At 61.3% G+C, this 57,180-nt stretch carries 50 protein-coding genes and 1 pseudogene (2 of these 51 cut by a window edge); 30 read left to right on the plus strand and 21 right to left on the minus strand.

Features of this window, described 5'->3' with window-relative positions; genetic code table 11:
- From ACMGGK_RS11070 to ACMGGK_RS11080, 3 genes are all read left to right on the plus strand, one after another.
- On the plus strand, positions 1-2,376 hold the 3' portion of the coding sequence (locus tag ACMGGK_RS11070; RefSeq protein WP_420276888.1) for an efflux RND transporter permease subunit. The gene continues 762 nt to the left of window position 1, outside the view; 2,376 of the gene's 3,138 nt are visible here — the last part of the coding sequence; the start codon falls outside the window, past its left edge; its stop codon occupies positions 2,374-2,376.
- A 1-nt stretch (position 2,377) separates the two neighbouring features.
- Entirely contained in the window at positions 2,378-3,820 is a 1,443-nt protein-coding gene (locus tag ACMGGK_RS11075) for an efflux transporter outer membrane subunit (protein ID WP_033645806.1), read from the plus strand.
- 155 nt (positions 3,821-3,975) lie between these two features.
- Entirely contained in the window at positions 3,976-4,329 is a 354-nt protein-coding gene (locus tag ACMGGK_RS11080; protein WP_004937980.1) for a DUF1493 family protein, read from the plus strand.
- A 7-nt stretch (positions 4,330-4,336) separates the two neighbouring features.
- Here the strand turns inward: ACMGGK_RS11080 and ACMGGK_RS11085 are convergent, their stop codons facing one another.
- Positions 4,337-4,906 (minus strand): DJ-1/PfpI family protein, encoded by a 570-nt coding sequence (locus ACMGGK_RS11085; RefSeq protein ID WP_004937978.1) that lies wholly within the window; start codon positions 4,904-4,906, stop codon positions 4,337-4,339.
- A 135-nt stretch (positions 4,907-5,041) separates the two neighbouring features.
- On the opposite strand from ACMGGK_RS11085, the gene ACMGGK_RS11090 reads away from it, so the two are divergent.
- The gene (locus ACMGGK_RS11090) at positions 5,042-6,580 is read left to right on the plus strand and encodes a long-chain-fatty-acid--CoA ligase (RefSeq protein WP_004937975.1); all 1,539 of its coding nucleotides are present in this window, start codon (positions 5,042-5,044) and stop codon (positions 6,578-6,580) included.
- A 39-nt stretch (positions 6,581-6,619) separates the two neighbouring features.
- Here ACMGGK_RS11090 and ACMGGK_RS11095 read toward each other — a convergent pair whose 3' ends face one another.
- A complete protein-coding gene (locus tag ACMGGK_RS11095; protein ID WP_025302877.1) occupies positions 6,620-7,894 on the minus strand; it encodes a Glu/Leu/Phe/Val family dehydrogenase in 1,275 nt (424 codons plus the stop codon).
- A gap of 618 nt (positions 7,895-8,512) precedes the next feature.
- Here ACMGGK_RS11095 and ACMGGK_RS11100 point away from each other — a divergent pair.
- Both ACMGGK_RS11100 and ACMGGK_RS11105 read left to right on the plus strand, forming a co-directional pair.
- A complete protein-coding gene (locus tag ACMGGK_RS11100; protein WP_033640271.1) occupies positions 8,513-9,970 on the plus strand; it encodes an amino acid permease in 1,458 nt (485 codons plus the stop codon).
- Between the two features lie 111 nt (positions 9,971-10,081).
- Positions 10,082-10,702: a helix-turn-helix transcriptional regulator gene (locus ACMGGK_RS11105; protein WP_049299274.1), complete on the plus strand. Its 621-nt coding sequence runs from the start codon at positions 10,082-10,084 to the stop codon at positions 10,700-10,702.
- 50 nt (positions 10,703-10,752) lie between these two features.
- Here ACMGGK_RS11105 and ACMGGK_RS11110 read toward each other — a convergent pair whose 3' ends face one another.
- The gene (locus tag ACMGGK_RS11110) at positions 10,753-12,942 is read right to left on the minus strand and encodes a TonB-dependent siderophore receptor (RefSeq protein ID WP_049299273.1); all 2,190 of its coding nucleotides are present in this window, start codon (positions 12,940-12,942) and stop codon (positions 10,753-10,755) included.
- 200 nt (positions 12,943-13,142) lie between these two features.
- Between ACMGGK_RS11110 and fes the strand changes: the two are divergent.
- The 4 genes and pseudogenes from fes (at position 13,143) to entS (ending at position 24,450) form a co-directional block, all read left to right on the plus strand.
- A pseudogene (gene fes, locus ACMGGK_RS11115) lies at positions 13,143-14,449 on the plus strand (enterochelin esterase).
- 29 nt (positions 14,450-14,478) lie between these two features.
- Positions 14,479-14,703, plus strand: a complete 225-nt coding sequence (locus ACMGGK_RS11120; RefSeq protein WP_033633649.1) for an MbtH family protein — start codon at positions 14,479-14,481, stop codon at positions 14,701-14,703.
- Positions 14,704-14,753: 50 nt separating this feature from the next.
- Positions 14,754-23,108, plus strand: a complete 8,355-nt coding sequence (locus ACMGGK_RS11125; RefSeq protein ID WP_420276889.1) for an amino acid adenylation domain-containing protein — start codon at positions 14,754-14,756, stop codon at positions 23,106-23,108.
- 58 nt (positions 23,109-23,166) lie between these two features.
- Entirely contained in the window at positions 23,167-24,450 is a 1,284-nt protein-coding gene (gene entS / locus ACMGGK_RS11130) for an enterobactin transporter EntS (RefSeq protein WP_049299268.1), read from the plus strand.
- A 4-nt stretch (positions 24,451-24,454) separates the two neighbouring features.
- Here entS and ACMGGK_RS11135 read toward each other — a convergent pair whose 3' ends face one another.
- A complete protein-coding gene (locus ACMGGK_RS11135; RefSeq protein ID WP_049299265.1) occupies positions 24,455-24,814 on the minus strand; it encodes a winged helix-turn-helix transcriptional regulator in 360 nt (119 codons plus the stop codon).
- A gap of 102 nt (positions 24,815-24,916) precedes the next feature.
- On the opposite strand from ACMGGK_RS11135, the gene ACMGGK_RS11140 reads away from it, so the two are divergent.
- Together ACMGGK_RS11140 and ACMGGK_RS11145 are read left to right on the plus strand one after the other, a co-directional pair.
- Complete coding sequence (locus ACMGGK_RS11140) at positions 24,917-25,528, plus strand: NAD(P)H-dependent oxidoreductase (protein ID WP_164052400.1); 612 nt, start codon at positions 24,917-24,919, stop codon at positions 25,526-25,528.
- A gap of 34 nt (positions 25,529-25,562) precedes the next feature.
- Complete coding sequence (locus ACMGGK_RS11145) at positions 25,563-26,213, plus strand: LysE family translocator (protein WP_420276891.1); 651 nt, start codon at positions 25,563-25,565, stop codon at positions 26,211-26,213.
- Positions 26,214-26,228: 15 nt separating this feature from the next.
- Here ACMGGK_RS11145 and ACMGGK_RS11150 read toward each other — a convergent pair whose 3' ends face one another.
- Positions 26,229-27,005 (minus strand): NAD(P)H-dependent oxidoreductase, encoded by a 777-nt coding sequence (locus ACMGGK_RS11150; protein WP_164052403.1) that lies wholly within the window; start codon positions 27,003-27,005, stop codon positions 26,229-26,231.
- Between the two features lie 84 nt (positions 27,006-27,089).
- Between ACMGGK_RS11150 and ACMGGK_RS11155 the strand changes: the two genes are divergently transcribed.
- A complete protein-coding gene (locus ACMGGK_RS11155; protein WP_420276892.1) occupies positions 27,090-27,992 on the plus strand; it encodes a LysR family transcriptional regulator in 903 nt (300 codons plus the stop codon).
- An 18-nt stretch (positions 27,993-28,010) separates the two neighbouring features.
- Here ACMGGK_RS11155 and ACMGGK_RS11160 read toward each other — a convergent pair whose 3' ends face one another.
- From ACMGGK_RS11160 to ACMGGK_RS11170, 3 genes are all read right to left on the minus strand, one after another.
- Positions 28,011-28,172, minus strand: coding sequence for a hypothetical protein (locus ACMGGK_RS11160; protein ID WP_016927696.1), 162 nt, complete (start codon positions 28,170-28,172; stop codon positions 28,011-28,013).
- A gap of 141 nt (positions 28,173-28,313) precedes the next feature.
- Positions 28,314-30,380, minus strand: coding sequence for a TonB-dependent copper receptor (locus ACMGGK_RS11165; protein WP_420276893.1), 2,067 nt, complete (start codon positions 30,378-30,380; stop codon positions 28,314-28,316).
- A 225-nt stretch (positions 30,381-30,605) separates the two neighbouring features.
- The gene (locus ACMGGK_RS11170) at positions 30,606-30,992 is read right to left on the minus strand and encodes a DUF2946 domain-containing protein (RefSeq protein ID WP_239044579.1); all 387 of its coding nucleotides are present in this window, start codon (positions 30,990-30,992) and stop codon (positions 30,606-30,608) included.
- A gap of 244 nt (positions 30,993-31,236) precedes the next feature.
- Here ACMGGK_RS11170 and ACMGGK_RS11175 point away from each other — a divergent pair, with 244 nt between their 5' ends.
- Complete coding sequence (locus ACMGGK_RS11175) at positions 31,237-31,845, plus strand: class I SAM-dependent DNA methyltransferase (RefSeq protein ID WP_049299256.1); 609 nt, start codon at positions 31,237-31,239, stop codon at positions 31,843-31,845.
- Between the two features lie 40 nt (positions 31,846-31,885).
- Here ACMGGK_RS11175 and ACMGGK_RS11180 read toward each other — a convergent pair whose 3' ends face one another.
- Both ACMGGK_RS11180 and ACMGGK_RS11185 read right to left on the minus strand, forming a co-directional pair.
- Positions 31,886-33,187, minus strand: a complete 1,302-nt coding sequence (locus tag ACMGGK_RS11180) for a PQQ-dependent sugar dehydrogenase (RefSeq protein WP_143779001.1) — start codon at positions 33,185-33,187, stop codon at positions 31,886-31,888.
- Between the two features lie 10 nt (positions 33,188-33,197).
- Entirely contained in the window at positions 33,198-33,623 is a 426-nt protein-coding gene (locus ACMGGK_RS11185) for a DUF2231 domain-containing protein (protein ID WP_028127428.1), read from the minus strand.
- Positions 33,624-33,790: 167 nt separating this feature from the next.
- On the opposite strand from ACMGGK_RS11185, the gene ACMGGK_RS11190 reads away from it, so the two are divergent.
- A complete protein-coding gene (locus ACMGGK_RS11190) occupies positions 33,791-34,249 on the plus strand; it encodes a YbaK/EbsC family protein (RefSeq protein ID WP_016927702.1) in 459 nt (152 codons plus the stop codon).
- Between the two features lie 93 nt (positions 34,250-34,342).
- On the opposite strand, the gene ACMGGK_RS11195 is transcribed toward ACMGGK_RS11190, so the two are convergent.
- A complete protein-coding gene (locus tag ACMGGK_RS11195) occupies positions 34,343-34,633 on the minus strand; it encodes a hypothetical protein (RefSeq protein ID WP_420276894.1) in 291 nt (96 codons plus the stop codon).
- A gap of 7 nt (positions 34,634-34,640) precedes the next feature.
- Between ACMGGK_RS11195 and ACMGGK_RS11200 the strand changes: the two genes are divergently transcribed.
- Entirely contained in the window at positions 34,641-35,324 is a 684-nt protein-coding gene (locus ACMGGK_RS11200) for a GlxA family transcriptional regulator (RefSeq protein WP_420276895.1), read from the plus strand.
- Here ACMGGK_RS11200 and ACMGGK_RS11205 read toward each other — a convergent pair.
- Positions 35,300-35,674 (minus strand): VOC family protein, encoded by a 375-nt coding sequence (locus tag ACMGGK_RS11205; protein ID WP_420276896.1) that lies wholly within the window; start codon positions 35,672-35,674, stop codon positions 35,300-35,302. The genes ACMGGK_RS11200 and ACMGGK_RS11205 overlap by 25 nt on opposite strands.
- A 265-nt stretch (positions 35,675-35,939) precedes the next feature.
- On the opposite strand from ACMGGK_RS11205, the gene ACMGGK_RS11210 reads away from it, so the two are divergent.
- Positions 35,940-36,317: a GrpB family protein gene (locus ACMGGK_RS11210; RefSeq protein ID WP_228009702.1), complete on the plus strand. Its 378-nt coding sequence runs from the start codon at positions 35,940-35,942 to the stop codon at positions 36,315-36,317.
- A complete protein-coding gene (locus ACMGGK_RS11215) occupies positions 36,203-36,454 on the plus strand; it encodes a GrpB family protein (protein ID WP_228009701.1) in 252 nt (83 codons plus the stop codon). The genes ACMGGK_RS11210 and ACMGGK_RS11215 overlap by 115 nt, the downstream gene beginning before the upstream one ends.
- A gap of 120 nt (positions 36,455-36,574) precedes the next feature.
- Here ACMGGK_RS11215 and ACMGGK_RS11220 read toward each other — a convergent pair whose 3' ends face one another.
- On the minus strand, positions 36,575-36,955 hold the full coding sequence (locus ACMGGK_RS11220) for a DUF4440 domain-containing protein (RefSeq protein WP_420277446.1): 381 nt from the start codon (positions 36,953-36,955) through the stop codon (positions 36,575-36,577).
- 176 nt (positions 36,956-37,131) lie between these two features.
- Between ACMGGK_RS11220 and ACMGGK_RS11225 the strand changes: the two genes are divergently transcribed.
- Positions 37,132-37,794 carry a hypothetical protein gene (locus ACMGGK_RS11225; protein ID WP_049299242.1) on the plus strand — a complete coding sequence of 221 codons (663 nt, stop codon included), beginning with the start codon at positions 37,132-37,134 and terminating at the stop codon, positions 37,792-37,794.
- A gap of 34 nt (positions 37,795-37,828) precedes the next feature.
- Here ACMGGK_RS11225 and ACMGGK_RS11230 read toward each other — a convergent pair whose 3' ends face one another.
- Positions 37,829-38,851, minus strand: a complete 1,023-nt coding sequence (locus tag ACMGGK_RS11230) for a LacI family DNA-binding transcriptional regulator (RefSeq protein WP_420276897.1) — start codon at positions 38,849-38,851, stop codon at positions 37,829-37,831.
- Positions 38,852-39,168: 317 nt separating this feature from the next.
- Here ACMGGK_RS11230 and ACMGGK_RS11235 point away from each other — a divergent pair, with 317 nt between their 5' ends.
- From ACMGGK_RS11235 to ACMGGK_RS11245, 3 genes are all read left to right on the plus strand, one after another.
- The gene (locus tag ACMGGK_RS11235) at positions 39,169-40,092 is read left to right on the plus strand and encodes a substrate-binding domain-containing protein (RefSeq protein ID WP_420276898.1); all 924 of its coding nucleotides are present in this window, start codon (positions 39,169-39,171) and stop codon (positions 40,090-40,092) included.
- 67 nt (positions 40,093-40,159) lie between these two features.
- A complete protein-coding gene (locus tag ACMGGK_RS11240) occupies positions 40,160-41,335 on the plus strand; it encodes a Gfo/Idh/MocA family protein (RefSeq protein ID WP_420276899.1) in 1,176 nt (391 codons plus the stop codon).
- A gap of 10 nt (positions 41,336-41,345) precedes the next feature.
- Positions 41,346-42,287, plus strand: a complete 942-nt coding sequence (locus ACMGGK_RS11245) for a sugar phosphate isomerase/epimerase family protein (protein ID WP_420276900.1) — start codon at positions 41,346-41,348, stop codon at positions 42,285-42,287.
- Between the two features lie 35 nt (positions 42,288-42,322).
- Here ACMGGK_RS11245 and ACMGGK_RS11250 read toward each other — a convergent pair whose 3' ends face one another.
- The gene (locus ACMGGK_RS11250) at positions 42,323-43,255 is read right to left on the minus strand and encodes an AraC family transcriptional regulator (RefSeq protein WP_049299233.1); all 933 of its coding nucleotides are present in this window, start codon (positions 43,253-43,255) and stop codon (positions 42,323-42,325) included.
- Positions 43,256-43,421: 166 nt separating this feature from the next.
- On the opposite strand from ACMGGK_RS11250, the gene ACMGGK_RS11255 reads away from it, so the two are divergent.
- The 7 genes from ACMGGK_RS11255 (at position 43,422) to ACMGGK_RS11285 (ending at position 49,883) form a co-directional block, all read left to right on the plus strand.
- Positions 43,422-44,444 carry an MBL fold metallo-hydrolase gene (locus ACMGGK_RS11255; RefSeq protein WP_049299232.1) on the plus strand — a complete coding sequence of 341 codons (1,023 nt, stop codon included), beginning with the start codon at positions 43,422-43,424 and terminating at the stop codon, positions 44,442-44,444.
- 32 nt (positions 44,445-44,476) lie between these two features.
- On the plus strand, positions 44,477-45,343 hold the full coding sequence (locus ACMGGK_RS11260; protein ID WP_038871624.1) for an oxidoreductase: 867 nt from the start codon (positions 44,477-44,479) through the stop codon (positions 45,341-45,343).
- Between the two features lie 27 nt (positions 45,344-45,370).
- Positions 45,371-46,231 carry an oxidoreductase gene (locus ACMGGK_RS11265; RefSeq protein WP_043147473.1) on the plus strand — a complete coding sequence of 287 codons (861 nt, stop codon included), beginning with the start codon at positions 45,371-45,373 and terminating at the stop codon, positions 46,229-46,231.
- A 156-nt stretch (positions 46,232-46,387) separates the two neighbouring features.
- Positions 46,388-46,852 carry a MarR family winged helix-turn-helix transcriptional regulator gene (locus ACMGGK_RS11270; RefSeq protein ID WP_049299229.1) on the plus strand — a complete coding sequence of 155 codons (465 nt, stop codon included), beginning with the start codon at positions 46,388-46,390 and terminating at the stop codon, positions 46,850-46,852.
- On the plus strand, positions 46,849-48,786 hold the full coding sequence (locus tag ACMGGK_RS11275) for an FUSC family protein (protein ID WP_049299227.1): 1,938 nt from the start codon (positions 46,849-46,851) through the stop codon (positions 48,784-48,786). The genes ACMGGK_RS11270 and ACMGGK_RS11275 overlap by 4 nt, the downstream gene beginning before the upstream one ends.
- A gap of 1 nt (position 48,787) precedes the next feature.
- Positions 48,788-49,000 carry a DUF1656 domain-containing protein gene (locus ACMGGK_RS11280; protein ID WP_033648323.1) on the plus strand — a complete coding sequence of 71 codons (213 nt, stop codon included), beginning with the start codon at positions 48,788-48,790 and terminating at the stop codon, positions 48,998-49,000.
- Positions 49,001-49,007: 7 nt separating this feature from the next.
- The gene (locus ACMGGK_RS11285; RefSeq protein WP_033648322.1) at positions 49,008-49,883 is read left to right on the plus strand and encodes an HlyD family secretion protein; all 876 of its coding nucleotides are present in this window, start codon (positions 49,008-49,010) and stop codon (positions 49,881-49,883) included.
- Here the strand turns inward: ACMGGK_RS11285 and ACMGGK_RS11290 are convergent.
- Positions 49,880-50,800, minus strand: a complete 921-nt coding sequence (locus tag ACMGGK_RS11290) for a LysR family transcriptional regulator (protein WP_420276901.1) — start codon at positions 50,798-50,800, stop codon at positions 49,880-49,882. The genes ACMGGK_RS11285 and ACMGGK_RS11290 overlap by 4 nt on opposite strands.
- A gap of 115 nt (positions 50,801-50,915) precedes the next feature.
- Between ACMGGK_RS11290 and ACMGGK_RS11295 the strand changes: the two genes are divergently transcribed.
- Positions 50,916-51,803, plus strand: a complete 888-nt coding sequence (locus tag ACMGGK_RS11295) for an SDR family oxidoreductase (RefSeq protein WP_420276902.1) — start codon at positions 50,916-50,918, stop codon at positions 51,801-51,803.
- Between the two features lie 59 nt (positions 51,804-51,862).
- On the opposite strand, the gene ACMGGK_RS11300 is transcribed toward ACMGGK_RS11295, so the two are convergent.
- The 5 genes from ACMGGK_RS11300 to ACMGGK_RS11320 all read right to left on the minus strand — a co-directional run.
- Entirely contained in the window at positions 51,863-53,326 is a 1,464-nt protein-coding gene (locus ACMGGK_RS11300) for a phospholipase D family protein (protein ID WP_420278074.1), read from the minus strand.
- A gap of 158 nt (positions 53,327-53,484) precedes the next feature.
- On the minus strand, positions 53,485-54,276 hold the full coding sequence (locus tag ACMGGK_RS11305) for an AraC family transcriptional regulator (RefSeq protein WP_110146997.1): 792 nt from the start codon (positions 54,274-54,276) through the stop codon (positions 53,485-53,487).
- Positions 54,277-54,633: 357 nt separating this feature from the next.
- Positions 54,634-54,951 (minus strand): cupin domain-containing protein, encoded by a 318-nt coding sequence (locus ACMGGK_RS11310; protein ID WP_420276903.1) that lies wholly within the window; start codon positions 54,949-54,951, stop codon positions 54,634-54,636.
- A 315-nt stretch (positions 54,952-55,266) separates the two neighbouring features.
- On the minus strand, positions 55,267-56,313 hold the full coding sequence (locus ACMGGK_RS11315; RefSeq protein WP_049299221.1) for an NAD(P)/FAD-dependent oxidoreductase: 1,047 nt from the start codon (positions 56,311-56,313) through the stop codon (positions 55,267-55,269).
- Positions 56,314-56,330: 17 nt separating this feature from the next.
- A protein-coding gene (locus ACMGGK_RS11320; protein WP_260966782.1) for an MFS transporter crosses the window boundary here: on the minus strand, positions 56,331-57,180 show its 3' portion. Its footprint extends 323 nt past the window's final position; only the last 850 of its 1,173 coding nucleotides appear in the window; its start codon lies off the right edge, out of view; its stop codon occupies positions 56,331-56,333.

The following is a 57,180-nucleotide window of genomic DNA, read 5'->3' on the forward strand; positions in this document are numbered from 1 at the left end:
AGCAGCGGCGCGCTGGTGCGGCTGGGCGACGTGGCGCGGGTTGAGCTGGGCAACGAAGATTACTCCGCCAGCGCGCACCTCAACGGCCACCCGGCGGCGGGGATCGCGGTCAAGCTGGCGGCGGGGGCCAACGCCCTCAACACCGCCAAGCTGGTGAAGGCCAAGGTGGCGGAATACCAAAGCGCGATGCCGCAGGGTTATAAGGTGGCCTACCCGAAAGACAGCACCGACTTCATCAACATCTCGATCGAGGAGGTGGTGAAAACGCTGTTCGAAGCGGTGGTCCTGGTGGTGGTGGTGATGTTCGTGTTCTTGCAAAACCTGCGCACCACGCTGATCCCGACCATCACCGTGCCGGTGGTGTTGCTGGGCACCTTCGGCGTGCTGGCGGCGTTCGGCTACTCGATCAATACCCTGACGCTGTTCGGCATGGTGTTGGCGATCGGGCTGTTGGTGGACGACGCCATCGTGGTGGTGGAAAACGTCGAACGCGTGATGCGCGAAGATAAACTGCCGCCGCGCGAGGCGACGGAGAAATCGATGCGCGAGATCACCGGCGCGCTGGTCGGCATCGCGCTGGTGCTGTCGGCGGTGTTTCTGCCGATGGCGTTCTTCGGCGGTTCCACCGGGGTGATCTACCGTCAGTTTTCGATCACCGTCGTCTCCTCGATGGTGCTGTCGGTCGTGCTGGCGTTGACGCTGGCGCCGGCGCTGTGCGCCACATTGCTGAAATCGACGCATGAAGAACAGACCGACAAAGGGCTGCTGGGTAAATTCAACCGCGGTTATAACCGGCTGCAGGAGAAGTACGCCGACAAGGTCGGCGGGGTGATCCACCGGCCGACGCGTTATCTGCTGCTGTACGGCCTGCTGCTGATCGCCACCGCCGTGATGTATCTGCGTTTGCCGACCGGTTTCCTGCCCAATGAGGATCAGGGTTCGGTGATGGTGCAGTACACCTTGCCGGCCGGTGCCACCAACGCCCGCACCTCGGCGGTGAGCGAGGCGGTCACCGCCTATTTCCTTGAGCAGGAAAAGGCCAACGTCAGCACCATTTTCACCATCAACGGCTTCGGTTTCAGCGGCAGCGGGCAAAACGCCGGCATGGCGTTCGTCAGCCTCAAAGACTGGAGCCAACGTGGCGGCAGCGAAAACACCGCCGACGCCATCGCCAAACGCGCCATGGCGCACTTCGCCTCGCTGCGCGACGCCCAGGTGTTCTCCATGAGCCCACCGGCGATCGACGGCTTCGGCCAGTCCGACGGCTTCACCTTCGAACTGCAGGCCAAAGGGGCGACCACCCGCGCCGAGCTGCAGGCGATGCGCGATCAGATCGTCGCCGCCGCCGCCGGCAATCCATCGCTGTTGGCGGTACGCGCCAACACCTTGCCGGACACGCCGCAGCTGCAGGTGGAGATCGACAGCGGCAAACTGCAGGCGCTCGGCCTGAGCGCCGGCGACGTCAACAGCACGCTCAGCAGCGCGTTCGGCAGCACCTACGTCAACGACTTTATCGATCGCAACCGGGTGAAAAAAGTCTATATGCAGGGCGACGTAGCGTATCGCGCCAAGCCGGAAGATCTCGACAAATGGTTTGTGCGCGGCACCAACGCGGCGGGAGACAGCAGCATGACGCCGTTCTCCGCTTTTGCTTCCTCACACTGGATCTACGGCCCGGAAAACCTGTCGCGCTATAACGGGCTGTCGTCGTTCGAGATCACCGGGCAGGGCGCCGCCGGCGTCAGTTCCGGCACGGCGATGAGCGAGATGGAGAAACTGGCGGCGAAATTCTCCGCCGGCAGCAGCTATTCCTGGAGCGGGCTCTCCTATCAGGAGCGGCTGACCAGCGGCCAGGCGTCGTCGCTGTACGCCATTTCGCTCATCGTGGTGTTCCTGTGCCTGGCGGCGCTGTATGAGAGCTGGTCGATTCCGTTTGCGGTGATGTTGGTGGTGCCGATGGGCATCGTCGGTTCGCTGCTTGCGATCACGCTGCGCGGGCTGGAGAACGATATCTACTTCCAGGTGGCGCTGCTCACCATCGTCGGTTTGTCGGCGAAAAACGCCATTCTGATCGTCGAGTTCGCCGAGGAAATGCACCAGCGCGGTGAAACGCTGATTGGCGCGGCGGTTCACGCGGCGCGCATGCGCCTGCGGCCGATCCTGATGACCTCGCTGGCGTTTACCGCCGGGGTGCTGCCGCTGGCGGTATCCAGCGGCGCCGGCGCCAACAGCCGCATCGCCATCGGTACCGGCATTATCGGCGGCACCCTTACCGCCACCGCATTGGCGATCTTTTTCGTCCCGCTGTTTTATGTGCTGGTGCGACGCATGTTTACCCGTCGGCCCGCCAACTCGCCGTCGCAGGCAGGAGAATAACGTGTTGCAACGAGTCATGATGTTAACTTTACCGCTGCTGCTGAGCGGGTGTCTGTCGCTGGATCCGCACTACCAGCGCCCGGCGGCGCCGGTGCCCGCCAACCTGCCGCAGGGCGAGGCCGCCGGCAAGCAGGCGTTGAGCTACCCGGACGTCGCCTGGCGCGACTATGTGCAGGACGCCAGGCTGCGCCAGGTGGTGGCGATGGGGCTGAGCAGCAGCCGCGATCTGCGCGAGGCGATCGCCAATATCGCCTCGGCGCGCGCGCTGTACGGTGAGCAGCGCGCGGCGCTGTTGCCGACGATCAACGCCACCGCCGACGGCAGCCGCGGGCGTTCGCTGACCGGCAACGGCAATGCCACCGCCATCAGCCAGAGTTACGAAGCGCAGGCCGGCGTCAGCGCCTTTGAGCTGGATCTGTTCGGCAAAAACGCCAGCTTGTCGCGGGCGGCGTTCGAAACCTATCTGGCGAACTCGGAGGCGGCGAAAAGTACCCGCCTGACGTTGATCGCCGACATCGTCACCGACTGGGTGGCGGTGGCGGCCGAGCGCAGCAATCTGGCGGTGGCGCAGCAGACGATGGAAAGCGCCAAACGGTCGCTGGAGGTGACACGCAAGAACCAGCAGCACGGCATCTCGTCGCTGGTCGACGTGGCGTCGGCGGAGACCGTTTATCAACAGGCGCGATCGGACGCCGCCAGCTATGCGACCAGCGCCGCGCAGGCGAAAAACGCGCTGGATTTAGCGGTGGGACAAAGCGTGCCGGAAAACCTGCTGCCCGGCGGCATCGACGCGCTGGGCGGGATCATGCGCGACCTGCCGGCCGGGGTTTCTTCGCAGGTTCTGCTGACGCGGCCGGACGTGCTGCAGGCGGAGCATAACCTGAAATCCGCCAACGCCAATATCGGCTCGGCGCGGGCGGCGTTCTTCCCGTCGATCAGCCTGACCGCCAGCGGCGGGGTGGGCAGCGGTGAACTCTCGTCGCTGTTCAGCCACGGCGCGGGCGTTTGGTCATTCGCCCCGAGCATCAGCCTGCCGATTTTCAGCGGCGGCTATAACACGTCGCAACTGAACTACAGCAAAGCGCAGAGAGATCTGTATGTCGCCACCTATGAGAAAGCGGTGCAGACGGCATTTCAGGAAACCGCCGACGCGCTGGCGCGCAAAGCCACGCTGCGGGAACAGCTGGCGGCGCAAACCGGCTATGTGGCGGCGGCGCAGCAATATTATCGTCTGGCCGAACTGCGCTACCGCCAGGGCGTGGACAGCTATCTGACCGTGCTGGACGCGCAGCGCACGCTGTATACGGCGCAGCAGTCGCTGATCGCCGCGCAGCAGACGGCGTACGATAATCAGGCGACCCTGTATAAAGTGTTGGGCGGCGGGGTTGCCGCCGAGCGGCAGGGGGATGGCGTCATCGCCGACAAGACGACGCTCAGCCGCTAACCTTCGACCGCGCGCGCCGGGCGTTTGGCTGCGCGCGCTTTTTATGGAAAGTGTAAAGAAACGGAAAACCCGCGCGGCGGCCCGAACTCGCCGCGGCGGGCAGAGTCAGACAGGTAATTGCACTCACTTTTTCTTCATATCGGCTCGAGGTCGTCATGGCAGAAGACATTCAGCAACAGGTCATCGCGCTTATCGCCGCCTTCAACGCATCAGGGCGGCTGCAGAAGGGCGTGGCCATCACCCCGGAAACCGAGATTAACACCGTGCTCAATCTGTCGTTCAGCGACTCCAACACGCTGATGCGCCGCTACTTCGACACCTTCGGCGTCGACAGCGGCAACTATAACCACGAGCTGTATTTCCAGCCGCCGAGCAATACCGGGCGCTGGTTTTCCCCCTCCGCCTGTAAAGAACACACCCGGCCGCTGTGCGTGTCTATGCTGGTGCGCTCCGCGCGCGCCAAACGCTGGCTGTACGACATCCATTTTCTGATCGAGCAGCTCCGTTAGCGCCGCATTACTGCTCCAATACCTCAGCGAACTTCGCCAGCCACTGCGGATGCGCCGGCCAGGCCGGGGCGGTGACCAGATTGCCGTCGACGTGCGCCTGATCGATGCCGATCTCCGCATAATGACCGCCGCCGAGCCGCACCTCCGGTGCGCAGGCCGGGTAGGCGCTGCAGGTGCGGCCTTTCAACACTCCGGCCGCCGCCAGCAGCTGCGGACCGTGGCAAACGGCGGCGATCGGTTTTTTCGCGGCGTCAAACGCCTGTACCAGCGCGATCACGTCGGGATTCAGGCGCAGGTATTCCGGCGCCCGACCGCCGGGGATCAAGAGCGCATCGTAGTGCTCTTCTTTGGCGGCGGCGAAGTCGGCGTTCAGGGTGAAACGGTGGCCGGGTTTCTCGCTGTAGGTCTGCGCGCCGTCAAAATCGTGGATCGCGGTCTGGATATAGTCGCCGACGGCTTTGCCGGGGCACACGGCGTCCACCCAATGGCCGATCATCTGCAATGCCTGAAACGGCACCATGGTTTCGTAATCTTCGGCGTAGTCGCCGACCAGCATCAGGATCTTTTTCTTGCTCATGATCACAACTCCTGCAGGAGGGGGAATGCCTAAGGTATAGCCCAGCCCCCCTTGGAATGCGAACCGCAAAGCGCCTATCTATACTCGTGATACTGCGGCGCTTTTCTCGTCGCTCAACCCCAGGGAGAATCCCCGATGCTGAATCTGGCAACCTTGCTTGAAGAGAGTGCGCGTACCTGGCCGGAGCGGCCGGCGGTGATACAGGACGATATCCCGCTCAGCTATCGGGCGCTGAATGAAATGGCCAACCGGGTGGCGAATTTGCTGGTCGCGCGCGGCGTGCAGCCCGGTGAACGGGTGGCGCTGGCCTGCACAAACCGGCCGGAGTTTCCGGCTATCTACTACGGCATCCTCAAAAGCGGCGCCGTGGTGGTGCCGCTGAATATTTTGCTTAAAAGCGCCGAATTCGACTATTACCTGGCGGATTCGGCGGCGGTGGCGCTGTTCTGTTTCGAAGGCAGCAGCACTCTGCCGTTGGGGGAAGAGGCGCTGCGGGCGGCGGCGAAGGCGGAACAATGCCGCGAGGTGTTTATTATCGGCGATCGGCTGCCGCTCGAGGGGGAGCGTTTCAGCCAGGCGATAGCCGCACAGTCCACTGAGTTCGCGTCTGCCGCGACGCTCGAAAGCGACACGGCGGTGGTGCTCTATACCAGCGGCACCACCGGCCGGGCCAAGGGTGCGGAGTTGACCCACGCCAATCTGGTGCTCAACGCATTGGGATCGGTGCGGCTGTTCGACGGCTCAGAGGCGAATCCCGATCGTCACCTGGTAACCTTGCCGCTGTTCCACACGTTTGGTTCGACGGTGCAGATGAACGCCGGATTTGCCGCCGCCGCCACCCTGGTGCTGGTCGAGCGCTTCGACGCCGCACAGGCCATCGCGCTGATGCAACGGCACGGCATCACCTTTTTCGCTGGGGTGCCGACCATGTATTGGGCGCTGTTGAATGCGCTGGATGAGCACACGGATATCGAACGCTTGCGCAGCACGCTGCGTATGGCGGTGTCCGGCGGCGCCAGCCTGCCGGTGCAGATCCTGGAGGATTTCTCGCGCCGCTTCGGCGTCAACATTCTCGAAGGGTATGGGCTGTCGGAAACCAGTCCGGTCGCCACCTTTAACCATCCGCACCGCGTGACCAAACCCGGCTCCATCGGCCAACCGATCTGGGGCGTGGAGGTTCGCTTGCTCGACGTCACCGGGCAGCCGATCGACGGTGTCGATCAGGTGGGAGAGATCGCGGTGCGCGGTTACAACATCATGAAAGGCTATCTGAATCGCCCCGAAGCGACGGCGGAAGTGCTGGAAAACGGCTGGTTCCGCACCGGCGATCTGGCGCGCCGCGACGCCGACGGCTTCTATTTCATCGTCGATCGGGCCAAGGACATGATCATTCGCGGCGGGTTCAACGTCTATCCGCGCGAGATTGAAGAGGCGTTGATTCGCCATCCGGCGGTGTCGTTGGTGGCGGTGATCGGCGTTGAACATCCTTCGCTGGGCGAAGAGATCAAAGCGGTGGTGGTATTGAAGGAAACGGAAGAACCGATCGAGGAAGAAGCGCTGATCGCCTGGAGCCGGGAGCGGCTGGCGGCGTTCAAGTATCCGCGCATCGTCGAGTTTGTCGAACGCTTGCCGATGACCAGTACCGGTAAGGTGTTGAAACGCTGTTTGCGCTGAGGAAAATCCGGCCTGCCGGGGCAGGCCGGGATACGGGCATCAACCTGGGTAGATGCCGCGCTCTTTACGTGCGGTCAGGATGCGCTCACAGGCCACGATGTAAGCGGCGGTGCGCAGGCTGCACTCTTTCTCGGCCGCCTTGTTCCAGACGTGGACCATCGCGTCGGTCATGATCTTGTCCATACGCTCGTTGATCTCGGACTCGCTCCAGAAGTAGCTCGCCATGTCCTGCACCCACTCGAAGTAACTGACCGTTACGCCGCCGGCGTTACAGATAACGTCCGGAACCACGGTGATGTTACGGGAACGCAGAATGTCGTCCGCTTCCGGGAAGGTTGGGCCGTTAGCCCCTTCCAGCACCAGTTTGGCGCTGAGGATTTCAGCGCGCTGACGGGTGATCTGGCCTTCCAGCGCCGCAGGGATCAGGATGTCCATGTCGACCGACCAGAACGCTTCGCTCTCGATCTCGCTGGCGCCAGGGAAGCCGGCGATCTGCTTGTGCTTGGCCTGGTATTCGGTCAGCGCCACCAGGTCAATGCCGTCGGCGTTGAACAGGGTAGCGGAGTGGTCCTGGATGGTGACGACGCGCGCGCCGACGCCGACGAACAGACGGGCCGCTTCGCTGCCCACGTTACCGAAGCCTTGTACCGCCACTTTGGCGCCTTCGATCTGCACGCCCAGACGCTTGGCCACTTCGCTGCCGGTGACGAACACGCCGCGGCCGGTCGCTTTCTCACGGCCCAGGGAGCCGCCGAGGTGGATGGGTTTGCCGGTGACCACGCCGGTGATGGTGGTGCCGTGGTTCATGGAGTAGGTGTCCATCATCCAGGCCATCACTTTGGCGTTGGTGCCGACGTCCGGCGCAGGAATGTCTTTCTGTGGCCCGATGATGAAGCCGATTTCACTGGTGTAGCGGCGGGTCAGTCGCTCCAGTTCACCTTCAGACAGTTTGAACGGGTCGACGCGGATGCCGCCCTTGGCGCCGCCGTACGGCAGGTTGACCGCGGCACACTTGATGGTCATCCAGGCGGACAGGGCCATCACTTCGTTCAGATCGACGTCAGGGTGGAAGCGGATGCCGCCTTTGCCCGGCCCACGCGACAGGTTGTGTTGTACGCGGAAACCTTCGAAGTGACGGATGGTGCCATCGTCCATCTGCAGCGGGATATCGACAATCAAAGCGCGCTTAGGGTGACGCAGCGTATCAACCCAGCGTGACAGGTCGCCGAGGTAAGGGGCGACGCGATCGATTTGTTGCAGATATGTAGCCCAAGCGGTGGTGCTGCTGTCTGAAGCGTAGGATAGCTTTTCCATAACCAACCTTTATATATTAGAGGTATTTATTTCGTTTAACCGTGGATTAGCAAGCGCATAACACTTTGCGACGCTAAATTTACCACTAATTATGCCGGTTGTTAGCCCCCCTCTCATCGGGCCAGCGGACGGTTTTTCGCCGCCTGCAGAGCGGTAAATGAATAGTTAATTACTTTTTGTCGGCGGTGAGCGATCACATGCATAATTTATGCATATAAAGCGCATAAAAACCCTTTTTATCTATTTTTCAGAAGCTTGAATGTGATCAAAAAGTTTCATTTTATTTAACTGCCATGTTGACAATGGCATTTCCCCTCGCCAGAGTTAAATTAATGTTAAAACGGCTCCGGCGTCGTTTTTTTGTTGCACAAGGGAAAGTATAACCATTTGATATTGTAGTGTTTACCCACCACGCTCAGGCTTTGTACGCCAAACGTGGGCGATACGACGGCTCACGAGAGCATTTTCTTGGTACCCATTATTATTACCTCCCTGTCACAACGGGGCGGGCAGCGTTTGGTCTCAATTTTTTGCCGGTTAGAGCGCCCGCGGGCGTTTCATTCCTGCTGCAACCGCGCATCGGTTGCTTAATCGCCTTAACGACGGACAGGTAACACCATGACAAAAAACCACTGCGATCGGCTGAGCCCAGGTTCAGCCGAGGGGCCTCACTGTGCCCAAACTTTGCAGCGCGGGCTGAGCGCGCGCCACATTCAACTGATTTCGATCGGCGGCGCCATCGGCACCGGGCTGTTTATGGGCGCCGGGAAAACCCTCGCGCTATCGGGCACCTCCATCGTACTGACTTACGCCATCGTCGGCTTTTTCATGTTCATGGTCATGAGGGCGATGGGGGAACTGCTGCTCACGCGGCTCGATTACCGCTCATTCGCCGATTTTGTCTCCGAATATCTGGGGCCGCGCGCCAGCTTTTTTCTCGGCTGGTCCTACTGGCTGAGCTGGGTCGTGACCTGCATTGCCGACGTGGTGGTGTGCGGCGGCTACGTGCAATATTGGCTGCCAGACGTCTCGCCCTGGTTGCCGGCGCTGCTGACGCTGGGGTTTCTGTGTCTGTTCAACATGCTGTCGGTCAAGATGTTCGGCGAGGCCGAATTCTGGTTCGCGATGATCAAGGTGGTGGCGATCGTCGCGTTGATCGCCACCGGCGCCTGGATGGTGTTCAGCGGCTGGACTTCGCCGGACGGCGTGACCGCTTCGCTGCATAACGTCACCGATCCCGCCATTTTCATGCCGCACGGCATCTTCGGCTTTTTCGCCGGTTTCCAGATCGCCATTTTCTCCTGCACCGGCATCGAGCTGCTGGGCACGATGTCGGCGGAGACCAAAAACCCCGAGAAGGTGCTGCCGAAGGCGATCAACGCGATCCCGGCCCGCATCATCGTCTTCTACGTGTGCTCGATGCTGACCATTATCGCCGTCACCTCATGGAGCCACATTTCGCCGGACAGCAGCCCGTTCGTGATGCTGTTCGATCGGGCGGGGCTGCCGGCCGCCGCCGCGGTGATCAACTTCGTGGTGCTGACTTCGGCGATGTCCTCGGCCAACAGCGGGGTGTATTCCAGCACCCGCATGCTGTACAGCCTGTCGATGGAAAAGCACGCCCACGGTCAGTTCCGCATTCTGTCGCGCACCACGGCCATTCCGATCCGCAGCCTGCTGTTTTCCTGCTTCTGCATGGTGGCCGGCACCTTGCTGCTGGTACTGGTGCCGAACGTCATGACGCTGTTCACCATCGTCTCTACCGTGGCGGCGATCCTGGTGGTTTACAGCTGGGGCATGATTTTGGTCGCCTACCTGGTGTATCGCCAGAAGCGGCCGGATCTGCACGCCGCTTCGCACTTCAAAATGCCGGGCGGGGTAGCGATGGCCTGGCTGACGCTGGCATTCTTCGCCTTTACGCTGGTGCTGATGGTGTTCGATAGCGATACGCTGATCGCGCTGTGCAGCATGCCGCTGTGGTTTACCACGCTCGGCCTGATCTGGCGTTATCGGGTCCGCGACAGCGTGGCGCGCGAGAGCTACGTGTTTTATCGGCGTGGCGCCGAGGCGGAATAACCGGCGAAGGATGCGCCGCTTGCCGCCGCTCCACTCGGCAAGCGGCGGCAACTGCGGTATGCTAAGCAGCTGAACAGCCAACCAAACCGGGCCATACGGAGATACCCCAGCGTGCCGAACTCTTCTTCTCAACTCGAACTTTTGCGCTCGGTCGCTGACGGCATCGCGGCGCTGTTTTTCCCGAATGCGGAAGTGGTGATCCACGATCTGGCCACCAACAAGATTGCCTATCTGGCGAACAACCTGTCAAAGCGTAAACCGGGCGACGACGCCGGGCTGGAAGACTTCGAGCTCGATGGCGGCGCCGGCGTGAGCGGCCCCTATGAGAAGCTGAACTGGGACGGCAAAAAGATGCGTTCGGTGAGCATTGCCGCACGCGACGAGCAGGGCAAGCCCAGCTATCTGCTGTGCATCAACCTGAGCACCGCGATGTTCGAGGACGCCCGCAACGCGCTGGACATGTTCCTGTCGGTCACGCGGCTGCAACCACAGCCACAAGAGCTGTTCAAAGACGACTGGCAAGAGAAGATCAATACCTTTCTGCATGACTGGCTGCGCCGCGAAAACGCCGCGCTCGGCGCGCTGAGCCGCGAACAGAAACGGCGGCTGGTCAGCGATCTTTATCATCAGGGCGCGTTCAAGGCCAAAAGCGCCGCGGACTACATCGCCAACGTGCTGTCGATGGGGCGCGCCACGGTGTACAAGCACTTGCGGGAATTGAAACAGGAGTAAAGGCGGCGGGAAAGGCGGAAGAAAGGGGCGGCGATGGCCGCCCCTTGTCGTTACCAGCGGTAGTTGACCGAAGCGATAATGCTGCGGCCGCTGCCGTAGAAGCAGGCGTACTCGCCGCTGCAGGATGAAACGTATTTCTTGTCCGTCAGATTCTGCACGTTGAGCTGGAGCGCCGCGCCGCGCAGCGCCGACGAAGCCTGGCCGAGGTCATATTTCACCATGGCGTCGTACAGCGTGTAGTGCGGCACGTCGTACTGGCCGGTGGCGTCGGCCGGCGCATCGCCGATGTAACGCACGCCGCTGCCGACGGTCAGGCCGTTCAGCGCGCCGCTCAGGAAGCTGTAGCTGCCCCAGGCGGATGCCGCGTGGCGCGGGATGCCCGCCGGGCTGTGGCCGATTTCGTCCGCCGAGTTGGAGTCTTTGGTCACGACGTCGGTGTAGGTATAGGCGGCGGTCAGCTTGATCTCCGGCGTTGGTTGGGCGTGCACTTCCGCCTCAATCCCTTTGGATTTCACCTCCCCGATCTGCTCATAGGCGGAGGTGAGACGGTTGTAAGACGCCACATTGCGCTGGGTAATGTCGAACCAGGAGAGGGTCAGCAGGGTATTGCCGCCCGGGATCTGGTACTTCACGCCCACCTCGGTTTGTTTGCCGGTGGTCGGCTTGAGCGGATCGGCGCCCGGCGCGCTTGGGTACAGGTTAGGATCGAACGAGGTGCTGTAGCTGACATACGGCGAAATGCCGTTGTCGAAAGCGTAGAGCAGGCCCGCGCGGCCGGTGAACTGGGCATCGTTGTAGGTCTGTTCCTTTCCGCCGCTGGTGCGATCGCGGGTGTTGACCTGTGACCAGTCCTGACGGCCGGACAGCAGCAGGTTCCAGTTATTCCACTCCAGTTGGTCCTGCAGATACACCCCGATCTGATTCAGCGTCTTCAAGTCGCTGGAAGCCAGCGCCAGCGTGCTGCCATCGATGCTGGGGCGAACCGGGTTGGCCCAGTCGATCGGGTAATCGTTGCCGCGATCGCGATACATTTTATAATCGCTATGGCTGTAGCGGTAATCCAGCCCGCCCAGCACGGTGTGTTTCACTTCGCCGGTATCGAACAGGCCCTTCAGCTGGTTATCCACGCCAAACTCGTTGGTCATCTGCGTTTCATGCTGCGCCATGCGGGTGACGGTGTGGTCGTTGATCTTCGAGTTTACGTTATAAACCAGATACTTATAGTCCTCATCGCGGTGGGTGAAGCGCAGGTTCTGGGTAAACGACAGCGCATCGCTGAAGTTGTGCTCGAGGCTGTAGCCGATCGACGCCTGCTCGCGCCGCGACTTGTTGAAGCTGGGTTCGCTGACGTTGAAGTCATAGGGCACGTAGCCCGCGCTGGTCGGGAACAGCGTGCCGGCGCGCGGCAGGAAGTTGCGCGACCCGGCTTTCGGATCGTTCTGGTAGCTGGTCAGCAGCGTAAAGCTGGTGTCTTCGTTCGGCAGCCAGGTGAAGGCCGGCGCGATGGCCACCCGTTGCTGCTTGCTGTCTTTGACGAACTCGTGCTCGGTTCTGGCGATACCGTTCAGGCGATAGAACAGGGTGTTGTCGTCGTTGAGTTTGCCGCCGAAATCGAACGCCGTTTCCGCCAGATGGCGGTTGCCGGTGCTGAATTTGACTTCGTGAATGCTCTGGGCGGTAGGGCGTTTACTGGTCATCACCACCACGCCGCCGGGGCTGACCTGGCCGTACAGCACCCCGGCCGGGCCGTGCACCATCTCCACGCGCTCCAGCAGCCAGGGGTCGATCTGCCCGGCACCGCCATTTTGGCTCGAGAGGCCAAAGTGCAGACCGTCGAGCAGTTTGGGCGCATAGCGGAAGCCGCGGCTGATCACTTCGTCATTGCGGTTGGAGTTGCCGCGGTAGGTGGTGATCACCCCGCTGGTGTAGTTCAGCGCGTCGGCGACCGACGCCGGCTCCTGGTCGTTCATTTGCTCGCGCGTGACCACCGAGATGGACTGCGGCGTCTTGCGCAGAGAGGCGGCGGTCTTGGTGCCGGCGGCGCTCTCTTTGGCGACGATCCCTTTGACCGGCGCGGTCACGCTATTTTGCGCGTCGGCGGTCACCAAAATCGTTTCGTCCGCTGCCGCAGACGCATGTTGCGCCAAGGGCAATAACGCCAGCGCCGATCCCAGCAACAGACGCCTGGCGGACATCGCCTCCGCATTCCCGTTAGCTATCCCTTTGTTTTTAATCTTCATTATCTCTCCTGCATACCTGCGTTGTGTGTTATGCCACCCTGATAAACCCCGAAATATCGGCGAGCGGTATTCACCCGTCGACGCGGAGACGCCGTATGTGCACGACGGTAAAAATCCGACAAATAGTATTGAAAATGATAATGAGTATCAATACGATTGTCAGGTTTTGTAAAAATCACTCATGTTATGTAAGAGGCGCTATGGAGTTTTTGCCGGAAAAGAGGCCAGGAAACGACCTTGAGGGATTGGCGGCGCAATGGCTGCGTGAAGAGGCGGCAGGGCAATCCGCGTGGTGGCAAAAGGTTGCCGCGCAGGGCACGCCCATCGTCGACGCGCTCGACGAACGCCACGTCAAAATGACCTGGCTATGGCGCGACCCCGCCGGCGATGAACGGCACTCGCCGATATGCCGCGTTTACGCCGATATCAACGGCATTACCGATCACCACAGCACGTCCCCCAGCAGCCTGACTCGGCTCCCCGGCACCGACGTTTGGTACGGCTCGGCCGTTATCGATCGCCGCTGGCGCGGCAGCTACAGCCTGATCCCCATTACCGAGCGAGACCTCCCCCCGTCTTCAGCGACGACGAAACGTTACGCGACCGCCAGCAGCGTGCCTGGTGGGTATCGCTGTTCCCGTTGGCGATCGCCGATCCTCTGAATCGCCTCTCGCTGGGGCCGTCTCATCGCCCGCGGCCCGTATCCCTGGCGCAAGGGCCGGATGCCGACGATCAAAGCGCCTGGCAGGCCGCCGATCGGCCGCTGGATGAGGCGCGGCTACAGCTATTTCAGTGGCGCAGCGAACGGCTGGGTAACCAGCGGCGCGTTTGGCTGTATGCCAGCGGCGACGCGGCGGTGAAAGCGAACCGCCCGCTGGTGCTGCTGCTCGACGGCCAAAACTGGATCGAAAGGCATGCGCTGCTGCCGGTGATTGAGAACGAGACCGCAAAAGGGCAGTTGCCGCCCGCGTGCTGGTTGCTGATCGATGCGATCGAGGGCGAACACCGGGAAAACGAGCTGCCCTGCAACGCCGTCTTCTGGCAGGCGGTGATCGACGAACTGCTGCCGCAGGCGCAGCGCCGCGAAGCGTTCAGCGAGACTGGGGCGCGCACCGTGGTCGCCGGCCAGAGCTACGGCGGGCTGGCGGCGTTATACGCCGGTTTGCACTGGCCAGAGCGCTTCGGCCACGTGCTGAGCCAGTCCGGCTCTTTCTGGTGGCCTACAGTGCAATTTGTGACCCAGTTCGAAAAACGCCACGAACTGGAGGAAGGCTGGCTGATACGCCAGGTTCGGCAGCGCAACGCGGCGGCACCCAAGCTCACCGTGATCCAACAGGCCGGCGATCGCGAGGCGGACATCGAATTCGTCAATCGCCAGATGCACCAGGCGCTGACGGCGGCCGGGCACCGCGCCGACTACCGCGTGTATTCCGGCGGACATGACGCGCTCTGCTGGCGCGGCGGCTTGGTGGACGGCGTGCGCCGGCTGCTTTCCGCAATGAAGTAATCCCACATTTTGACAGACAGGTAATGAAAATGACTCAGGAACAACAAAACCCGTTCGATGACGAAAGCCTCCGTTTCTCCGTGCTGGTCAACGCGCAGCAGCAGTATTCGCTGTGGCCGCAGTTTGCCGATACGCCGCAGGGGTGGCGCGTGCTGATGGGGCCGGCGTCGCGCGGCGAGTGCATCGACTACATCGAAACGCACTGGCAGGACATGCGGCCGGCGGCGCTGAAAGCGACGGATGCGGCGCGTTAAGCGCCTGGCAGTCAATCGATATATTCCGTTTGAGGGAAAGGACAGACACCATGTCAGAAACGCTTTCTTTACCGGATACTCAGGTCGAGTATCGGGATTATCCGCTGGTTGCTGCGCAACCGGGGATCTGGATCGCCGACCAAATCGCGCTGCGCCGCAACAGCTTCGCCGTGGCGCACTACACCGAACTGCACGGCGCTATCGATCGTTCGGCGCTGGAGCGCGCGATCCGTCAAGGGCTGGCCGAAGCGGATACGGTTCAGGCGCGATTCTTTGAGGCGCAGGACGGCCAGCCGGTGCAGCGTTTACCGTTGATAGCCGATCCCGCACGCGTGCAGGCGCCGGAGTGGTTCGATTTCAGCGCGCGGCCGGACGCCGAGCAGGCGGCGCTGGCGCTGATGAACGACGATCTGGCGCAGGATCTGCCGGCGGACGGCGAACGGCCGCTCTATCGCCATGCGGTGATCCGCGTCAGCGCCGATCGCTGGTTCTGGTACCAGCGCTTTCATCATCTGACCCTGGACGGCTTCAGCTTCGAGGCCATCACCCGCCGGATCGCCGATATCTATCGCGCGCTGCGTCACGGGCTGTCGCCGGCGGCATCGCCGTTTACCCCGTTCGGCAAGGTGGTGGAAGAGTTTGAGCAATGGCAAACGTCGCCGGCGCGCCGGCGGGCGGCCGAGTTCTGGCAACAGCATCTGCGCGATTTGCCGTCGCCGCTGTCGTTATCGACGGAGAGTCGGGAGGTTGAACCGGGTGCCCGGCCGCTCAAACAGGCGCTGGTGCTGCCGGAATCGCTGTTTGACGAAGCGCTGCGCGATGGCGCGCTGCAGTCGCTGCAACCGGCCGATATCGTCACAGCGGCGCTGGCGATGTATCTGGCGCGCATGAGCGGCGAAACCCGTTTTTCACTCGGTTTTCCTTTCATGCGCCGTATGGGCTCCCAGGCGCTGGCGGCGGTCGGCCCGGTGGTTAACGTGCTGCCGCTGCTGCTGAATGTGACGCCGGATATGTCGCTGGCGGACGTCTGCCAGGCGACCGTGGCGCAAATCAAACAGGCGCGCCGCCATCAACGCTATGAAGCGGAGCAGATCAAACGCGATCTCGGCCTGGTCGGCGGCCATCAGGAACTGTACGGCCCGGTGATCAACGTCAAGGTCTACCACAGCGCCTTGTCCTTCGACGGTCAGGCGGCCATTACCCATACGCTGGCGATGGGGCCGGTCGACGATCTCGAGTTTGAGATCGGCTTTCGCAACGGCGTGCTGACGCTGTCGTTGGTGGCCAACCCGGCCAAATACTCGCCGCGCACCTTGCATCACCACGCGGAGCGCATCGGCCATTGGCTACAGCAACTGGCGCGGCAGCCGCACCAGCCGAACGGTCAACTGGCGTTGATCGGCGAAGGGGAGTTAAAGCAGCTCGCGGCCTGGGGGCGCGGCGCGCATCTGACGCCGCCGGCGGGTATGGTGTCAATCATGGATGCGTTTCAGCGCCAGGTTGAGCGGCAGCCCGAGGCGCTGGCGGTGGCCTGCGGCGATGTGCGCCTCAGCTACCGTCAGCTCTCCGAGCGGGTGATGCAGCTGGGGCGAGTGCTGATCGAAAGCGGCATCGGCGCGGAAGACGTGGTCGCCATCGGCATTCCGCGCTCGGTGGACACGCTGGTCGCGCTGTTCGGCGTGTTGGCCAGCGGCGCGGCCTATATGCCGCTCGATCTGGATTACCCGCGTGAACGCCTGGCGCTGATGTGCGACGACGCGCGGCCGGCGATGTTGCTGACCCACCGCGCTACGCAGGCCAATATGCCGGATCTGCCACAGGTATTGTGCCTGGACGACGCAGCGTGCCTGGCGCGCTGCGCGGCCGCCGAAGCTGCGCCGATAACGGATGCCGAACGGCGTGCGCCGCTGAACGAGGCGCATCTGGCCTATATGATTTACACCTCCGGTTCGACCGGCAAACCCAAAGGCGTGATGTCCACGCACCGCGGGCTGCTGAACCTGTTCCTGTCGCATCAGGCCTCGCTGTTTGGCCCGGCGATCGAAAAATTCCAGGCTCGCCATGGGCGCCGCCTGCGCGCCGGCCATACCGCTTCGTTCTCTTTCGACTCCTCCTGGGAACCGCTGTTCTGCATGATGATGGGCAGCGAACTGGTCATCTTCGATGAGGAGCTGCGCCGCGATCCCTGGGCGCTGCTCGAACAAACCCAACAGACGCCGATCGATCTGCTGGACATCACGCCGTCATTCTTCTCGCAACTGGTGGACTGCGGCCTGCTGAAGGGGCAGTTCCCGCTGCCGGCGTTCGTGATGATCGGCGGCGAGGCGGCGACGCCGACGCTGTGGAACCTGATGCAGCAGCATCCGGAGGTGGAGATCCACAACTATTACGGCCCGTCCGAATACACCGTCGATACCCTCGGCGCGCCGGTCACGGCCGCCGAACAGCCGGTGATTGGCCGTCCCCTCGCCAATACCGAAGTCTGGCTGCTCGACGGCCGCCTGCAGCCGGTGCCGATCGGCGCGGCGGGCGAGCTGTACATTTCCGGCAAAGGTATCGCGCGCGGTTACCTGCGGCGTCCGGATCTGACGGCGGCGCGCTTTGTCGCCAATCCGTTCGCCGAAGGCGAGGTGATGTACCGCAGCGGCGATCTGATGCGCTGGAGCGCGGAGGGCCAGCTGGTGTTCATTGGCCGGACCGATCACCAAATCAAGGTGCGCGGCTTCCGCGTCGAGCTGGGTGAGGTGGAAAGCGCCTTGGCCGCCTTGCCGGACGTGGGGCGGGCGGTAGCGATCGCCGAGCCGATCGGCGCCACCTATCGCCTGATCGGTTACTGCTCGGTGCAGGATGACGCGCGCCGTGCCTCACCCTCGCTGCAAAGCGAGCTGCTGGGGCAGCTGACGCAGCGTCTGCCGGATTATATGGTGCCGGCGATCCTGGTGGTGATGCCGGAGCTGCCGCTTAACGTGAATGGCAAGATTGACCGCCAGGCGCTGCCCAAACCGCAGGAGACGCTGGCGCAAAGCATTCGCGAGCCGGCCACCGAGCAGGAAAGGCTGATTTGCGGCGCCATGGCGCAGCTGCTGGGGATGGATCGCATCGGCGCCGACGACGATTTCTTCGCGCTCGGCGGCGACAGCATCTCGGCGATGGGGCTGGGCACCGCCCTGCGGCGCAAAGGGTATCTGCTGCGGCCGCGCGAGATCTTCGCGCTGCACACCCCCGCGCGCATGGCGCAGGCGATGCAGCCGCTGGTAGTTGGCTCTCAGGTCGCACGCAGCGTACAGCAAGGCCCGATCGACGGGCTGCCGATCCTGCACTGGTTTGCCGAGACGGGCGATATGCATCGCCGCTTCGCGCACGGCGTTTTCCTGCGCGTACCAGCCGAGCTGCAACCGGAACAGCTGCGTTATGCATTGGAACAGCTGCGTGCGGCGCACCCGGCGCTGGGCGCGCGGATCCGCGACGGTCAGTTGGTGGTTGAAACCGCCGCCGCCGGTGAGCTGATGCAGGTTGATACCGTGTCCGGTGAGCTGGAGTTAGCGGCGGAACAGGCGTTTGATGCCGCACTTGACCATCTCGAACCGGCTGCCGGCACCATGATGCAAGGCATCCTGTTGCAGCGCGACGGGCAGAGCCTGGGGCTGGTGCTGGCGATCCATCACCTGGTAGTCGACGGCGTTTCCTGGCGCATCCTGCTCGACGAGCTGCGGCAGGTGGCCGACAGCGCCATGCAGGGGCAGCCGATCACATTGCCGCCGGAAGAAACCTCGCTCTATGAGTGGTCTGCACGCCTACGAGCCGACGCTGAACGCCGGGAAACCGAGCTGCCGTTCTGGCGGCGGATGCTGGCGGACGGCGCACCGCGTTTGGGGCACCGCGCGCTGGATCCGCTTAGCGATCGCACTGGCGACGTATCGGAAAAACGCACGTTGCTCGACAGCCGGCTGACCGCCGCGCTGCTCGGCACATTGCCGCAGGGATACCGCGCGCAGGTTGAAGAGATCATGCTGTGCGCGCTGGCTCAGGCCTGCCGCCACCGTTTCCAGGCCGCTTCGCTGCGTTTCTCTCTGGAGTCGCACGGCCGCGCAGAACTGGACGACGGACTCGATCTGGCCCGCACCGTCGGCTGGCTGACGGCGGAGTATCCGCTGCACATTGAACTGCATGACGCTGAGCACAATGAGGCCGTGCGTGCGGTGAAACGGGCGACGCGAGCGGTGGCCGATCGCGGCGTCGGTTATGGCCAGCTACGTTATTTGCATCCGCGGCGTGACGAACTGGCGGCGCTGGCGCAGCGCAATGCACCGGAGATCTTGTTCAACTACCTCGGGCGTTTCAGCCAGGATGAGGGGCACTGGACGCCGCAACGCAGCCAAACCCGCTTCCGCGACGCCTTCGCCGTGGCGCAGGATGCGCAGCAGGCGCTGTCGTATGGCCTGGAGGTGAATATCTTTGTCGAAGAGCGGCGCGACGGCGCCTGCCTGGCGATCAACTGGAGCTGGCTGGAGGCGATTTTCAGCGAGAGCGACATTGCGCAGCTGCACAGCGGCATCGAGCAAGCGGTACGTTCGCTGTGCGAGTTTGCCGAGCGTCATCCCGAACGCGCGGCGGCAACGTTGGTGGCGGCCGAGATCGCCCAGCCGAACGTTACCGATGAGACGGTGCGCACCTGGGAGCAAGAGTGCGGGCCGTTGGCCGCGGCGTTGCCGCTGTTGCCGTTGCAACATGGCCTGCTGTTCCATGCGCAGACGGCGCAGCAGGGCGGCAGCTATAACTCGCTGACGCGCCTGAGCCTCTGCGGCGAGCTGGACGAACATCAACTCCAGCAAGCGCTGAATGCGGTGATCCGCCGCCATCCGCAGCTGGCCGCCCGGTTCAACCGCGAGGGGGAACCGCTGCAGCTGATACCGCAGGAAAGCCATTGGCCGCTGGACAGCCGTAAGCTGCCGCCGCTGTCCGAAGAGCAAGAAGCGCAGGCGCTGCATGAACTGGAACAGGAAGAGTTGCGGCGCGATCTGTTTAATCAGCCGGGTGCGATGCTGCATGCGCGGCGGATCAAACACGGCGATAGCGAACGCTACACGCTGTTCCTTAACGCACACCATCTGATTGTCGACGGCTGGTCGACGCCGGTGGTGCTCAACGATCTGATGCTGGCCCTGCGTGAAGGCGAGCAGGCGTTGCCGTCGCTGCGCTCGAACTACGCCGATATCGTGCGCCGCCTGACCGCGCGGGATGCCGACGCCTCGCGCCGCCTCTGGCGTGAGACGCTGCAGGATGTGCGCCCGACGTTGTTGTTCGGTGAATCGCATAACGATCGCGTGCATGAGCTGGAAATGACGCTGCCGCCGGCCGAGGAAAGGCGCTTGCTGACCCTGTGTCGCGAACGCGGGCTGACGCTCAATACCCTGATGCAGGGCATCTGGGCGCTGCAGCTGGCCAGCTGTTGCGGCCATCAGGACGTGGTGTTCGGCTCGCCGGTTTCCGGCCGCTTTGGCCAGATAGAAGGGATTGAGGAACACGTTGGCCTGTTCAGCAACACGCTGCCGGTGCGGGTTCGTCTGCAGCATGACCGTTCGTTGACGGATCAACTGACCGAACTGCAGCATCGGCAGATTGAACTGCTGGAGCACGACGATTTGGGCTTGGGGGAGATCCAGCATCTGGCCGGGGCGGGCACGCTGTTCGATACGCTGTTGGTGGTGGAAAACTACCCGGACAACGACGCCTTGCTTGGCGGCGCAGGTTCCTTGCGCTGCGATGCCATCCGTAACAAAGGCTATACCCACTATCCGCTGACGCTGCTGGTGCTGCCGGGCGAGCGCCTGCGTCTGCTGATGGAATACCGCGATTCGGTGCCGCAGCCTGAACGCTTCGCCGCACGGCTGATGGCGCTGCTGCAACAGTGGATAGCGCAGCCGGATCTGCCGCTGCCGCGCTGGCAATTGCAAACGCCGCAGGAGCAGGCGCTGGTCGCGGCGGTCAACCGCACCGGGCAGGCGGTGGCGGACACCACCTTGCATCAGGCGATCGCCGAGCAAGCGCGGCGCACGCCGGAACGCATCGCGCTGCAGGACGCCGGGCACAGCCTCAGCTACCGTGACATGCAGCGCCAGGCCGCGCTGTTGGCCGAACGGCTGACGGCGGCCGGCATTCAGCCGGGGGACATCGTCGCGGTGGCGTTGCCGCGATCCGTGCGCCTCAGCCTGGCGCTGACGGCGATTGTGCAGACCGGCGCCGCCTGGCTGCCGCTGGATACCGGTTACCCGGACGAGCGGCTAGCCTATATGGTGGAGGACGCCAAACCGCAGCTGATTATCACCGAAAGCGCGTTGGATGCCCGCTTCGCCGCGCTGGCGCCGACGCTGCGGTTCGATGCGCTGGATGACAGCGGGCGTGTGCCTGCGCCGCGCCCACCGGCGGGGAACGGCGATTATCCCGCCTACGTGCTGTATACCTCCGGCTCGACCGGGCGGCCGAAAGGGGTGGTGGTGAACCACCGGGCGATCGTCAACCGTCTGTTCTGGATGCAGCATGAGTATGCGCTTGATGCGCAGGACGTGGTCCTGCAGAAAACGCCGTGCAGCTTCGACGTTTCCGTTTGGGAGTTCTTCTGGCCGCTGATGGTCGGCGCGCGCCTGGTGATGGCGCCGCCGGAGGCGCACCGCGATCCGCAGGCGCTGACGACCTTGATCGACGACTATGGCGTGACCACGCTGCATTTCGTTCCGTCGATGTTGGCTATCTGGGTTGAGGCGTTGAACGAACGGGCGCCGCAGCGCGCCGCCGCCAGCCTGAAACGTGTGTTCTGCAGCGGCGAAGCGCTGTCGTGTGAACTGGCATCCCGCTATCAGGCGTTGGTTGCCGCGCCGCTGCATAACCTGTATGGCCCGACGGAGGCGGCGGTCGATGTTACCTATCAGCCGGCGTCCGGCGAGGCATTGGCGGCGGTGAACGGCGCCGGCGTGCCGATCGGCAAACCGGTCTGGAACACCCAACTGAGCATTCTCGACGCCATGCTGCGGCCGGTGCCCGTCGGCTGCGCCGGCGATCTCTACCTGCGCGGCATTCAGCTGGCCGACGGCTATCTGCATCGGCCGGGATTAACGGCGCAGCGGTTTGTCGCCGATCCCGCCGGCAACGGCGCTCGCATGTATCGCACCGGCGATATCGCCCGCTGGCTGGAGGACGGCAGCGTCGAGTATTTGGGCCGCAGCGACGATCAGCTGAAGATCCGCGGCCAGCGCATCGAGCTGGGTGAAATCGAGCAGGCGCTGGAGGCGCGTTTGCCGGCGCATATGATGCCGGTCAGCTATGTCATGACCGACAGCTTCCCGCTCAGCGCCAGCGGCAAGCTGGATCGCAAGGCGTTGCCACGGCCGCAGCTGAACCCGCAGAGCGGCCGCGCGCCGCACAGCGACAGCGAGCGCCTGCTGGCGGCGCTGTTCGGGGAACTGCTGGGCCGTGAAAATGTGTACGCCGAGGACGACTTCTTCGCACTGGGCGGCCACTCGCTGCTGGCGATGCGTTTGGCGGCGGAATTGCGGCGGCGCGTCCCTCGGCCATTGACCGTCGGGCAAATCATGTTCGCCCGTAGCCTGGAGAAGATGGCGCATCTGCTTGATGACGTGCAGGCCGCCAACTCGGCCGAAAGCCGCGGCGTCGGCGAGTGCCTGCAGCTGCGGGCCGGCCAAGGCCCGGCGCTGTTCTGTCTGCACCCGGCTTCCGGTTTCGCCTGGCAGTACTCGGGGCTGAGCCGGTATCTGCCGGGGAGTTACCCGATCATCGGCCTGCAGTCGCCAAGACCGGATGGCGCCATCGCCACCTGCGAAGACATTGAGCAGATGGTCGATCGTCATCTCGCCACTCTGCGCCGCCTGCAGCCGCAGGGGCCTTACTACCTGCTGGGCTATTCGCTCGGCGGCACGCTGGCGCATTCGATGGCCGCGCGTCTGCAGCAGCAGGGGGAGGAGGTGGCGTTCCTCGGCATGCTGGATACCTATCCGCCGGAAGGCCAGGACTGGACCGGCCCCAGCGAGGAGGAGGCGCAGAAGGAGGTGGCGCAGGAGCAGGCCGAGTTTATGGCGGAAGATCATGGCGATCCGGCGCTGATGGCGGAGAAGGCGGCGATGTTTGACAGCATTGTCGCCAACTACCGCGACGCGGTGCGCCTTCTGTCTCAGGCGCGCAGTCAGCGTTTCCACGGCACGGCGACGCTGTTCGTCGCCGACCGGACGCTGCCGCCAGAGATGGACATCAACGCCGTGTGGGCGCCGTATCTGGATGGGCTGATCTGCCATCACCAAGGCTGCGAGCACGCAGACATTCTGTCGCCGGCCTCTCTGGAGACGCTCGGGCCGCTGTTACATTCGCTCCTGACGCGGCAATACGGGTTGGTATAACGCAACCGGGCCGGGGCGTGCGCCACGGCCCGTACTAAAACATGATATGCAGGACACTATGGCCAGACCTTCTTTTTTTCTTGATTTCAGTTTGCTGAGAAGCAATGCGCATTTCCGCGCGATTTTCTGCGCCCGCATGCTGTCGGTGTTTTCCCTCGGCATGCTGGCGGTGGGGGTGCCGATTCAGATCCAGGCGATGACCGGCTCCACGTTGCAGGTGGGCGTGGCGGTGGCGCTGGACGGGGTGGGCATGTTTATCGGCCTGATGCTGGGCGGGGTACTCGCCGATCGCTACGATCGCCGTAAGCTGATCCTGTTCGCGCGCGGCACCTGCGGGCTGGGCTTTGTCGCCCTGAGTCTGAACGCCTTCGCCCCGGCGCCGTCGCTGTGGGCGCTCTACCTGCTGGCGGCCTGGGACGGCTTCTTCGGCGCGCTGGGCATGACGGCGCTGATGGCGGTGATCCCGCTGCTGGTCGGGCGCGAAAACCTGGCGGCGGCGGGGGCCTTGAGCATGGTGACGGTGCGCATCGGCGCGATCCTGGCGCCGGCGCTGGGCGGGATTATCATCGTGTTCGGCGGCGTGGGGCTGGCGTTTGCCGTCGCGGCGGCCGGGACGCTGGGCACCCTTGTGCCGCTGGTGCGCTTGCCGACGCTGTTGCCGCAGCAGCAGGAGCCGGAACACCCGCTGCGCGCGCTCGCCAGCGGCTTCCAGTTTGTCTGGCGCAATAAGGTGGTCGGCTCGGTGGTGCTGCTGGGGATGCTGATGAGCATCGTCGGCGCCGTCAGGGTGCTGTTCCCGGCGCTGGCGCAGGACGCTTACCACGTCGGGGCGTCCTCTATCGGCCTGATGTACTCCGCGGTGCCGCTCGGTGCGATGCTGGGCGCGCTGACCAGCGGCTGGGTGGGGCGATACGCTCGCCCTGGCGTGCTGATCCTGATCGCCGCCATCGTTGCGTTTACCGCCATCGCGTCACTGGGGCTGTTCAGCCACCTGGCGCCGGCGCTGCTGGCGCTGGTGTGCTACGGCTACGCCAACGCCATCGCCTCACTTCTGCAGTTCATGCTGATCCAGAGCAACACGCCGGACCATCTGCTGGGGCGGGTGAACAGCCTCGGCACCGCGCAGGACGTAACCGGCGATTCGATCGGCGCGCTGGGGCTCGGCGTACTGGGCCGGGTATTTACCCCGTTGATGAGCGTGCTGTCGTTTGGCGCATTCGCCGCCTTGTTGGGCGTGCTGGTGGCTTTCAGCGTACGCACGCTGCGCCAGTGCCGGCCGGCGGACGCGCTGGTTGAGCACGATGAACCCGCGCCAGCAACCTCAGCGGCGGCGGACAACTAACCCCTCACGGCACCGGCTGTTCCGGCCGGTGCTGCTCCCCCCAGTTACACATCATGTCGATCACCGGGATCAGCGAACGTCCGCGCTCGGACAGGCTGTACTCCACCTTGGGCGGGATCTGCGGATACTCCTTTCTCACCACCAGGCGATCTTTTTCCAGCTCTTTCAGCGTCGAACTGAGCGTTTTGTACGAAATAGTGCCGATGCAGCGCTGCAGTTCGTTGAACCGCAATACCGGCTTATACAGCGCCAGCCAGTAGAGAATAATCATTTTATATTTGCCGTTGATCACCGACAGGGTGTAGCCATAGCCGGTGTCTTCGAGGCTGATGCCCGTTGGGCTGCAGCGGGATTCGGCGGTCATTTTATACTTTCTCCAGGGTAAGTATGTGTCGTGAGTGTGCGTATTTTACATTCTGTCAGCATACCCTAAGATGCGTCGAAACACCTGACTGGAGAGATCAGTATGAAAACCTTGGTGGTAGTAACACATCCCGATATGGCGAACTCGGTGGTCAACAAACGTTGGCTGGAGGAACTGCGCCGCTATCCGGCGCTGTATACCGTGCACGAATTGCATCAGGCCTATCCGGACTGGCAGATCGATGTCGCCAAAGAACAGCAGTTGATTGAAGCGCATGACAACATCGTGCTGCAGTTCCCGATTTACTGGTTCAGCAGCCCGCCGCTGCTGAAAAAATGGCTGGACGACGTGCTCACCTACGGCTGGGCCTACGGTTCCCGCAGCGGCTATAAGATGCAGAACAAGAAACTGGCGCTGGCGGTCACGGCGGGCGTGCGCGCAGAAGATTACGCGCGCGACGGGCGTTATCGCTACTCGCTGGAGGAGATCTTCCGGCCGTTTGAAGTGACCGCCGATTACGTGCGGGCCGACTATGCTTCGTTCTTTGCCTTTTACGGCAAGGAAGCCGCTTCGGACGGGGCGGTGGAGCCGCTGCAATCCCACGAATTGGATCGCAGCGCGCAAGGCTATCAGGCATTTCTCGCCGCCCTGAATGAACGACACGCCCCGGATGCGTCTGATAGTGCTGTTGCGAATGTCCGGGGAGGAATATGATTGCCGTATTCTTTGACGCGCCGGTGATAACCCCATGCCTTCAGCCGAAACGTTTATTGCTTTTCTTGTTGCACTCACCCTTCTGGAACTCTCTCCCGGACCGGATATGATGCTCACGCTGGCCCGGGGTATCGGCCAAGGTCGTCGCATCGCGCTGCTCAATGTTTTCGGCATGGTTTTTGTCGCCGGTATGGTGCAGGTTTCCATGCTGGTGCTCGGCCTCGTCACGCTGTTGCATAGTTATCCGCTGGCGTTGGACGTATTGCGTTGGGTTGGGGCCGCCTATCTGGTCTGGCTGGGGATAAAAATGCTGAAGGTAAGCCGGCAGCGTTCCGATGCCGTGCTGAAACCCCGGATGATGACCGGGTGGCAGGCGGTGAAAGAAGGGGCGATTAACAGCCTGACCAACCCTAAGTCGCTGCTGTTCATGTTTGCTTTTCTCCCGCAGTTTGTTAACCCTGAAACCGGGCCGGTTTGGTTGCAATTGCTCGTTTTAGGTTCCATTCAGAAGCTGGCCGGGATCCTTTCGCTGGGCTCTGTCGCTATGGCCTCCGGCACCGTGGGGCAATGGCTCGCCCGCAATCCCCGTTTGTTGGTCTGGCAGCAGCGATTTACGGGCGTGGTCATGATGGGATTGGGCGCCAAACTCCTCCTCGGGGGCGGCGCTGTGTCAGCGCCGCGATAAGGGGAGCGGCTCGCGCTATTTCAGGTGAATGCTAAAACCGTCTTGCCCCGGCGCCAGATGGGCTTTCAGCGTCAGCTGCGGGATCAGGTAGTCACCGGCGTTCTGCCGCCGAAACGGAATCGGCTCGGTGTGCCACAGATTATCGAGCCGCTGTCCGAGCTGTTCGCACAGGGCGGCAAAGCGCGTCTCGTCGGTCTTACCGGCGCGGTAGGTGACGAACGGCGGCAACACCTCGAATCCCGGGTAATGCAGTATGCCGTGCTGGATCGGAAACAGGATATCGTCGATCGGCCCGTTAATGCCGCGTGGGGCGTAATGGGATTCCCAGCCGCCGGCGCTGACGATCAGCATCGCCCGTTTGCCTGCCAACATACCCTCGCCGTAACGATCGCCCCAATGGGTATCGGAATGCTCACCGACGCCATAGGCAAAACCATAGGCATAGACACGCTCGAACCAGCCTTTCAGCATCGCCGGCATCGAGAACCACCACAGCGGAAACTGCAACAGCACCGCGTCCGCCCAGCGCAATTTTTGCTGCTCCCGTTCGATATCGGCGCTCTGCACGCCGTTGGCAAACGCGCGCCGGGAATCCAGCGAAGGATCGAAACGGGGCCCTGATGCGCCTTCCAGGCTGTCGTTGGCGTCAAGTGCCGCTTTCCACTTCATGGCGTACAGATCGGACACCTGTACCTGATGGCCGGCCTGCGTCAGGCGCTCAACGGCGAAGTTTTTCAGTGAGCCGGTCAGCGACTGCGGCTCCGGGTGGGCGTAAACAATCAGCACATTCATAACAACGCTCCTTGGTGTGAGAGCTGCAGAGTAGGGCGTCACGAGGTATATTAGAAATGAATTACCGTTATCCCAGGTATAAGCATGAATAATTTAAGGCGGCTGGATCTCAATCTGCTGGTGACGCTCGACGCGCTGCTGGCTGAGCACAACGTCACGCGCGCGGCGCAGCGGCTCAATTTCTCTCAGCCGGCAGTCAGCGTGCATCTCGCCAAACTGCGGGCGATCTTTGACGATCCGCTGCTGTTGCCCGGCCCGCGCGGCATGCGTCCGACCGCCAGAGCGGAGCAACTGCGGGAACCGCTGCGTCAGGCGCTGGCGGCGCTTGAGTTGGCGGTGACGCCGGCGACGCCGTTCGATCCCGCTGTGGCGACCGATATCTGGCGTGTGGCCGCCTTCGACTACGGCGAATCCACCATCGTCCTGCCGGCGCTGAACGGTTTGCGCACGGCGGCGCCCGGCACCCGGCTGGCGGTGCTGGAAACCGCGCCGTCACGCATCGCCAAACTGGCGGAACAGGGAGAGATCGATCTGGCGTTTCACACCCGCGAAGGTGCGCCACCCGGTCTGCGTCAGCGTACGCTATTCCGTGAACGCTATGTGCTGGTGGGCAGAGTCGGTCACCCTAAGCTGCATGAAAACCTGACGCTGGCGCAATTCTGCCTATTGGAGCAGGTGATGGTTTCGCCGGACGGTGGCGGTTTCTACGGCATCACCGACCAGGCGCTGGCGGACGTGGGGCTGACGCGGCGCGTGGTGCTTTCCGTGCCGCATTTTCTCTTCGTGATCTCGGTACTGACGCAGTCCGATTTGGTGGCGATGTTGCCGGAGCGGCTGGTGCGCAACCAACCGTTATTGCAGCAACTCAAACCGCCGTTGGCGGTGCCGGGTTTTGAAATGACGATGCTGTGGCACGAACGATCGCATCGGGATCCCGCTCACCGGTGGCTGCGCGAACATATCGTGCGTTCAGTGTTATCGGGCTAATGTAAACAGCGCGGGAAATTACATGAACAGGAAGCGGTCGGCCAGCGGAACGCCACGTTCGAGGCGCGGTGGCAACGCGTCGTCGCGATCGTCAGGCTGAGCAGCTTGCGGCGCGGCGTCTTCGGCTTTTTCGATCATCAGCTCGCCGAGCAGGGCCAGAAAACGAGTGATCTTTTGCATATTCCCTCCGGGACCATGATTAACCTGAGGACGATAGTAATCGCCGCCTAACCGAATGGGAAAAACTTAAAACTCATATCCTAAGAACCGGATCGCATATCGCATGACCGGGCGACGGTTGCCCATCGCCCGGTGAACGGTTTAGAAGGTGACGTTAACCTTGGCCCACAGGGTGCGGCCCGGTTCATTCACCGTGCTGTTGGCCGAATAGCCGAAGGCGCTGTTGCCCGCCAGGTTGAGGTGCTCGCTGTAGGTCTTGTTCAGGATGTTATCCAGACCGGCGCTCAGCTTGACGTTTTTATTCACCTTGTAGGCGGCGTTCGCGGAGAGCACGCCGAAGCCGGCGCTTTCGGCAAAGTCTTTGCCCACCACGTTGCCTTCGTTGATCGCCACGCGGTTTTGGCTGCTGACCAAACGCCACAGCCCGGTGCCGCTCCAGTCGCCGTACTCGTAGGTCAGCCCCAGACGCGCCTCCAGCGGCGGGATCTGCGGCAGCGGGCGGCCGTCGCTGGTGTTTTTGCCCCAGGAGTAGGCCAGGCTGGCGTCGGTTTTCCAGTGCTCGCTCAACTGATAACCCATGCCCATTTCGCCGCCCATGATGTTGGCGTTGACGTTATCGGCCTGGCTGAGACGCGCATTGTGCGGATCGTATTTGAACAGGATGAAATCATCGACGCGGCCCACATAAGCGGAGATCCAGCCGTTGAAGCGCTTGCCGTTGTATTGTGCGCCGATGTCGAGCTGCGTAGTTTTCTCGCTCTTGACGCTGGAGAACGGATCCTTGCTGCCATTCGGGCCGAGCTTCGGCGAGAACAGCTCCCAGTAATCCGGGAAACGCTCAGTATAACCGACGCCGGCGTACAGCATCAGCGGCAGCTCGGCCAGCGTGTGTTCCAGGCGCATAAAACCGCTCGGCAGGGTGTCGGAACGCTCCGCGTCGCCGCCGTTGCGGAAGTTTTCCACCAGGGTGCGATCGAGACGCGCGCCGCCGATCAGTTTATCCTGTTCGCTGGTGGACCAGGTCAGTTCGCTGAAGGCGCCGTAGCTGTTGAACTGGGCGTCTTTTTCCCAGCTGCCGCGGCTCATGCTGCGATGGGTGTTGGTTTGGGTGTCCAGGCCGCTTTCCAGCTTCACGTCCTGCCACAGCCAGGTGCCCATTACGCGGCCGCCAACGGTGCGGCGATCGAGCTGCATCGTCATGCCGGAGGACATCATATGTCCGCCATGGCCGCCCATGCCCATACCGCCATGGCCACCGTGCCCACCCATGCCGCCGCTGCCCGGTGAGCGCAGGGTGACGTTGTCCATCACGTGGTTGGCGTAATTGTAGTAGACCTGCGCTTCCAGCTTATCCAGCACCTCGCCGATGTTGGATTTTTCCACCCGCATGCCCAGGCTTTCGCGCTTGAACTGCGAACCGTCCATGCTGCGGCCGGCATAGCGCGCTTCGCCGTTGCCGCGGCCCATGGTCACTTCCAGCAGCGTATCGTTGTCCGGCGTCCAGCCGAGCGCCAGATCGCCGTTCCACTTGTCCCAGCGCGACGGCACGCGCGTATTGGTGCCGTCCTGATAATCGTTGGAACGAGATTTGTTGGCCATCATCCGCAAGTAACCTTGCTCGGCGCCGAGGCTGGCGTCGATATTCTCGTCCCAGCGGCCGTTGGAGCCGGTCAGCACGCTGGCGTTGCCCTTGACGCCCGGCTTGTCGAAGCGTGGGCGTTCACGTTCGAAACGCACGGTGCCCGCCGACGATCCCGGTCCCCACAGCACCGTCTGCGGCCCTTTGGTGATGGTCAGCAGATCGAAACTTTCCGGCGAGATGTAAGAGGTGGGCGCATCCATTCTCGATGGGCAGGCGCCCAGCATTTCCGAACCGTCGGTGAGGATCTTCAACCGCGAACCGAACATGCCGCGGAACACCGGATCGCCGTTGGTGCCGCCGTTGCGGATCTGAGAAAAACCGGGAATGGTTTTCAGGTAGTCCGAGCCATCGCTGGCCGGCACCGGCTGACGCGGAGTTTTCGGTGACGTCACGATGGTCAGCGGAGAGTAGAGCGGTGCGGTGACGGTGATCACGTCGCCATCATTAACCTGTGTGTTGGCAGGGTGCTGATGCGCCTGCGCCGCGTGGCCAGCCAGCAGGAACAGCGGCATGGCGGCGGTGATGGCGCGGGCGGCGGCGTTCTTTTTATAAACGGGTTTAAACATCATCTTTCCTTAAGCTAACTTTTTTCCGTTCTTGGCCGAGGGATTATTCAGGCGTGGGGCGGCCTGGCGAAAATCACCATCGGTAAATACGGGGGTTAATTCCATCAGCGTGGAAATAACCGGATTAATAATGTCGTCTCGGTGCTTAATCGTTGGGCGAATTAATTCCGCCGGGTTGAAGCGATCAACGGCAATACAGAGAACGGCAATGGGCTTATTGTTAAATCAGAGGAAAGAGAGGGGGGGCGCGCGCGGCTGTAATTCGGTGTGAACGACGTGGGCAAACAGGGGAACGAGATAGCGGATCGGCGGCGGGCGCGAAGCCAGCGACTGAGACCAGAACAGCGGGGCGTGGCTCACGTCCAGCAGCGGCGCGTGCAGCAACAGCACGCAGTAGCCGCAGGCGCTGTCGTCCATCATCATCGCCATGTTGTGGTGGCCGCCGCCGTGCTGCATCAGCGGCTGCGAGGCTTTTTCAGGTTCAGACGGCGGCGAGTGCATCCCGTGATGCATCGGCATATCCATGCCGCAATCCGCCATGACGGCCGTTCCAGCACTTCCGGCGCGTACATGCTCCAGAGATCGCGAGATCACCGGCGCAATGAACAACATCAGAATGGCAAACACCCCTAACCAGGCGGCGGCCCGATTTCGCGATGCAGAGGGCTGAATTAACGACACAATCAACCTAAAAAAGGGTTAACACAGGGGAGGGAATTGTACTGGTTTATGTCGAAATGTTAAAACCTTTTATTTCTGGTCAACGGCCTGTTGATGAATATATTATCGGATAAGCGCTTTAATTCTGACCAAAGGCTATTTTTATTGCGCCACTAACGTGACGGGGACAATATTAATGACGGAAGAACTGGCGAGCACGATTATTCCGCTTTATGACGAACATGCCGCCGCCTGGGAACGCCTCAGACCCACCACGCTGTTCGAGCGGCCGTGGCTCGACCGCTTTTTGCAGCTTACCCCGGCCAACGCGCGGCTGCTGGATCTCGGCTGCGGCAATGGCGCGCCGATCGCCGCCTATTTTATCGAACAAGGGTATCGAGTCACCGGCATCGACGGCGCGCAGGCGATGATCGCGCGCTGCCGGCAGCGTTTTCCACAGCAGGAGTGGCGGCAGATGGACATGCGCCGGCTGAATCTGGCGACAAGATTCGACGGCCTGCTGGCCTGGGACAGCTTCTTCCATCTGGCGCGCAACGATCAGCGCCGCATGTTTCTACTGTTCAGACGGCACGCCAAGCCGCATGCCGCACTGATGTTCACCAGCGGCCCTGAAGACGGCGTGGCGATCGGCAATTTCGAAGGCCAGCCGCTGTTTCACGCCAGCCTGGCGCCGGAGGAGTATACGCGCCTGCTGCAGGAGAACGGCTTCCGCGTGGTCGATCATGTGGTGGAAGATCCCGCCTGCGGGGGAAGAACGGTCTGGTTGGCGCAAAGCATCAAGTGACAACGTCACGTGCAGGTTCATCGGAACCTGCACGTTAACGTTATTTAGCGCTGACGCGCCAAACGGTGTTGCCCACGTCATCCGCAATCAGCAGGGCGCCGGCCTTGTCGACCGCTAATCCAACCGGTGCGCCATAGAGTTCCTTCTCGTCGTCGGAGACAAAGCCGGTGACTACCGCTTTGAGTTTACCGACCGGCTTGCCTTGTTCGAACGCCACGTAGCTGACCCGGTAGCCGTTCAGCGGCGAGCGATCCCAACTGCCGTGCTCACTGACAAAGGCGCCGCCGCGATAGTCGGCCGGCAGAGCGCTTGCGGTGTAGAACAGCAGCCCCAGCGGCGCGACGTGCGAGCTGAGGGCGTAGTCCGGCTTGATGGCTTTCGCCACCAGATCCGGCCGCGCCGGCTGCACCCGACGATCGACGTGCTGGCCGAAATAGCTGTAAGGCCAGCCGTAGAAGCCGCCGTCCTGTACCGAGGTCAGGTAGTCCGGCACCAGATCGGCGCCGATCTCGTCACGCTCGTTGACGATGGCCCACAGCTTGCCGCTGTGCGGTTCCCACTGCAGCCCGGTCGGATTGCGCAGGCCGCTGGCGAAGATGCGGCTGGCGCCGGAGGCGGTGTCCACTTCCAACACGGCGGCGCGCCGGTACTCTACGGCCAGGCCGTTTTCGGTGATGTTGCTGTTGGATCCAACGCCGACATACAGCTTTTTACCGTCCAGGCTGGCCAGCAGGGCCTTGGTCCAATGATGGTTGATGGTGTCCGGCAGATCGGCCAGCTCTTTACCCGGATCGCTGATGCGCGTTTCGCCCGGCTGATAGGCGTACTGCATGATATTGCCGGTGTTGGCCACATACAGGGTGTTGCCAATCAGCTGAACGCCGAATGGAGAATCGAGCCCCTCGAGGAAGACATGCTTTTCCCAGCTGCCGTCGGCGGTGGGGCGCAACAGGGTGATGCGGTTACCACCTTTTCCCCCTTTACCTGACTGCCCCTTAACCAGCCCGGCGATCAGCTGCTTGGGTGTGCTGACCGCTTCGGTGCCCGGCCCGTTGGCCTCCACCACCAACACATCGCCGTTGGGCAGGGTAAGCAACTGACGCGGGTGCAGCAAACCGTCTGCCACCTTGTCGATTTTCAAGCCTTCGGCGACTTTCGGCATCTGGTTTTGCTGCCAGCCCACGCCCTTTGGCACCTGCATCGGCGGCATCAGGAAATCTTGCGCCGCCGGCAATGCCGGATCCGGCCCCATTTGTTGTTCCGGCGAAATGACGGCACTGTTATCGCAGCCGGCCAGCGCCAGTACGGCCGAAAGCGCAATCGCGATGGATGATAGCTTCATGAAAACCTCCTTATTTTGCGCGGGCGCTCACGGCCAGCAGAATGTTGGCGAAGCTCAGCAGCGCGACCACGATCGCAGACAGCACCAGGCCTTGCGGCACCACGGCATACGCATCCCGGCTATGCACGAAAGCGTTGATAATGGCGAGAACGATGGCCAACAGATTCAGCCAGAAATGGAGCTTGACCGATAAGCCCTGTAGCCGGCCGCTGCCGAACCACACCTGCACCAGGTTAATCAGTCGGGGAATGATGGCAAAAATCAGGCCGATGGCGATCAGCCAACTGGCACCATTGACCCATTGAATATTCGCCGTGCAGGCATAGATGATGTCGAAAATGAGCGCCGCGGTAAAAAATCCATAGGGTATCGGATTGAGCCATTCATAGACGGCCACCGCGGCCGCTGAAGGCCTTGCTGTCGTTTGCGTGGTCATACTGGTATCTCCATGAAAAATGATAGATAAAAAGGCGTTGGCCCCTTAAAGCTTTGTTCAGATTCACCGATTTGAACAATTTTGATTCTCATTTTTAGCATGCGATGTTAAAACCGAAACCGTCACCACGGCATTATCAATGGCTTAGCAACATCTGGAGGAAGGGCATGAGTGTAGAGCGCGTTCAGCGATTTCTGGCCGAGCACGCGCCGGAAACGGCGGTGACGGTGCTGGCAAAGAACACCGCGACGGTAGCGCTGGCGGCGGAAGCCTTTGGCGTGGAGGGCGGGCAGATCGCCAAGACGCTTTCGTTTCGCGTGAACGACGGCGTGGTGTTGTTGGTGATGGCGGGAACCGCCAGAATCGATAACAAGAAGTACAAGCAATTCTTTGGCGTAAAGGCACGCATGCTGCCGGCGGAGGAGGTGGAGGCGCTGACCGGCTATCCGCCCGGCGGCGTTTGCCCCTTTGCCGCACCGGCAACGGTGAGAGTTTACTGCGATCGCAGCCTGTGCAGCTACAGTGAAGTGCTTCCGGCAGGCGGCAGTGATAACTCAGGCGTGAGAATTGCGCCGCAACGGCTGGCCAGCATCACCGGAGCGGAGTGGATTGACGTGACAGGGTAACTGCAAGTGTGTTATTGCAAGATTAAAAAGTCACCCGATTTAGCCCGTTTGAAATGTCACTCACTTCGTCAATACGATAATCGCAAGGGGCCGTTAAGCGAGTTTACGGATCAATCGATCCAGCCGCTCGCAGGCATGGAGGAGTGATTCGCCTTCCTTGCCTGATACGCCAAGCAACAGACCGGACTTTTCCGCTACCCCTGACTGATACCAGGCTGAAAGCGGGGATGGCGCCAGGCCAAAGTTATAGGCGTAATGCGCAATGGTGCGATCCTGAGAGCCGTCTGGCAGGTTGATTAAGACGGATAAACCATGGACCTGAACGGTGTAGCCTAACGCCTTCATTATGCGGGAAAGTTCAGTACTTCTGGCATGGTAAACCATCGCGTTCGTGCGCCGCGCCGCGCCATTCGCCCGTCGGGTCGCAGCAGCGTGTATTGGGACGTTTTTGCTTGCGGAAGCCGGAATGCTGGACGGACATCGCGCCACCACGCACTGGATGTATGCCCGGGAACTCAAGCAGCGCTACCCGAAGATACAGGTTGAAGAAGACCGGATATTTGTTTGCGATGGTCCGTACTGGACATCAGCAGGGATGACAGCGGCTATCGACCTCGCTCTGGCGTTGATCGAAAGTGATTTGGGTCCCGATATCACCCGGTCTATAGCGCGAAAACTGGTGCTTTACCATCGCCGCACGGGCGGACAATCGCAGTACTCGTCACTACTGGAGCTGGAACCGAAAACCGATCGCATTCAGAAGGTGCTGACCTATGCGCGCCGCAATCTGGACCGTCGTCTAAATATTGAAGAACTGGCCGACGTGGCGAATCTGTCGCCTCGTCAATTCAGCCGTATCTTTCAGGCGGAAACCGGACAGTCGCCGGCAAGGGCCGTTGAGTATCTGCGGCTGGAATCGGCGCGGGCGATGTTAGAGGAGAGCAACAGTTCACTGGATGAGATCGCCAGGCAAACAGGATTTATCGACAGAGAACGCATGCGACGCGCTTTTATTCGTACGATTGGGCAGCCGCCGCAAGTTATTCGTCGTCAGGTACGCCATACTGAAGGCTGAGGGACTTCAGATATAAGGAGAGTAGGGAAGAGCAGCGTCAATGACATCAGCCTACAGAATATTTTACTCCGCGATGGGGCTGCCAAATTGCCGCCGGCGTTTAGCGCGGCGTGGTAGAACGCATCGACCTGCTCACGGCTGCTTGCGGCAAATGCCAGGTGCAGATGCGCCGGTTTTTCATCGGTTTGAAACAGGCACAATGACACATTACCCCGTTCGGGACACAACTCAATGCCATAGCCGGGGTCGCCTTCGGCAACGATTTTTACGCCCAGTGGCGCCAGCGCATTGAGGAAAAACGCTTTGCTGAGGGCAAAGTCGCTGACGCCAAATTTCACATGATCAAACATGGGGAGGCTCCTGGAGCGAGGAGGAATGTTCCCATTCAGTATAGCCAACGCCGCGGTGCGTGCCGAAAGCGATCAAACGCGCGCCAATGCGCATTTAGCGTGCAAATACTGTCCGCTTAAATGACGCGTTTTAGAGAAATCTGCAGTATCGTAGCCGCTACGTTTTATCAGATTTCACGTAGCGCGATCAAAAAAGCAGGGGGATGCTTGGCCAATACCGGCAGGTACGCGCCATTGAAAATCATGCCCGGTCATCATTATTGAAGTGGAAAATGGCAGCGCGCATCGAAACTACGCGAGATTATTGGCTGGCGTTTTAACGGCCATTCATCATATCGGCAGCACAGCAGTACCGGAACTGGCAGCCAAACCAACGATTGATATATTGCTGGAGGTTGAAAGTCTGGCGGCGTTGGATAGCTTGAATGACAGGATGCGTGACATGGGATATACGCCGCGTGGCGAGAACGGCAAGCGCACGCATCGCGTGCATGCATTATTGCGGAGAGTGAACAGGCGATCAGACATTTGGCGTTCAGAGATTATCTGCGTAAGCATCATGATGTTGCTCAGCAATACGCGGCAATCAAATGCCAGGCAGCAGAAGACTGCCGGCAAAACCCAGCGGCTTATGGCCGGTTGAAAACCGAATTTATTCAACGGCACGAGCAGTTGGCGCTGGCCTGGTTGGCCGCAGGAGAAACCCCAAGAATCAGGCCTGGACGGCAGAATCCACATACCTTCATCTTGGTGCGCATAATGTATATTATGTTAAATTGAAATGCTGGATACGCACCGGGATTAGCCCTGCACATCATCTCTCGCCTCACCTTCAACGTTATCATTCCGACATTCCATTTTCCCGCCAGGCTTACTGTCACTCGCCGCTTTTAAACGCAATCAATCATCAGTCGGCGTACCTTGATGAAATCGCATCTGCCAACCCTCTTTATCTTTCAGGAGCCAAATCGATGAGCGCTCAGTGCAACGAACGGCGCGGCCCTGTGCGTCACGCTGAAAACTTTTATACGTCAGCAACACGGCACCTTCGCTGATTTGCGCCAGCTTAAAAGCTTCGGCGAAAATCGGCGGATAATCCGTTTCCATCTCCAGCGCCGCAACGGTCTGGCGTTTGTCATAGCGCAGCCCTGAACGACCGATCTCTTCAAAGTCTTCATGCAACAATGCCGCGACACGTTTTGGAGCGCAGCACGTCGTTGGCTGGTGCAGTTCAACCTCAAGCGCCTGAATTTGGCTAAGCCACTCTGCAAAATGGGTCAACATGCCCTCCTTTTTGATCGCGCTACGTGAAATCTGGAGACAAGAAACTCACACAGGGGTTCAGATTTAAGCGGATGTGATTCCTGTCGTAACGGTTGAAAATCAAACCGGATATTGCTTATTTTAGACCATTACTATAAATTACACGCAATATAAATTTTTTGGCGAATGGAATCATGCCCGATCGGTCATTACTCTTTTTTTATGGTTTAGTCATTGCTGCAGTAATTTATTTCATTGTGAAATTCAGGAAGGACATAACAAAAAAAGATGGGTTGATAAATATAGCTTCATTTCTAGTTATCGCTATTACGATAATGTTCCTTCTCAATTCAGATCTTTCTGCCACTGGCATTCTGATTACCATATTTTCTTTTCTTTCAGCAGGCTTTGTTTTTTTATGCGCTGCCATTTTTCTCAAGGATCTGTACTCAACGAAAAAGTATACATTAACTGCCATAAAGCGAATAAAAACGGAAAACACAATTAATTTCAAAGCAATGCCAAAATTTAAAAGCGGGATTTTTTGCTACCAAAAATCATGGTATGCCATCTATTCACCCTCTTTGAATTTACTTGAAATAGGCGTTAATGCGTTTGATAGCCAACCTGATTTTGGCAAAAAATTCACCGTGCGAACGTTGTCTAAACGTGCTATTACATTCGTTCCAGAAGTAATTCCTGATGAAATCAATGATAACACTGAACTATTCGGCCAACTGGTAATATTTTGTGAAATGTCTGAAAAAAATCAGATTATGGTGGGAAATTATCTTGAGGCCATAAAAAATGGCTCTGCTACACCCTGGCTTATCTCTGTGCCAGATGAAACTCCATAATTTTAGCATGGCGGAAATATTATCCGCCATGAACTCAATCAGCGATCTGAATTCCCTCTTGCTTCACATGCGACCGCCGAACCCGCAATTCCCCGTGCCGCCAGGCGCCGTCTGCCGTGGCGCGATTGTCGATCAGGCGATTCAAGGCTTCTTCGACCAGCCGGTCGATGCGTTGGCTGTAGCTGGTCAGCGCCCAGTTGGCTGAGCCGGCCTCATCGATATCGTCGAAGCCCACCACGGCCATCGCGGACGACGGCGCCGTTTGCCTGAGCGCTTCGAGCGCCCCCAGCGCCAGCACGTCGTTCTCGCAGAACAGCGCCTCAACCCGCTCGCTTTCCGGCGTTGCCTGCAGGTATTCGCTCATCAGTTGGAAACCGCGTTGGCGATCGTAGTGGCCGGCGGTGAGCACCCGATTCAACTGAAAGCCTGCGGCCATCAGCCTGTCGCGGTAGCCTTCCATGCGCAGTAAATGGCTGCTTTGCGTGTCCGGCCCCTTCATGTAACCAAAGCGCCGATGCCCTTGCTCTATCAGCAGCGCAGCGATCTCTTCGCCGGCGCGGTAGCCGTCGATATTGACCACATCAATGTGTTCGCTTTCCGTATTGCGGCACACCTGCACCAGCGGGATCTGATGCAGATCTTGCGCGATCGCCGCCCACTCTTTGGTTAACACCGTCGCCAGGAACAGAATGCCATCGACCTGCAGCTGATCGGCCATCGCCATCACCGCCCGGTAGTTTTCCCCCGCGGTGATGTTCAGCAGCAGCGCCATATAACCGCGAGTTTGCAGCTGTTTGGTGACCATATCGAGCATCATCATCGAATGCGGGTTCTTCATCTCGTCGATGGCGACGCCAATGATCTGCGTGCGTTTTTGCGACAGGCTGCGCGCCAGCAGGTTTGGCCGATAACCCAGCTCGGCGGCCGCCGCCAACACGCTTTCACGCGCGTTGTCCGAGATCGACGCACCAGGCGTAAAGGCGCGCGATACCGTCCATTTAGAGACGCCGGCCTTTTCGGCGACGTCGCTGGCGGTGGCTTTGTGGTGTTTTATCATGGTTGCGTCGATCCTTGCTTCGGTGAAGTCAAACTATACCCTGCTCGCTCAGATCCCCTAAGCGCCTTTCGGCATATCTGCTGCAATTATGTATCGTTTTTGCACCCGATTGCAATTTGCTGTGCAATCGGGTGCAAACCGTAAAGAGTTTGTGATCGTCCGCGCTGTTTTCACCTTTCCCCTGTTGACCAAATTTTATCCATGGCCGACATTCACGGTGGCATTCAGAGACTCATCGCCGTTTTTCCTTCTGATTTGCACCCGGTTGCAAAAACGCTGTTTTTACATAACACCTCTCTTCTCAACAGGATACCGTAATGAAAAAAACCAGACTGTTGTTGATGTTAGCCTGCTCGCTGTTTGTCATGACCGCTCAGGCCAAGAGCTATCAGGTCGGCGTGGCGCTGGCCAATTTCGATCTCAACTTCGTCTCCATCCTGCGCAGCCAAATGGCACGTGAACTGGCTGCGCAGCAGCTGCAAGGCCAGTTCGTCGATGCCAAAGGCGATGTCGCCCTGCAGGTGCAGCAGGTAGACGATCTGATTAATCAGGGCGTGGACGCCATTATCCTCAACCCGGTCGATACGCAAGGCGTCCAGCCGATGATAGCGGCCGCCAAACGCGCCGCTATCCCCCTTATCTTCGTCAACCGCAAACCCGAAGTACCGCTGAGCGGCGCGACGGCCTACGTCGGCTCCGATTCGGCGCTCAGCGGCCGCCTGCAGATGGAGGCCCTGGCGAAAAAAATGAATTACCGCGGCAACGTGGCGATCCTGATGGGCGCCCTCTCCAACGAAGAAACCCGCGAGCGCACCCGCGCGGTGGAAGCGGTGATCGCCAAACACAAAGAGCTGAAAGTGGTAGAGAAACAGACTGCGAAATGGCAACGCAATGAAGCGGTCGACGTGGTCTCCGGCTGGTTGCTGAACGGCGTACCGATCGATGCGATCGCCGCCAACAACGATGAGATGGCCATCGGCGCGATCATGGCGCTGAAGCAGGCCAAAAAGAACGGCGTACGGATTGCCGGTATCGACGGCACGCCCGACGGCCTGCAATTTATCAAAAACGGCGACCTGGCGGTGACTATTTTCCAGGATGCCAAAGCCCAGGCGATCGGCGCGGTGCAAGTGACCCGAGCGATGTTGGATCACGCCAAAACCGAGTCTTACAACTGGGTGCCTTATGCCACCGTGACGCGAGAAAACTACCCGCAATTTGCGCAGATGAACCAAAAATAAACCGTTGCCACTCTCTTTTTCAACCCGCTTTGCACCCGAGTGCAAAACCACAGTGTCAGGAGTCAGCATGTTAAATGGTGAAAGAAGCATCCCTCGCCCGCTGCGTTGGGCGATGATCGGCGGCGGCCGCCTCAGTCAGGTGGGCTACAAGCACCGTTCCGGCGCACTGCGCGACAATACCGCCTATCGGCTGGTTGCCGGCGCTTTTGATATCGACGCGGCGCGCGGGCGTGAGTTTGGCGTCAATCTCGGCGTGCCCGCCGAACGCTGCTATGACGACTATCAGCAGTTGCTGAAACAAGAGGCCAACCGCGAAGATGGCGTTGAGGTGGTGACCATCGCCACCCCTAACGGCACCCACTATGAAATCACGCGCGCCGCGCTGAATGCCGGCCTGCATGTCATCTGCGAAAAACCGCTGTTCTTCACTACGGCGGAGGCGAGAGAAATCAAGGCGCTGGCGGCGGAGAAAGGCCTGATCGTCGGCGTAACCTACGGCTTCTCCGGGCATCCGCTGCTGATGCAGATGCGCGCCATGATCGCGAACGGCGACATCGGCGAAATACGCATGGTCGAATTGCAGTACACCCATGGCTTCAACGCCAACGAAAGCGCGGACACGTTCGAGGCGCAAAAGTGGCGCGTCGATCCGAAAATCGCCGGCCCCTCCTTTGTGCTGGGCGACATTTCCACCCACACCTTCTACATCTCACAGCTGGTCATGCCCGACATGAAAATTGCCTCCCTGCTGTGCGATCGCCAGAGCTTTATCCCTTCCCGCGCCCCGCTGGAAGACAATGCCATGGTGCTGATGCACTACGAAAACGGCGCCGTCGGGCGCATGTGGGCCTCCGCCATCAACGCAGGCGCGATGGACAGCCAAAGCATTCGCGTGGTGGGCTCACGCGCCAGCCTGCAATGGAGCGATTCCACGCCCGGCGAATTGCGCTATGAGATCCAGGGGCGGCCCAACCAAACGCTGCACCACGGCATGTCCTATCTGGACGACAGCGCGCTGGCCGAAGAGCGGCTCGGCGCGTTGCATACCGAAGGGCTAGCCGAATCCTGGGCCAATATTTACCTCAAGTTCGCCATCGCCATCAGCGCCAGTCAGCGCGGCGATCGGCAGACGCTGGCCGCGCTGATCTATCCGGATATCGATGCCGGATTGGAAGGCGTGCGCTGGATTGAAAACTGCGTTCGTTCCGCCGACAACGGCGCCACCTGGGTTAATTACCAATAAGGAAAGCACCATGAAACTTTCGTTCTGTACCGACAGCCTGGGCCATTTACCCTTCGAGCCGATGCTGGATCGGCTGCTGGAGCTGGGGGTGCGCGGCGTGGAGATGACCACCGGCGGTTGGTCCCCGGCGCCCCATCTGGATACCGAGGAACTGCTGGCCAACCCCGCCAAACGCCGGCAGCTGCAGCAAGCGCTGGCCAGTCGTGGCATGGAGATCGCCGCGCTCAATGTCTCCGGCAATCCGCTCGATCCGGGTGAGCTGGGGCAGCGCCATCTGCGCCAAACCGACAATACGCTGGAGCTGGCCGGCCTGCTGGGGGTGAAGAAAATCGTCATGATGAGCGGCCTGCCGCCGGCCAGCCCGCATGACACCGTCCCCAACTGGATCACCTATACCGTCAGCTGGCCGCCTACGGTGAAAAACTGTCTGGACTATCAATGGAATGAGGTGGCGATCCCCTATTGGCAGGCGCTGGTCGCCCGAGCCAAAGCGTGCGGCGTCGAGCGCTTTGCGCTGGAAAACTTCAGCGCCATGCTGGTGTGGAACCCGGAAACGCTGTTCCGGCTGCGCGAAGCCGTTGGCCCGATGGTGGGCCTGAACCTCGATCCCAGCCACTTGATCTGGATGGGCGCGGATCCCATCGCGGTGGCCCGCACCCTTGGCCCCGCGATTCACCACGTACACGGCAAGGACGTGCGCCTGGAGCGCGGTGTCGTCGAAGTTAACGGACTGCTGGAAACCAAACCGATCGACGAGGTGGCCGGCCGGGCCTGGAACTATGTCGCCGTCGGCTGCGGCCGGGATCTGCAGTGGTGGAAGGCGTTCTTCTCGGTGGTGCGCATGATGGGCTACAACGACTGGGTGTCGCTGGAAATGGAAGACCTGACCATGTCGGTCGATGCCGGCATCGTTTCCTCCGTTCAGGCGCTGCAGCAGAGCATCAGCCAGTAAAGCCAGGCGCGGCGGCCACGGCCGCTGCGCCCCATTCACTCCGGTTCACTCGCCCCGGCCGGCGTTTGCCGCCGATACTGCGACGGCGACTGCGCCATCACCCGCTTGAAGGCGGTGCTGAACGCGCTTTCCGAGCCGTATCCCAACGAGTAGGCGATCGACGCGACGTTTTCTTTACCGGCCCGCAGGCGATCTGCCGCCTGCAGCATACGCCAACGCGAGAGGTATTCCATGGCGGTGCTGCCAACCAGCCCTTTGAAACGTTGAGCGAATACGGTGCGGGAAATGCCGGCGATGCGGGCCAGCTCTTCCAGCGTCCAGTTGCGCGCCGGCTCGGCATGCATGGCGGCGATCGCCAGGCTGATCTGGCGGTCGGTCAGCGCCAGAAACCAACCTTTCGGCAGCCCATGGGCCGTTTCGAGGAACTGGCGAAACACCTGCACCAGCATCAAGTGCGCCAGGTGGGTCGACATCAGCGCACCGCCGAGCTGCGGGTGACGCAACTCGTTCGTCCACTGTTCGAGCGTCCAGCGCAAAACGCCCGCCTGGCTCGAGGCTTTGGGGATGTTGATGATCGGCGGCAGCGCATCAAACAGCAGCGCCGCATGCTGGCCGGAAAAACCGAAACGCCCGCTGATCAAAAAGACCTCGCCACCGCCGTTATGCACGGCGATGCCGTCGCGCGTCGCCTCGGCCATGATTTGCTCCCCTCCCTGCGGCGGTAACGCCGGATCGGACGCGACCCTGAAGCGCCGCCGACTGTTCAGCAAAAAGCAGTCCCCTTCGCGGAAATGGATCGGCTGCGCCAGATCGTCGGTCATGCCCCAGCAGGCGCCGCGCATCACCGCCGTGAATTTGATGCCTTCATGAGGGGGAAACTCGAACGACCAGTCCCCGGCGGCGTCGAAACCGGCGTAAAACTGGTTTTGGGGTTGCAGCAGCGACAACACGTCTGACAGCGGGTCCATGATGAAATCCGTACTCTTGATAAACAAACAAGTACTTTAGCGCATGGATCGTCCGTCTCTCAAGGCTTATTCTTGACAACAAGTTTTATCGCGTCGTGCGGGCAAAGGCGACCTGAACCGCGCCGCTGCCCGAATCATCCATTGCTGTGCTGAAGGAATTCTGACTTTGAGCCGTTGTTCCAAATTGCGCCCGACAGCGGGCGGCTATGCTTCATCGCCACAATGGCGCGATCGGCGCTTTAACAATCAGCGGCCGCCGGCGCCGGGTGACCTGCCTGAGTCCACCCTGCGCGTGTGGTGGGACGTATTTTTCAACAAGCCCAAAGGCACGGTGCCGGCGACGCCGGTGCCGATTCAGCGCCTGTCGCGCGCCGAGCTTGAGGCGGCACCCGATCGTAGCCTGTACCGTCTGGGGCATTCCACGGTGTTGCTCAAGCTGCGCGGCCAATGGTGGCTGACCGATCCGGTGTTCTCCGAGCGGGCATCGCCGCTGCCGTTCGCCGGGCCAAAACGCTTTCACGCGCCGCCGATCGCGATCGAGGAGCTGCCACCGATCCGCGCCGTGATCCTCTCACACGATCATTACGACCATCTGGACCAGGCCGCCATTCGGGCGCTGGACGGCAAGGTGGGCCAGTTCGTCGCACCGCTCGGCGTGGGCGATCGCCTGGCGGCCTGGGGCGTGGCGCCGGACAAAATCCGCCAGTTCGACTGGTGGCAAGGCACGGAAATCGACGGCCTGCGGCTGACGGCTACCCCGGCCCAGCACTTTTCGGGCCGGAGCCTGACCGACGGCAACCGCACGCTGTGGTGTTCCTGGGTGATTGAAGACGATGAGCTGCGGGTGTTCTTCAGCGGCGACAGCGGCTATTTCACCGGTTTTGCCGAGATTGGCCGCCGTTTTGGCCCCTTTGACCTGACGCTGATGGAAACCGGCGCCTACGACAAACGCTGGCCCTATGTGCATATGCACCCTCAGCAAACCGTGCAGGCGCACCGGGATTTGCTCGGCCGCTGGCTGCTGCCGATCCATAACGGCACCTTCGATCTGGCGATGCACGCCTGGCAAGACCCGTTCGACCAGGTACTGCGCCATGCCGCTCCCTTTAGCGTGCAGGTCGCGACGCCGATGATCGGCGAACGTGTCGATATCGTTCGGCCGCACCCCGGCAGCCGTTGGTGGCGCTAAGCGCCGTTTTATTTATTCGCAGGAAACCTGAAATGAACAATGACCATAAAGTGTGGCTGATCACCGGCGCCTCGTCGGGCCTGGGCAAAGCCCTGGCGGAAGCGGCCATCGCCAACGGCGATCGGGTGGTGGTGACCGCCCGCCGTCTCGACCGCCTGCAGGCGCTGGCTAAGGGCCAGGAGGATCGCGTGCTGCCTTTGGCGGTGGACGTCACGGATGCCGCCGCGCGCGATAAGGCGGTCGCCGATACCCTGGCGCGGTTCGGCCGCATCGACGTGCTGGCCAACCTGGCCGGGCGCGGTGTAGCCGGCGCCTGCGAAGAGTTCAGCCTCGAACAGCTGCGCGAGCAGATGGAGCTGAATTTCTTTGCGGCGGCGGAGATGACCCGCGCCGTGCTGCCGCAGATGCGGCGCCAGGGCAGCGGCAACGTGATCACCGTAAGCAGCATCGCCGGTCTGGTGGCGATGAACGCCGCCGGCCCCTATTGCGCGGCGAAGTTTGCCCTCGAAGGCTGGACGGAGTCGCTGGCCATCGAGGCCAGGCCGCTGGGGATCCACGTGACCCTGGTCGAGCCCGGCGCCTTTCGCACCGAATTCGCCGGCGACGTGAACATGCGGCCGACGCAGCGCATCGAGGCCTACCGCCCGTCGATTGCACCGTTTGAAACCTACCTGGCGCAGTCCGCCGGCCGACAGATGGGCGATCCCGCCAAAGCGGCGCAGCGCATGCTGGAGTTGGTCACTCTCACGGCCCCGCCGGTGCGCCTGATGCTGGGGCGCGACGCTTACGCCATGTGGGACACCACCCTAGCCAAACGCCAGCAGGAGCTTAACGCCTGGCGCGAACGGGGCGAAGACACCGCCTTTGATGGCGCAGAACTCACTGAAATTCAACTGTAACTCTCCACGATAACGAGGAATCTCGATATGAACAAAACCTGGTTTATTACAGGCGCATCTTCCGGCTTCGGCCAGGCTTTGGCTGAAGCCGTGCTGGCCAAGGGCGACAACGTGGTGCTCACCGCCCGCCGCCTGGCGCCGCTGCAGGCGATCGCCGCCGGCCACGGCGAACGCGCGCTGGCTCTGCAGCTGGACGTGACCGATCCTGCGGCGCGCGCCGCCGCCCTGAAGAAGACCGTCGAAACCTTCGGCCGCCTCGACGTACTGGCCAACATCGCCGGCGCCGGTTCTTACGGGGCGCTGGAAGAGTTCACTTCCGAACAGATCCGCGCCCAGATGGAGCTGAACTTCTTCGCGGCCGCCGAGCTGTCGCGTGAAGTGCTGCCGCAGATGCGCGCTCAACGGTCCGGCCATATTCTCAATCTGACCAGCATCGCCGGCCTGGTGGCCTTCCCCGGCAGCGGTCTGTACAACGCCACCAAGTTCGCGTTGGAAGGGTTTACCGAAGCGCTGCACCACGAGGTCAAGCCGCTGGGGATCCACGTCACGCTGATCGAGCCGGGCGCCTTCCGTACCGGTTTCGCCAGCAGCGCCGCCATGAAGGCCGAACGCGAAATCGCTGCCTATGCGCCACTGGATGCCGGCATGGTGGAGTATTACCGCACGCAGAACGGCAAACAGATGGGCGATCCGGTCAAGGGCGCTCGCGTGATCGTCGATATGGTGGCCAGCGCCACCCCGCCGGTGCGTTTGATGCTCGGTAAGGACGCGTATCAGCTGTGGGACAGCGCGGTAGCCTCCCGCAGCCGCGATCTGGCGCCGTGGCGTGAACGCGGTGAAGATACGGCCTTCCCCGGCGCTGCGATGAACCCCGTTCAGGCGCTGTAATACCCACCTTTCAAACGGGCTACCTATGTAGCCCGTTTGTTTTATGTGACGTCGTCACGTATGTCTTACCTTTTGTTTCTCAGTCGAGCGTTCAAAACTAATTGCCAAAGCAACTGTTGCAATTTAACCTATATACACTGTTTGCCGAGGTATCCCATGTCATCGAAAGAAAAATCCCTCTATGCCCTCACCAACGCCCTGCAACCGGTTCGCCGGGTGTGGAAACAGGCTGCGACGCTGGCGATCGCCAAATCCGGCATCTCCATGTCGTTGGCTACCGTCGTGGTTCTGGTGCACCGCAATCCGCAGGGCATCAATCAGCGCGACCTGGCGGAAGAAGTCGGCGTCAATCCCGGTGCGATGGTGCGTCTGTTGGATCAGGCCGCCGCGTTAGGCTTCCTCGAGCGGCAGGAGTCGGCCGGCGATCGTCGGTTTAAAACCCTGCGCATTCTGCCCGCCGGCGCCGAATTGGCCAAAAAGGTCGAAACCGCGGCCGATAAGCTGCGAGTCGAGCTGATGCACGACGTGCCGTTGGAAGATATTGAAACCGCCACTCGCATTCTGCGCCTGTTTGAAGAGCGCGCAGGCCACTATCTGCAACAGGCCGGCAATGAGCCATGAACATCGGTAAACCGCAGCTGCTGTACGCCGCGAAACTGTTTATTTCCGCCATGCTGGCCTTCGCGCTGGCGGAAAGCATCGGCCTGCAAAATCCCTATTGGGCGATGGTGACCTGCTGCGTGCTGAGCAATCCGGTCAGCGGCGCCGTACGCGCCCGCGCCACCTACCGTTTTTGCGGCACGCTGTTCGCCGGCGTGCTGACGCTGGGCCTTTCGGCCTGGCTTAGCAACACGCCGGTGCTGTTGATCGTCGCCGCTGGGCTGTCATCGTCACTGATGCTGGGCCTCTCCTATCTCGATCGCACGCCACGCGCTTACTTTTTCCAGCTGGGCGCCATCACCATGATGCTGGTCGCCATCGCCTACATCAATCACCCGGACACGATGTTCACTATGGTCGTCACGCGGGTAACGGAGATCTGCCTGGGTATTTTGGCGGTGACGCTGGTAGACAGCGTGCTATTCCCATCGTCGCTGGCGCCGGTGTTGCGCACGCGGCTGAAAGGCTGGCTGGCTGACCTGGCGCGTTGGCAGGAGGACAGCCTCGACGGCAAGGGCAGTGACGCCCAGGCCGACGCGGACCGTATCCGTTTGCTGGGCGACATCGCCTCGTTCAATCAGATGATGACCACCCTTGGCTATGACAGTTCGGTCGATAAGCCCACCCGTCAGGCGGCGATTTCGATACAGCAACGCGTACTGCAAATCGTGCCGCTGCTCTCGGCCATCGGCAACAGCATCGCCGCACTGCCGGTCGGCCTGCGCCCCCGCCTGCAGCCGTGGCTGAATGAGGTCCGGCGGCAGGCCGTTGAACCCGCACCGCACGCTGCGCCCTCGGTAAGCTTGTTGCCGCCTGCGGCGTCGCTGTCGCCGTGGGAAACGCTGATCGTCGACGAGCTGGCTGAACAGGTTGAGCAGTGGTTAACGCTGTGGGCCGAGGTACAGCAGTTGAACGCATTCCTGGACGGCGAGCCGCTGCCCGCGGCGCTGCAGGCGCAGATGATGCGCAGCCGCGTCTTCTCGCCGCCGCCGGATATCGGCATGGCGGTGCGCATGTTCGCCGGAATTTTGACGACCTACGCCCTGCTGTGCGGTCTCTGGTATTTCACCGGCTGGGAACAGGGCGCCAATATGGTGCTGATGGGGATCGTGGCCATCGCCTTCTTCGGCGCCGGCGACAATCCCGGCGCCACCATCGCCACTTTTGGCCGCTTCGCCGCTATCGCTATGGCCCTCGGCGCCCTGCTCAGCTATGTGCTGCTGCCGCTGGCCGGGGATTACGGCAGTTTCCTGATCGTGATGGGGCTGTTTTTGCTGCCGCTCGGCGTGTGGGCGGCGAGCAACCCGTTGGCGACGTTGGCGATCGCCCTGTCGCTCAGCAACGTCAACTTTCAGGGGCACTATGCGCCTAACAATATGGGGCTGTATCTGGAAAGCACTACCGGCACGCTGATCGGCGTCTATTTCGCATTCCTGTGCGCCGCGCTGTTCCGCCGCTGGGGCACCGATCAGGTGGTGGCGCGGCTGATGCGGCAGGATGCGCAAGAGATGCTGCGCCTCAATCGCCACGTCACGGAGCGCGACTTACAGCGCTATCAGGCCCGCGCGTTGGATCGCATCACCGCGCTGGGTAGCCGCCTGGCCGCCGTTGGGCAAGCCGATCGCAGCCCACAGCTGTTGATGCGCTTAAAAACCGCTATCGACCTGATTCGTCTGCAGCAGGCCGGCGCTCTCAGCCCTGGCGCTTCGCCGAACGCCGGTCTGCCGGCGGCGTTCCGCCAACTTTCTCTGCACGCTGAGGCCCCCTCCGCGCTGCTGGGCCAGATCGACGTCGGTCTGCAACAGGCCTGGCGGCAGAACGATCGGCGCGCGCTGCGGCCGCTTACCCGGCTACGGCTGCTGCACTTCCCCACGGCTTTGCACTGGAATCCCTGACATGATCGGTGAAATCAACATTGACGGCGTGTTCATCTCGCCCTTGCTGCTGTGCCTGGTGTGCGCGTTTTTCTCGCGCATGGCGCTTTCCTGGACGCTCAGCGCGGTGGGCGTCTATCGCTGGGTCGCGCAGCGCCCGCTGTTCGACACCGCCCTGTTTCTTATTCTGGCCGGGCTGTTTTTCCACGGCCTGAAATGGCTTACCACCCCCTGAGGACCCCATGTTTCGTGAACGTACCCTTGTTCTGCTGCGCCCCGCGCTGACCCTGATTGCCGTTTTGATCGCGGCAGGCGTGCTGTGGCAGCTTTATCTCTATTACACCTATGCCCCGCAAACGCGCGACGGCAAGATCCGCGCCGACGTGGTGCCGCTGGCCACGGATGTTTCCGGCAAGGTGGACGCCGTGCACATTCACGACAACCAGGTGGTGCATAAAGGGCAGCTGCTGCTCAGCCTGGACAAAGTACGGCTGCGCAATGCGCTGGATCAGGCCGAGGCCGCCGTTGAACGCGCCAACGTCCAGTTGGCGTCATCCCAGCGCGAAAACCGGCGCTATCAGGCGCTGCAGTCGGCTATTTCACAGCAGGAACGCGACAATCGCCGCGATGCCCAATCGCTGGCAAAGGCCAATCTGGATCAGGCCCTGGCGGATCGGGCGCTGGCGCGCATCAACCTGCAGCGCGCCGATCTCTATGCGCCGGTGGATGGCGTGATCACCAACTTCTCCCTGCGCCCCGGCGCTTACGCGACCGCCGGTCAGCCGATCATGGCGTTGGTGGATTCCAACAGTTTCTACATCGCCGGATACTTCGAAGAGACCAAGCTGGGCCGCATCCAGAACGGTGACAAGGTGGTGATCCGCATCATGGGGGAACGGCAGCCGCTGTATGGCCACGTCGACGGGCTTTCCGCCGGCATCAACGACAGCGAGCGCACCACCGCCGCCGGCAATCTGCTCGCCAACGTCAACCCGACATTCAGCTGGATCCGTCTGGCGCAGCGCATCCCGGTGCGCATCGCGATCGACACCATTCCCCACGGCGTCGAGCTGATCGCCGGCCGCACGGCGACGGTCAGTTTAAGCGAAACTCATTAAGCCTGTCCCTCCGGCGTCAAACCGGCGATCAGCGCCTGAAGCAAGGCGCTGACTTTCGGCTGAGCCCGGCGGCTTTTCAGCCAGACCACGTTGATCGGCAGGCCGTCGGTCGCCAGATGCGGCAACACCTCGGCCAACGCCCCCTCCTCTAGCTGCCGTTTGACCAGCCAGGTCGGTAACTGAGCGATGCCGTGCCCCGCCAGCACCGCCGTCAGTTGCCCCTCCGCATCGCCAATGGCCACCCGCGGCGTCAGCGTTCTTCGCTCTACCGGCTGGGCACCGCTTCCCGAGAAATGCCAGGGCGTCTGCATGCCTTCGTTTTCCTGATACAGCACGCAGTGATGATGCGCCAATTCAGCGGCGGTGGTGGGTTCACCCTGTCGCTTCAGGTATCCGGGCGCGGCGCAGAAGATATGCCGCTGCTTACCAAGGTAGTGATGCCCCAGCGTATTTGGCCACACATCCGAACCGCCGATACGCACCAGGATATCGATGCCTTCACTGACCGGATCGGCGAAGCGGTCCGTAAACGTGATATGCGGCACCAGCAACGGGTGATCCTCAATACATCGCAAGATCACCGGCAGCGCATGCAAACGGCCAAAGGAAGCGGGAAGATCGATGCGCACCCTGCCGCGCGGCTCGGCGCTTTCCGCCTGCATCGCCAGTTCGGCCTCTTCCAGCTCGGCCAACACGCCGGTACAGGTGCGATAAAATTGGGTGCCGGCGTCGGTCAGCGCCAGCCGCCGCGTGGTGCGCTGGAACAGCTTCGTCTGTAATCGGCTTTCCAGCCGGGCGATCCCTTTGCTGACGGCAGAAGCGGTCAGGTTCAGGCGTTCCGCCGCCAGCGTAAAGCTGCCCATATCGGCCACGCAAACAAACAGACCGATCCCTTTAAGACGTTCGGAAGAAAACATTCCCCTGCCTTATTGATGAATTTAGTTCCCGCAACTCGGTAATTTATAGCGCAAATCATGATTTTTATTCCTATAGACTTTCCCTCACAGCGTTAAAAACCGCAAGAGGTAAGTTATGAAGAACAAGAAGCCCCAGATCCTGATCACCGGCGCCACCGGCCAGATAGGCGGTGCGACCCTGCGTCTTTTACAATCCCAGGCAGAGATCGAGCCGGTTGCCGCCGTGCGCTCTCCCGCCAAGGCGGCGCCCTTCGAAAAACTGGGTATCCGCACCGTCCAGCTCGATTTTGATCGGGAAGAGACTCTGGCACCGGCGCTGGCCGGCATCGAGCGCGTATTTCTGGCCACTGGCTACACGGTGGACATGCTGCGGCAAAGCAAGGTGTTTCTCGATCGCGCGCGCCAGGCCGGCGTACGGCATGTCGTGCACCTCGGCGCCTGCGGCCGTGACGACACCAGCGTCGCGCACTGGGCCTGGCACCAGCTCATCGAGCGTTACATCGAGTGGTCGGGATTTTCTTTCACCCACCTGCGGCCGGAGTGCTTTATGCAGAACCTGCTCAACTACGACGGCGTACCGGCGGTGAAAAACGGCGTGATCCGGCAATATACCGGCGATGCGCCGTTCAGCTGGGTGGACGGCGACGATGTAGCGCAGGCGGCGGCGCTGGCGCTGCTGCACCCCGAGCGGCACGGCGGCCAAACCTACCGCATGGGCTATGACGTTAAATCCTACTGCGAGATCGCTGCCATGATGACGGAAGAGCTGGGGCAGCCGTTCCGCTATGAAGCGCAAGATCCGCAGGTTTTTCTGGATGAGATGCGCGCGACGGGCGCCGAAATGGCCTACATGAGCTGCGTCTACGACAATTTTCGCCGCATAGCGGCTCGCGATATCCCAGGCGTCGATGAGGTTTTCGATAATTTCCCGCAGATCGCGGGGAGAGAGCCGATGCGGCTAAGGGCGTTTATCCGCAAGCACCGTGACAAGCTGGCCTACTGAGCCTCGCAAGGTTCGCCGGCCAAAACCGGCGAGCCTTCCTTTTCCCTCCCGCCACGCCGTTACAGCATCCACTCGATCGGCAGCCAGCCGGCCACGGTGAGAATAATGCGTTTTACCCAGCCGGCGCCGGGCTCTTGCTGATGCACCTCGGTGTGGCCGTCTTCGAAGGCTTCTTTCCACACCATTTTGCCCTCGGGCGTCAGCACCGGGCGGTAGGCGGCGTACTCGAGCGGGCCATCAAACAGTTGGCGGGTGTCGGCCGCCAGCGTCGGGCTGTCGATCAAGAAGCCCATTTCGCAGTTCAGGTGCGCCGAGCGCGGATCGAAATTGAACGAACCGATAAACACCCGCTTATCATCGATGGCGAAGGTTTTCGCGTGCAGCGCCGCGCCGGACAGCCCCAGCGGCTTGAGTTCCTTGCGCCCGGTCGGTTGACCGGCGCGCAGCTTCAGCTCGAACAGTTCGACGCCCGCCTGCAGCAGCTCACGCCGGTATTTGGCGTAGCCGGCATGCACCACCAGCACGTCGGTGGTGTTCATCGCGTTGGTCAGCACGCGTATGGACTTCCCCTGTTTGGCAAGCGATTCAAAGAAGCTCGCCCCTTCCCGCCCCGGCACGAAATAGGCGGAAACCAGATCCAGCTGCCGGCCGACGCCGCCGATGATCTTGCCGAGCTGCGTCACCATCAACCGATCGCGCGACGCCTTGCCCAGCCCTTTCGCCGGATCGTCGGCCACCAGCTCTACCTGGGTGAATTCCGGCTGGACGGCGCCATCGCGAAAGCGCACCGCGCTGGTTTCCAGCTGCACCGCCAATTTGCGGGCCCGCTCGCTGCTTTCGGTCGCGGTGGCCTGCGTCAGGAAGGCAGAAAGATTACCTTTGCCACGGATAATCTGCTCAACGCCGAACACCGACGCGCTGTTCCAGTAGCGATCGAACACCTCGGCCGTTTCTGCCACTACGCTGCCGACGCTCAGCACGTCGAGATCGAGGAAATAGTTTTCGTCGCCGACCTGGAAATACTCGTCGCCAATGTTGCGGCCGCCGATGATCGCCACGGCGCCGTCGACGATGTAAGACTTGTTATGCATGCGCCGATTCATGCGCATAAAGTCAAAGGCGTAGCCGGCCAGCTTCGGCGTGCGCACGGTTGATGGGTTGAACAGGCGGATCTCGACGTTTTCCTGGGCGTTCAGCGCCGCCAGGGTCTCGTCCATGGCGACGCCGTTATCGTCCAGCAGCAGCCGCACGCGCACGCCGCGTTGGGCGGCGTCATACAGGGTTTTCAGCAGGATCTGCCCGGAGGTGTCGTTATGCCAGATGTAGTACTGGGCGTCGATCGACCTTTCCGCCATCCGCGCCAACGCCAGGCGGCTGGCGAACGCATCGTGCCCGCTGGCCAGCGGCACCACGCCGCTCAGGCCTGGATGCGCCGCCATCAGTTCGGCGGCCCTCGCCGGTAACTGGGCGGCAGGATCCGCCGGCAACGCCGCCTGCGGCAGACGCTGGGAAATATCCGGCAAACGAAAGAGGACTCTTGCCGCAATAATGGCGATCGTCACGGCGAGAATCAGATACACGACAATTTTTATCACGGGAAGCGGCCTCGGAGGTTGACTGCTTTGCTTTATACGTCATTAGGTTGCTTCAATCTATAGGAGAAGCGCGCTATGCCATAAGGCTATAGCGTAAAGCGCGAAGGCGAAACGCCAAACAATTTTTTGAACGCCACCGAATAGGCGCTGTGACTCTCGTAACCGCTTTCGAAGGCGGCGTGGATGATCGAGTTGCCGGCCAGTAGCAGCGGAATGGACGACAGCAGCCGCAGACGTTGTTTCCACTGGCCGAAGGTGATGCCGGTTTGTTGACTGAAATGGCGTTGAAAGGTCTTGACGCTGATCGACAGTGAATCGGCCCAGGCCTCAATACCGCGTTCGTCGGCCGGCGTGATGACCAACTGCCGGCAAATTTCGGCCATTCTCGCCTCTGCCGGCCAAGGCAGATGCAGCGCCAGCTGCGGCTGCAGGCTCAGTTCCTCCAGGAACAACGCTCTGAGCAGCGCATTGCGTTTGGTCTCCGGCCCTTCAGGCGCCAGCGTCGCCAACTGGGCGATCAGTTCTCGCAACAGCGGTGAAACCTGTAATACGCCGTCGCGCAGCGGCAAACGCGCGGCGGTGATTTCATCGACCAAAATCCCGTAAACGCAGATGTTGCTCTGCATGACGATCTGATGTTCTACCCCCGGCCGCAACCAAACCGCGGTGGTGGGCGGCACGATCCAGCGCCCGCTGCTCGCCTCGACCGCCATAACGCCCTGTTGCGAATAGAGCAAATGACAGCGTTTATGCGAGTGGTAAGGAATGACGAAGCCCGCCGGATAGTGTTTCACCAGCCCCGTCACCTCGAACGAGGAATTTTCGTGGCTGCTGAGGTCGATGCGTTTCGTTTCGGCGTTGTCGACTTCGAATCCCATGATCGTTTGTCCCTTTTGATAACGCGAATGTCTTTTATTTGATAGAGGGACCGCATGATCCTCCATATAGTGACGTTCTCGCAAGCCACACCAGGGGCCTTATGCGAAGAAACTCACTATTTACACCAAAATTTCATCGTTCTGCGTAAAACGGAGGCGATGACGTTGCGCATGCGCTGCGCGATGGCGGCTCGTTGCGGGGGCGACGCGGCCGAAAGTGATGGAGAGGGAAAGCGCGGTGGCATAAATCAGGAGGTGTATGCATCAATCAGCAGGTAGCTCGGCCTGGGGGGCGGCTTAATGCTGAAGGGATAGGGAGAGCGCCTAGGCTCTCCTCCATCCAACGTGGTTATCTCATCAACGGGCCAACTCGGCGCCGTCCAGCTCGGAAATCGCCAGACAAATCACTTCCGTGATGGCCTGTACCGTATAAGCGGTATTGGCAGGAATGATCAACATCTCATGGGGTTGCAACGTCTGATCGTCAACCTTCAGTTCACCGCTCAGCACCATCAGTTTCACCCAGCCCGGGTGAAAACGCGTCGGTTGTCGGCTGCCCGCATCCAGCTTCAGCAACGCCGTATGGCCAGGCGTCTCCCGTTTCAAAATGTGAAAGTGTACCCCATCGTAAGGCATGTTTTCGTAATGCAGTGACGCCAGTGTTCTCTTATGCATGGTAAGTGTCCTCGTGACCGGTGAGTAGCTGCTCCGCCTTCGGTCGCCGTAAAAACGATTGGCGGCTGTCCCTACCGAAAGCACAGGCTCGCAGCCTCTTGGCGAACGGATTAACTGTCGTACTTGCAGCGGCCCGATCGACCGCCGTTTCATGCCTAACCTGCCTCAGGCATGCTACTAAATATATAAGAGCATCGCCGACGGCGCAAAAAACCGCTGCAAGGTTGAGCGCATTACGGTGCTGATCCGTAGTCGGAAAACCTGAACGGCGAGACCAATGCGCCGTCTGCCGGAGATCGCGATGATCTCCCCCCTTCACACCCCATCATTAATAAATCGCGCCGGGCGATAAGCGTGCGGAATGGCGGGGTTAACGCCATGCAGCAGCTCGTCGCCGATCAGCCGACCAAGCGTCGGTGCGCACATCACGGCCGGATGCATCACCGCCACATAGAGGCAGGTGGCGCCCAGCGGCCCGACGATGGGATAACCGTCGCGCGGCCGGGGGCGCATCCCCACCGCACACGCCTGCAGTTGCAAGGGCGCCGTGCCTGACAGACGCCCTTCAATCGCCGATTGCGCTTCGCCCTCCACGCGGTTTTCATCGCCGTGCGCAGGATAATCCTCCGCCGCCAGCAGATCGCCATTTTGCGCATGACGCACTTCGATGTCGTCGCCCGCAATCAGCGTGTTCACCACCTGCGCCGCCGCGTGATAGCGTAACAAAATGGCCGGCGACGCCTCGATCGGCAGCGAGAATCCGCTGCCGTCCAGCAGCGCCGAGATCCCCGTACCGCAGGCGAGCACCACCCGATCGGCGGCAATCGCGCCTTCCTCGGTAACGATGCCGATGATCTGCCCGTCTTCACGCAAAAATCCGCTGACGGTTCGCCCCAGGAGCAACTCCCCGCCCCACGAGCGAACGCATTCGAGCAACCGCTGTGTCACGTCTTGCGGATCGACGGCGCCGTCACGCGCCGCAAAATACGCTTGGCTATCGGGCTGCCTGAGCCCCGGTTCCAGCACTGTCACCTCGGCGGAGGGCAAAAGCCGATTATCGGGGTTTTGCGTCGCCGGCGCCTGGCCATAGCTGAGCGCGCCGGACCAATTCACCCAGAGATCCGGGATCTCCTGCGCCAGGCGTATCCAGTCAGCCACGATCTCGCGCCGCAGAAACGCGTCGGGAGCACCCTCAAGCACGCCTTCGCTGATCCAGCCGAACGAGCGGCCTGTGGCTCCCGCCGCGGGATGCGCCTGCTCAACGACGATAACGTGCTGCCCTTGGCGCGCGAGATGATAGGCGATCGATGCGCCGACAATCCCGGCGCCCACGATGACCATGCGTGATGATGTTCCATTCATTTAATGATCTCCGAACCTCATTTCACGTGTTGTCGCCAAAGCAACCCTGCCGCCAGGCAGGCTACCCCGCCGCCGCAGGCCAACACGGCATAAGACGTGCCCCAGCTCTGGGTGGTATCCATCACGACGCCAAAGGATAACGGGGCGAACGAACCGATGCCGAACCCCAGCAACGATCGCCAGCCCATCACGCTACCGAGCTGTTGCGGCGGCACGTTGTCCGCCATCGCCGCCGACAGCACGCCGGAGTCGCCGAGAATAAAGAAACTGCCGATGCTGACGAACAGCAGCGTCCAGCCTGGCCCCCAGTTCGCCGACCACCCCATCAGCAGCGATCCCAACGCGCCCGCGGCGCCCATAAACATCAACACCGATGCACGATTGAAATAGTCGGAAACGGTGCCGACAATCAGCGTGGCGATCATGCCGGCCAGGTGGATCACCGCCGCGACGATCAATCCTGCGCTGAGCGGATCCAGAGAGAAAACGCTCAACGCCTCGCTGACCAGGCTGGGCGCCCAGGCCCAGTTCCCGAGCAGTTCCCAGCTGTGAGCGATATACCCGATCAGCAACAGCAGGGTCGCATAGGTGATAGCATAGCTTTCTCGTTTCGTCTTCCTTCCCAGCGTGCGCGGTTGCGGTTCCTGATAACCGACCAGGGCCAACGAACCCGCCAGCGCCCCCAGTAACGCACCGGCGGCGCACAGGGAAAACGCCACGCCGGCGCCCCAGCGCATGGCGCTCCAACCGGCGATGAAAACCGACAGAAAATACCCCAACGAACTGGCCGCCAGGATCATGCCGATGGCGTAACCGCGTCGGGCCGGGCCGTTCATCCCCATCGCTAACAGCAGCGCCGGCGTATAG

The sequence above is a fragment of the Serratia sp. BNK-33-b genome (assembly GCF_048684565.1).
GTDB lineage: Bacteria > Pseudomonadota > Gammaproteobacteria > Enterobacterales > Enterobacteriaceae > Serratia > Serratia marcescens.

What these genes read in the sequence shown, in the direction of transcription:
- ACMGGK_RS11235 (WP_420276898.1), top strand. Translation starts at nt 39,169, where the DNA reads ATGAAAAAAACCAGACTGTTGTTGATGTTAGCCTGCTCGCTGTTTGTC.
- ACMGGK_RS11270 (WP_049299229.1), top strand. Translation starts at nt 46,388, where the DNA reads ATGTCATCGAAAGAAAAATCCCTCTATGCCCTCACCAACGCCCTGCAA.
- ACMGGK_RS11080 (WP_004937980.1), top strand. Translation starts at nt 3,976, where the DNA reads ATGGCAGAAGACATTCAGCAACAGGTCATCGCGCTTATCGCCGCCTTC.
- ACMGGK_RS11310 (WP_420276903.1), bottom strand. Translation starts at nt 54,951, where the DNA reads ATGCATAAGAGAACACTGGCGTCACTGCATTACGAAAACATGCCTTAC.
- ACMGGK_RS11165 (WP_420276893.1), bottom strand. Translation starts at nt 30,380, where the DNA reads ATGTTTAAACCCGTTTATAAAAAGAACGCCGCCGCCCGCGCCATCACC.
- ACMGGK_RS11135 (WP_049299265.1), bottom strand. Translation starts at nt 24,814, where the DNA reads ATGACCGCCGAATCCCGCTGCAGCCCAACGGGCATCAGCCTCGAAGAC.
- ACMGGK_RS11315 (WP_049299221.1), bottom strand. Translation starts at nt 56,313, where the DNA reads ATGAATGGAACATCATCACGCATGGTCATCGTGGGCGCCGGGATTGTC.
- ACMGGK_RS11190 (WP_016927702.1), top strand. Translation starts at nt 33,791, where the DNA reads ATGAGTGTAGAGCGCGTTCAGCGATTTCTGGCCGAGCACGCGCCGGAA.
- ACMGGK_RS11150 (WP_164052403.1), bottom strand. Translation starts at nt 27,005, where the DNA reads ATGAATGTGCTGATTGTTTACGCCCACCCGGAGCCGCAGTCGCTGACC.
- ACMGGK_RS11090 (WP_004937975.1), top strand. Translation starts at nt 5,042, where the DNA reads ATGCTGAATCTGGCAACCTTGCTTGAAGAGAGTGCGCGTACCTGGCCG.
- ACMGGK_RS11265 (WP_043147473.1), top strand. Translation starts at nt 45,371, where the DNA reads ATGAACAAAACCTGGTTTATTACAGGCGCATCTTCCGGCTTCGGCCAG.
- ACMGGK_RS11225 (WP_049299242.1), top strand. Translation starts at nt 37,132, where the DNA reads ATGCCCGATCGGTCATTACTCTTTTTTTATGGTTTAGTCATTGCTGCA.
- ACMGGK_RS11260 (WP_038871624.1), top strand. Translation starts at nt 44,477, where the DNA reads ATGAACAATGACCATAAAGTGTGGCTGATCACCGGCGCCTCGTCGGGC.
- ACMGGK_RS11275 (WP_049299227.1), top strand. Translation starts at nt 46,849, where the DNA reads ATGAACATCGGTAAACCGCAGCTGCTGTACGCCGCGAAACTGTTTATT.
- ACMGGK_RS11180 (WP_143779001.1), bottom strand. Translation starts at nt 33,187, where the DNA reads ATGAAGCTATCATCCATCGCGATTGCGCTTTCGGCCGTACTGGCGCTG.
- ACMGGK_RS11120 (WP_033633649.1), top strand. Translation starts at nt 14,479, where the DNA reads ATGACTCAGGAACAACAAAACCCGTTCGATGACGAAAGCCTCCGTTTC.
- ACMGGK_RS11195 (WP_420276894.1), bottom strand. Translation starts at nt 34,633, where the DNA reads ATGGTTTACCATGCCAGAAGTACTGAACTTTCCCGCATAATGAAGGCG.
- ACMGGK_RS11285 (WP_033648322.1), top strand. Translation starts at nt 49,008, where the DNA reads ATGTTTCGTGAACGTACCCTTGTTCTGCTGCGCCCCGCGCTGACCCTG.
- ACMGGK_RS11125 (WP_420276889.1), top strand. Translation starts at nt 14,754, where the DNA reads ATGTCAGAAACGCTTTCTTTACCGGATACTCAGGTCGAGTATCGGGAT.
- ACMGGK_RS11160 (WP_016927696.1), bottom strand. Translation starts at nt 28,172, where the DNA reads ATGCAAAAGATCACTCGTTTTCTGGCCCTGCTCGGCGAGCTGATGATC.
- entS (WP_049299268.1), top strand. Translation starts at nt 23,167, where the DNA reads ATGGCCAGACCTTCTTTTTTTCTTGATTTCAGTTTGCTGAGAAGCAAT.
- ACMGGK_RS11100 (WP_033640271.1), top strand. Translation starts at nt 8,513, where the DNA reads ATGACAAAAAACCACTGCGATCGGCTGAGCCCAGGTTCAGCCGAGGGG.
- ACMGGK_RS11140 (WP_164052400.1), top strand. Translation starts at nt 24,917, where the DNA reads ATGAAAACCTTGGTGGTAGTAACACATCCCGATATGGCGAACTCGGTG.
- ACMGGK_RS11290 (WP_420276901.1), bottom strand. Translation starts at nt 50,800, where the DNA reads ATGTTTTCTTCCGAACGTCTTAAAGGGATCGGTCTGTTTGTTTGCGTG.
- ACMGGK_RS11175 (WP_049299256.1), top strand. Translation starts at nt 31,237, where the DNA reads ATGACGGAAGAACTGGCGAGCACGATTATTCCGCTTTATGACGAACAT.
- ACMGGK_RS11250 (WP_049299233.1), bottom strand. Translation starts at nt 43,255, where the DNA reads ATGGACCCGCTGTCAGACGTGTTGTCGCTGCTGCAACCCCAAAACCAG.
- ACMGGK_RS11085 (WP_004937978.1), bottom strand. Translation starts at nt 4,906, where the DNA reads ATGAGCAAGAAAAAGATCCTGATGCTGGTCGGCGACTACGCCGAAGAT.
- ACMGGK_RS11240 (WP_420276899.1), top strand. Translation starts at nt 40,160, where the DNA reads ATGTTAAATGGTGAAAGAAGCATCCCTCGCCCGCTGCGTTGGGCGATG.
- ACMGGK_RS11205 (WP_420276896.1), bottom strand. Translation starts at nt 35,674, where the DNA reads ATGTTTGATCATGTGAAATTTGGCGTCAGCGACTTTGCCCTCAGCAAA.
- ACMGGK_RS11305 (WP_110146997.1), bottom strand. Translation starts at nt 54,276, where the DNA reads ATGGGATTCGAAGTCGACAACGCCGAAACGAAACGCATCGACCTCAGC.
- ACMGGK_RS11295 (WP_420276902.1), top strand. Translation starts at nt 50,916, where the DNA reads ATGAAGAACAAGAAGCCCCAGATCCTGATCACCGGCGCCACCGGCCAG.
- ACMGGK_RS11185 (WP_028127428.1), bottom strand. Translation starts at nt 33,623, where the DNA reads ATGACCACGCAAACGACAGCAAGGCCTTCAGCGGCCGCGGTGGCCGTC.
- ACMGGK_RS11110 (WP_049299273.1), bottom strand. Translation starts at nt 12,942, where the DNA reads ATGAAGATTAAAAACAAAGGGATAGCTAACGGGAATGCGGAGGCGATG.
- ACMGGK_RS11170 (WP_239044579.1), bottom strand. Translation starts at nt 30,992, where the DNA reads ATGTTGTTCATTGCGCCGGTGATCTCGCGATCTCTGGAGCATGTACGC.
- ACMGGK_RS11245 (WP_420276900.1), top strand. Translation starts at nt 41,346, where the DNA reads ATGAAACTTTCGTTCTGTACCGACAGCCTGGGCCATTTACCCTTCGAG.
- ACMGGK_RS11095 (WP_025302877.1), bottom strand. Translation starts at nt 7,894, where the DNA reads ATGGAAAAGCTATCCTACGCTTCAGACAGCAGCACCACCGCTTGGGCT.
- ACMGGK_RS11230 (WP_420276897.1), bottom strand. Translation starts at nt 38,851, where the DNA reads ATGATAAAACACCACAAAGCCACCGCCAGCGACGTCGCCGAAAAGGCC.
- ACMGGK_RS11145 (WP_420276891.1), top strand. Translation starts at nt 25,563, where the DNA reads ATGCCTTCAGCCGAAACGTTTATTGCTTTTCTTGTTGCACTCACCCTT.
- ACMGGK_RS11155 (WP_420276892.1), top strand. Translation starts at nt 27,090, where the DNA reads ATGAATAATTTAAGGCGGCTGGATCTCAATCTGCTGGTGACGCTCGAC.
- ACMGGK_RS11280 (WP_033648323.1), top strand. Translation starts at nt 48,788, where the DNA reads ATGATCGGTGAAATCAACATTGACGGCGTGTTCATCTCGCCCTTGCTG.